Source organism: Microbacterium sp. 77mftsu3.1, from assembly GCF_900100525.1.
Taxonomy (GTDB): domain Bacteria; phylum Actinomycetota; class Actinomycetes; order Actinomycetales; family Microbacteriaceae; genus Microbacterium; species Microbacterium aquilitoris.
In genome coordinates this window covers 444958-502474 of the sequence record NZ_FNCR01000002.1, presented here as the reverse complement: position 1 = coordinate 502474, position 57517 = coordinate 444958, and the positions used below count along the sequence as shown (strand labels likewise).

The window sequence follows — 57517 nt, the reverse complement described above, 5'->3', positions numbered from 1 at the left end:
TCATCGCGCATCTCGGTCATCACCGGCGGCGGCGCGCTCGTCAACCCACTGACGCAGCGGGCCGAGATGATCTCGCTGCGCGCGCGTCAGATCAAGATGGAGCCGACGGCCCAGTCATCCACCGGTGTCACGGTCAACGTCAGCGGTGTCGCCCTCGTCAAGATCGGCTCGGACCCCGAACTCGTCCGTCGTGCGGCCGAGCGCTTCCTCTCGCAGGACGGCGCGATCGAGCAGTTCACGACCGAGCAGCTCGAGGGTGCGCTCCGCGGAGTCGTGGCGACCCTGACCGTCGAGCAGCTCATGAACGACCGGCAGAAGCTGTCGGACCAGATCGCCGACGGCATCAAGAGCGACCTGCTGTCGCAGGGCCTCATCCTCGACTCGTTCCAGATCCAGGGCGTCACCGACAAGAACGGCTACATCGACGCCCTCGGCGCGACCGAGGTCGAGCGCGTCCGCCGCGAGGCCGAGGTCGCGCGCATCAACGCCGCCCGCGAGGTCAAGGCGCGCCAGATCGCGACCGACGAGGCGAACCTCATCGAGCAGACCGCGTACGACAAGAACTCCGCCGCAGCCGCAGCCGAGGTCGGTCGTGCCCGCGCCGAGGCGGAGCAGGCCGAGGCCCTCGCCCGTGCCGAGCGCGAGCAGGCCGTCCTCCTGCAGCAGGCCGAGAACCGTCAGGCGCAGCTCGACGCCGACGTCAAGAAGGTCGCCGACGCCTCGCTCTACGAGCGCGAGCGCTCCGCCGACGCCGACGCCTACACGCAGGTCAAGGCCGCTGAGGCCCGTGCGCAGATCGCCGCCCAGGAAGCCGAGGCCACGCGCCTGCGCGCCGAGGCCGACGCCGCCGCCGTGCGGCTGGAGGGTGAAGCACGCGCTGCGGCCCTCACGGCAGAGGCACGCGCCCTCGCCGAGAACCAGCAGGCCCTGCTCGCGCAGCGCGCCATCGAGTCGCTCGTGCCGCTCATGACCGAGTTCGCACGCGGCTTCGACAAGGTCGGCTCGATCACGGTGCTCGGCGGCGAGGGGGCATCGAGCCACATCGCCGGCGAGAGCGCCTCGAGCATGCGCGCGACGTTCGACGCCGTCCAGGCGGCGACGGGCATCGACCTGCGCGGCATCATCCAGGGCCAGGCCACGGGTCGCGGGATCGCCCAGGGCTTGCAGAACGAGCAGGCGGCGCAGGACGCCGCGCCGCTGCGTCGCCGGGCGGCGGAGCCCGCCGCTGAGCCGGCAGCGCCCGTCGACACCCCCTCGCCGGACGCGGTGTGAGCACGCCCGAGGGAGGCCGGTCGCTCGTCGTCGACGAGCAGCTGGCCTCCCGCCTCGCGCGCGGCTTCCTGCGCTGGCAGCTGACGCGGCCGTCCTGGATCGTGCTGATGACCGCCACGGCCCTGATCGTGATCCTGAGTGTGTTCCTCACCGCCACGGGGAGTGAGAGCGCTGCGTGGGTGGGCATCGCCATGGTGGTCATCCTGTGCGGAGCGGTGATCGCGTCGTGGATCGCCGTCCGATCCTCGATCCTGCGCGCCTACCCGGTGGGCTTCGTCGCAACGGCGACGCTCACCGCCGAGGGCATGCGGGCGACCTCGGCACTCGGTACGAGTGACATCCGCTACACGGCCTTCCGCCGAGTGGATGCCGCCGGCGACGCGCTCCTGCTGAAGGTCGGTTCGCCGCTCGGACCGGTCGCGGTCATGCCGCGGGCACTCCTGTCCGACGCCGACATCACCCACCTGCGCTCGACCACCTCGCGCTGACAGCACTGCGGCTCCGGTACGTCCGGGGCCGCAGTGCTGTCAAGCGGGTGTGCCGCGGACGCGTCGGTTCGTAGCGTCGGACCATGACCTTCTCGCCCCGCCGCGCCATCGTGACCGCCTCCGACTCCGGGATCGGGCGCGCGACCGCCCTCGCCCTCGCCGACGCCGGGATGGACGTGGGGGTGACGTGGCACTCCGATGAGGACGGCGCGAACGAGACGGCCGAGGAGGTCCGCCGCCGCGGCCGCAACGCCGTCGTCGCGCAGTTCGATGCCACCGACCTCGAGTCGGTCCCCGGCATCGTCCGCCACCTCGCCGAGCAGCTGGGCGGTCTCGACGTCTTCGTCAACAACGCCGGCGGCGGCACCGGCGGACCGTTCCTCGACATGGACATCGACGGGTGGCGCACCGTCGTCGGGCTGAACCTCGACGGCGCCTTCGTCGGCATGCACACGGCCGCGAAGCTCATGGCCGATGCCGGCCAGGAGGGGCGCATCATCGCCGTCACGAGCGTCCACGGCTCGCAGCCGCGCGTCGGCTCGGCCGCCTACGTCGCATCGAAGCACGGTCTCGAAGGGCTCGTGAAGACGATGGCCCAGGAGCTCGGCCCGAAGGGCATCACGGTCAACTCCGTCGCCCCGGGCGAGATCGCGACGCCCATCAACGACATGGATGCCGAGGACGCCGAGAACACGCATCGCCCCGGCATCCCGATCCCCCGTCCCGGCAAGCCGGAGGAGATCGCCGACGTGATCGCCTTCCTCGCCTCACCGGCGTCGTCGTATGTGACGGGCGCGACCTGGGTCGTGGACGGCGGGATGCTGCAGATGGGCCCGCAGGCGGGCTCGCACATGGAGTCGGACGACTGGCGTTCGGCGGGATGATCCGCCGGGGATGAGCCCGGCAGGCTCCGACGTCGTCGGCCGGGCTTAACCTGGAGGGATGCCCTCGGACGACAGACGCAGACTCACCCGCATGCCACGACAGGGCGCCATCGTCGCCGTTCTGGCGATCGCGGGACTCGCGTCGTCGTTCATGTTCACCCTGGTCGTGCCGATCCAGGCGAAGCTCCCCGAGCTCCTGAACGCCTCGCGCGAGGACACCGCGTGGGTCGTGACGGCGACCCTGCTCGCGGCGGCGGTCTCGACGCCGATCGCGGGGCGACTGGGCGACATGTACGGCAAGCGCCGCATCGTCCTCATCCTGCTGGGGCTCCTCATCGTCGGGTCGGTCATCGCCGCCCTCTCCCCCGGCATCGGCGGCATCATCGTCGGACGTGCACTGCAGGGCGCCGTCACCGGCGTCGTCCCGCTCGGCATCTCGATCATGCGCGACGTGCTGCACGAGGACCGGGTGGATGCCGCCATCGCCCTGATGTCCGCGACCCTCGGGGTCGGCGGCGCCGTCGGCATGCCGGTCAGCGCGATCATCACCGAGACGAGCGACTGGCACGTGCTCTTCTGGATGGCTGCGGGACTCGGCGTCGTCGTCTTCGCCCTCGTCGCCCTCGTCGTGCCGGCGAGCGTCCTGCGGACCGCGGGCAGGTTCGACTTCGCCGGGGCCATCGGTCTCGCGATCGGTCTGACGGGCGCCCTGCTCGCCGTCTCGCGCGGCAACGAATGGGGGTGGACGTCGCTGGCGACGCTCGCCCTGGGGCTCGGCGGCCTCGCCGTGCTGCTCGTGTGGGGCTGGTTCGAACTCCGCATCCGTGAGCCCCTCCTCGACCTGCGGGTCGCGGCGCGTCCGGCCGTGCTCCTCACCAACCTCGCGTCGGTCGCGATGGGCTTCTCGCTGTTCGCCTCGAACGTGTCGTACCCGCAGATGCTGGAGCTGCCGGCATCCGTCGGCGGATTCGGACTCACCCTCGTCCAGGCGAGCTTCATCGTCATGCCCGCCGGTCTCGTGATGATGGTGCTCTCACCCTTCTCGGGACGCCTCGCCCGCACGATCGGCCCGCGCCTGCTGCTCATCATGGGTGCGAGCGCGTTGATCCTCGCGTACGGCTACTCGCTGCTGTGGGCGTCGGAAGTCTGGCACCTGCTGGTCGCGAACCTGCTCATCGGCGTGGGCATCGGCTTCGGCTACGCCGGCATGCCGATGCTGATCATGCGCTCGGTGCCCCAGCACGAGACGGGCGCCTCGAACGGCCTCAACGCGCTGTTCCGCTCGCTCGGCACCTCGATCGCCGCGGCCGTCGTCGGCGCGGTGCTCGCCGCCCTGACGGTCGACCTCGGCGGCACACCCGTCCCGGCGCCCGAGGCGTTCCACCTCTCCTTCGCCCTCGGTCTCGGCGCCGCCGTCATCGCCCTCGGCGTCGCCCTGTTCATCCCGCAGCGCCGCGACCCGCACGAGGCGCGTCCCTCGATGCCCCACTGACGCAGCCGCTCGCCGCGCAGCGGGGGCCGTCCGACCGCTCGCGCGCCCTCTATCAGGTCTCGGGATCCACGACAGCCCCGTCGCGGGATCGGGCGCAGGACACCAGGATGGGGTGATGTCCTACGCCACCGAACGCCGCTCGAACCCGACCGCCTGGGCCGCCTTCTGGGTCGGCCTGCTCGGCCTCATCCTCATGCCGATCCCGCTGTTCATCGGTTTCTTCGTGGGCGGCGGGCTGTCGATCGTCGCCGCGATCCTCGTCGTGATCGCCCTGTTCAAGGGCCTCGCCCGCAGGGGCAAGGGCATCGCCCCGGTCGTCTTCGCCGCGATCTTCGTGCTGCTCACGTGGGGCGGCATCTCGGTGGGCGGCGGCGTCGTCTGGTGACGCCCCCTGACCGCCGGCTCAGATCGCCGACCACCCGCCGTCGCTCGGCAGGAGGACGCCGTTCACGTTGGCCGAGTCGTCGCTGAGCAGCCACGTGATGGCTGCGGCGAGCTGCTCGGGCTGGGCCACGGGAGGGACGATCGCCTGCAAGATCGGACCGACTCGCGATGCCGCGTATTCACTGCGCATCGGGGCCTCGATGTTCGTCGCCACGGCTCCCGGAGCGACGGCGTTCGCGCGGATCCCCTGCGGTCCGTGGAAGAACGCGACGCTCTTCGTGTACCCGGCGATCGCATGCTTGGACGAGGTGTAGGCGGCGCCGGACGTGGATCCGCGCAGGGCCGCCTCGGATGCGACGTTGACGATCGCGCCGGATCCCGCGGCGATCATGAGCGGCAGTACGGCTCGCGTCAGCCGCATCGGGCCGGTGAGGTTGACGCTCAGCACTCGTTCCCAGGTGGCGTCGTCGATCTCGCTCGGCGGGAGGAAGGCATCCATGATGCCGGCGACGTTGGCGAGCCCGTCGACGCGGTCCGCGGCGGCGCGCATGATGAGGTCGATCGTCTCGGCGCGGGACACGTCGCCGACGACCGTCTCGACGGGAAGGTCCGACAGTTCCGCACGCACGTCGTCGAGGCGCTCGGCGACGACGTCGGTCGCGATCACGCGTCCGCCCTCGCGCGCGATCCGGACCGCGGTGGCGCGTCCGATGCCCGAACCCGCGCCCGTGACGATGATGGTCTTGCCTGCGAATCGGCCGGTGGTCGCTTCGGTCATGTCTCCTCCTTCGAGAGTGGCGCTCGGTGCGCCGGTACAGTTTTAGCACTCAGTGCCGAAAGGTGTCTATGAACTCCCCCAGCGAACGCCCCTCGGGCCGGCCCCGCACCATCGACCCCGACCGCGTCTCCCTCCTCGCGCTCCGACTCTTCGACGAGCGCGGGTTCGATGTCGTGTCGATGGACGATGTCGCGGCTGCAGCCGATGTGAGCCGCCGGTCACTGTTCCGGCTGTTCCCCAGCAAGGCCTCGCTGGTCTGGGGCGGTCTCGACGAGGCGGTCGATCGCTTCCACGCCTGCCTCGCGAGCAGCGCGGCAGAGGATGACACGTGGGAGGCGATCCGGAGAGCCTTCGCCGCCGCTGCGACCATCCCCGACGAGATGATCGAGGTCACCCGTCATCGACTCCACGTCATCCGCGACAACCCGACCCTCTGGGCCATGGGTTCCGCGAGGATCGGAGCGCTGGCCGACGCGGTCGTGGAATTCATCGCCGAGCGCGACGGCTCGTCGGCCGATGACCTGACGACGGTCGTCCGCGCGCAGGCGCTCAGCGGCGCGTCGAACGCGGCCCTCGTCTGGTGGGCGTTCAACGGCGGCGACGAACCACCCGCCGACGTCGTACGGCGCGCGTTCTCGCTGATCGCCTTCGACGATGCAGGGGCGACGCCCGCCTGACCGTCAGGCGCGGAGCGTCGCGCGCGCGACGGTGAACGCCTCGACCGCGTCGAGGTCGACCTCGACGCCGAGGCCCGGCCCCGTCGGCACCCGCACGTGTCCGTCCTCGAGGACGACGGGCTCCGTCACGATGTCACGGTCGTAGAACCGAGCGGATGCCGAGACGTCGCCCGGCAGCGTGAACGCGGGGTGCGCGGCGAGCGCGGCGTTCGCGGCGCGGCCGATCCCGGTCTCGAGCATGCCGCCGCACCAGACCGGGATCCCGGCCGACGCGCAGAGGTCGGCGATGCGGAGCCCCTCGAGGTAGCCGCCGACACGGCCCGCCTTGACGTTGATGACCGTCGTCGCGCCGAGGGCCAACGCGTCTCGCGCGGCCTTGACGGAGGTGATCGACTCGTCGAGGCAGACGGGCGTCCTCAGCTGCTGCGCGAGGGCGGCGTGGTCGACGAGGTCGTCCTCCTGCAGCGGCTGCTCGATGAGCAGCAGGCCGAACCGATCGAGCTGCGCGAGAGTGTCGGCGTCGGCGAGCGTGTAAGCGGAGTTCGCGTCCACCTGCAGCGGGATGTCGGGGAACGCGGTGCGCACGGCATCCGTCTCGGCGATGTCGCGGCCGGGCTTGATCTTGATCTTGATCCGGACGTACCCCTCGTCGAGGTACCCGCGGACGGTCTCGACGAGGGCCGCCGGATCGGATTGGATGCCGACGCTCACCCCAGACGGGATGGTCGCCGCCGTCCCGCCCAGGTACGACGCGAACGAGCGCCCCTCGCCGCGGAGGGCGGCGTCGAGCAGGGCGAGCTCGAGTCCCGCCTTCGCCATCCGGTGGCCGACGAACGGGTCGAGGACGCCGGCGACGTCCTCGGGCGCGAGGGTCCCGCGCTGCAGGAGCGCCGGACCGAGCCAGCGCGTCGTGACGTCCCACGCACCCTGCGTGTACTCGCTGGAGTACACCGGTGCGCTCTGCGTGACGACCTCGCCCCACCCCTCGCCCGCATCGGTCCTCGCGCGGACGACGATGACCTCGCGGTCGGTCATGGTGCCGAACGACGTCGTGAACGGAGCGACGAGCGGGATGCGGAGCACCCGGAGCTCGATCTCGTCGAGGCGGACGGATGCGGCGTGCTGAGCGAGCGGCATGGGGTCAGGTTACGGGCCGTTGCACGACGGGTGCAGCGGCATCCGTCGATTCCTAGACTCGGCCCATGCCCCTCGAGACGACCACCTCCGGAAGCCTTCCCCGCTCGACCGCGCTGATCGAGGCGAACGCCGCGCGCGCGTTCGCCGACGACGGCTTCACCCTGCTACCGAGCGCCGAGGCCGAGGAGCTGACGGCGCGTGCCGTGGCCGACGTCGTCGAACGCCAGCGCGCCGCGGGCATCACCCTCGTCGGCGACGGCGAGTTCGGGAAGGCCATGACGAACCCGGTCGACTACGGCGCGTGGTGGGGATACTCCTTCCAGCGCGTCGCGGGGCTGTCGCTCACCGAGGTGAACGCCTTCACCGAGCCGCCCGTGCTGTCGAGCCCGGGGAACGTCCGCCTCACGAGCTTCCTGGGTCGTCGTGACCGGCAGCGGTTCCCCGCGGTCTATATCGAGGCCGTCGAGACCGGGCGCATCGCCTCGGCCTTCCCGACCACGACGGGTCCGCTCTCGTACCGCGGCCACGACGCGGTGGCGGCGGACATCCGCAACCTCACGGCAGCGCTCCACGACGGCGAGCAGGGCTTCCTCACGGCGATCGCGCCCGGGTCCGCCGCACGCGTGCACAACGACTACTACGCGTCCGAGCAGGAGCACATCGACGCGTGGGCCGATGCCCTCCGTGAGGAGTACCGGGCCATCACCGACGCGGGCCTTATCCTGCAGCTCGACGACCCGTCGCTGGCCGAGAACTTCGACCAGATCGACCCCGAGCCCTCGGCCGCGGACTACCGGGCGTTCACCCGCATCCGGATCGAGGCGATCAACCGCGCCATCGAGGGCCTTCCGAAGGAGCAGGTGCGCCTGCACCTGTGTTGGGGCTCGTGGCACGGTCCGCACACGACCGACGTCGAATTGAAGGACATCCTCGACGTCGTCCTCGAGGCGAACGTCGGGTCGATCTCGTTCGAGGCGGGAAACGTCCGCCACGAGCACGAGTTCGCCGTCTGGGCCGACGCACGGATCCCCGAGGACCTCGTCCTCGTCCCGGGCGTCGTCAGCCACGCGACGAACGTCGTCGAGCACCCCGATCTCGTCGCGCAGCGCATCCGCCGCTACACCGACATCGTCGGCGCCGAGCGCGTGATCGCCTCGACAGACTGCGGCCTGGGCGGCCGCATCCACCCCGACATCGCGTGGGCGAAGCTCGAGTCGCTCGGCGAAGGGGCCTGTCGGGCCGGCTGACCGCCGCGCCTCAGCTCCGGACGAACAGGTAGCCCTCGCCGGTGCGGAAGCCGCCGACGACCAGGCCGGCGTCGAGCTGCGCCCGGAACGCGTCGCGGACCTCGCGGCGAAGGCGGGCCGCGGCATCCGGATCAGTCCTGCGCATCGCCTCGATGTCGCTCGGGATCGCGACCGTCGCGATCACATCAGATGCCTCGGGCGTCGGGACAGGCGACGCCAGGTGCCACGCCACGTGCAGCCGATCGCTCTCGTCGCCGCTGTTGATCGCGTCGCCCATGTCGCCGTAGTGGTCGACGAGGTAATCGGTGACCCGCCCGCCCAGGACCTCGAGGTTGAAGTGGGCGTTCCGGGCGATGAGCGGATCGAACGTCCACGTGATGGTGCCGACCCCGCGCGCGAACGCCCACTCGCGCTGATGCGCCTTGAGCGCGCGGCCGATGCCCCGCGCCTGCGCCTCGGGCAGGACGCCCGTCACGTGCGAATGCATACTGCGCGAGGACGGCGGCCCGAAGAAGGCAGCGGATGCCGCGACCATACGCTCGCCGTCGAACACGCCGACGACGTAGTTGCCGGCGTGCTGCAGAGCCCGCAGCAGGTTCGGCGGCATCCCGCCGTCCGGAGAACCCCAGACCGCCTCGAAGACGCCGCTCGCGGCGACCATCTCGTCGATCGTGTGCAGTTCGCGGATGTCGAGCGCGTCAGCCATCCCGCCACGCTACGCCGGTCAGCGCCGCCAGCGCTCGAGCGTCGGGCGGAGTCGCTCGAGGGCGCCGCGGACGAAGTCGGGGTTCCGGCGGTACCACTCGAGGTGCGCTTCGCGGATCTCGGCGGGATCGACGAGATCGCCGTTGACCCGCCACACCGGCTCAGGCACGGCGTCGAGTCCCCACGCGTCGATGACCCAGTCCTCGCGCGGCGCGTGGACGGCATCCAGCAGCGGCCGGCCCGGATCGGTCGCCGCGCCCGGTCGCCCGAGGGCCCGCAGCACGCGGTCCCCGATCGCGAGGATCACGGGGTTGCCCGGATGGTTCACGGTGCGGACGAGGTCGAAGCCCGGCGCCGCGAACAGGTCGGAGACCCCGACGTCGAGCTGCTGCTCACGCCGCTCGAGCTCTGCGATCGAGTCGGCCGCCTCGGCCCGGACGGCGTCGGCGCCCAGCGCGTCGCGGACGGGGATGCCGCCCGCCTCGGCGAGGGTGCGGACGTCGTGGTAGGCGACGATCGGCGGGTCCTCCTCCGTCCCCGGCACGTGCAGGACGGCCTGGAACGGGTAGAGGCCCGAGAAGCGGACGACCGGGAAGGTGACCGCCCGACCCGACGCGGGGAGGGATGCCGCGAGCTGCCGCGTCCCCAGCGGGAGGTCGTGGTAATCGTCCTTCACGGGTTGCGCGATGAGCACCGAGGCGCCGGCGAGCACCTCGTGCAGGCGCGCCGCCTCGGCGGCATCCATCTCGTACACCGGCGGGACGCGCAGGAGCGTCAGGTCGTCGGAGTCCAGCACGATCCGCACCGACTCGGCCTGGCAGTTGCCGACGACGACGCCGTAGTCCGTGCGGGGAAGGTCGCCGAAGAACCCGGCGTAGTGGGCGCGGCGGGCGGTGAGCGCATCGTCGGTCATGCCTCGAGCGTCGCAGGCGCCCCCACACTCCGGCCACCCGCTTGCGCGCGGGCACGCACCGAGCAAGGGGAACGCGCTGGGCACCTGCGCGACCTAGGATCGTCGCCGTGCAGCTGAACGAGACCCGCGCCTGGAACCGCTTCTACGCCGCCGGCACGCCGGTCGACATCGAACCCGTGACGGGGTCGCTCATCGACCTGCTCGACGAGCGCGTCGGCCGGTACGGCGAGCGCGACGCGATCGCGTTCTTCGGACGGGCGGTGACCTACGACGAGCTCGGCTCGCGGGTCGCGCGCGTCGCCGAGGGTCTGCGGAAGCTCGGCATTGGCGCCGGCGACCGCGTCGCGCTGATCATGCCGAACGCCCCGCAGCACGTCATCGCGTTCTACGCGGTGCTGCGACTCGGCGCCGTCGTCGTCGAGCACAACCCGCTCTACACGCGGGACGAGCTCGAGGTGCAGTTCCGCGACCACGGCGCCCGCACCGTGATCGCGTGGGACAAGGTCGCGCCGCTCGTCCAGTCGCTGCCGGCCGAGCTCGGCATCCGCGACGTCGTCTCGGTCGACGTGACCACCGCGATGCCGCTGAAGACGCGGATGCTGCTGCGCCTGCCCGTCGCGAAGGCCAGAGAGTCGCGTGGCAAGCTCACGGCCGCCGCGCCCGGCACGATCCCGTTCACGCGACTCGAGAACTCCGCACCGATCGCCCCGGGTCACCCACGGCCCGGGCGCGACGACCTCGCCTGCCTGCAGTACACCTCGGGCACGACGGGCGACCCGAAGGGCGCCATGATCACCCACGGCAACCTGTGGGCGAACGCGCGCATGGGCGCCGCCTGGATGCCCGACTTCCGCCACGGCGAGGGCAGCATCTACGGCCTGCTGCCGATGTTCCACTCCTTCGGTCTGCTGCTGTCGGTCATCTACTCGGTCGAGACCGGGTCGCGCGCCGTGCTCTTCCCCACCTTCGACCCCGAACTGGTGGTGGATGCCGCGAAGACCTTCCCGCCGACGTTCATCCCCGCCGTCCCGCCGATGTTCGACCGGCTGGCCCGGGTCGCCCGCGACGGCGCCCTCGACCTCAGCCGCGTCGTGTACTCCATCTCGGGAGCGATGACCCTGACCCCGACGGTCGCCTCACGCTGGGAGAAGCTCGCGGGCAGCATGCTCAACGAGGGGTACGGCCTCACCGAGACGAGCCCCATCGCCCTGGCCAACCCGTTCGACGAGTCGCGCCGCATCGGGGCCATCGGCATCCCGTTCCCCTCGACCGACATCAAGGTCGTCGATCCCGAGGAGCCGACCCGCGAGGTCGCGCAGGGCGAGACCGGCGAGCTGCTCATCCACGGACCGCAGGTGTTCGCGGGATACTGGAACCGTCCCGAGGAGACCGCCGCGACCCTCCTCGAGGGCGGCTGGGTGCGTACCGGCGACCTCGTGCAACAGGACGAGGACGGCTTCGTCACGGTCGTCGACCGCAAGAAGGAGCTCATCATCACGGGCGGTTTCAACGTCGCCCCCTCGGAGGTCGAGCAGGTCGTGACAGCCTCGCCGGGCGTCGCCGAGACCGCGGTCGTCGGCATCCCCCGCGGCGGCGGAGCCGAGGTCGTCACCGCCGTCGTCGTCCTGGAGGACGGCGCGACGTTCGACGAGGCCGCCGCCCGCGAGCTCGCCCGCGAGCGCCTCGCGGAGTACAAGCGGCCGACGACCTACGTCGTGTGGGAGGAGCTGCCGAAGTCCCTCATCGGCAAGGTGCTCCGCCGACGGGTCCGCGACACGCTGCTCGCCGATCGTCACGCCACCCGCGCCGTCGTCGACGACGAGGACTGATACACCCGCGCGAGGTGTCGCACAACCTGGGTGCCCCGTCCAGGACCCGCGCCTAACCTGGGACGAATGCGGAACGTACCTCCCGTCGACCTCCCGTCCTCCGACGACACCGCAGCGCGCGACACCCGATTCTTCGGTCAGCCGTTCGCGCTCGCGCACGTGTTCGGCGTCGAGATGTGGGAGCGCTTCAGCTTCTACGGCATGCAGGGCATCCTGCTGCTGTACTTGTACTTCTCGGTCACCGACGGCGGTCTCGGCGTCGACAAGACGGTCGCGGCGAGCATCGTCGGCGCCTACGGCGGCGCTGTCTACCTGTCGACCGTCCTCGGGGCGTGGGTCGCCGACCGCATCCTCGGCGCCGAACGCGTGCTCTTCCTGAGCGCGATCGTCATCATGGCGGGGCACATCGCCCTCGCCCTCCTCCCCGGCTTCGCGGGCGTGACCGTGGGCCTCATCCTGGTCGCCTTCGGATCGGGCGGACTCAAGGCGACCGCCACGAGCGTCGTCGGCACCCTCTACGCCGCCGACGATTCCCGACGGGATGCCGGTTTCTCGCTGTTCTACCTCGGCATCAACCTCGGCGCCTTCGCCGGCCCCCTGCTGACCGGACTGCTGCAGTCGACCCTCGGGTTCCACTGGGGCTTCGGGCTCGCCGCCCTCGGCATGGCACTGGGCCTCGCCCAGTACTCGTTCGGCCGCCGGAGCCTGCCCGCCGAGGCGCGCGTGGTGCCCAACCCGCTGCCGCGCGGACGCTACCCGCTGTTCGCCGGGATCGGCGTCGCCGCCGTGGTGGTCATCGTCGTCCTGGTCCTGACCGGCGTCATCCGCGCCGACAACCTGGCGCTGATCGTGATCGGTGCGGTGATCCTCGCGGCCGTCGCGTACTTCGCCGTCATCCTGCTCAGCCGTCAGATCACCTCGCAGGAGCGCAGCCGCGTGTGGGGCTTCCTGCCGCTGTTCCTCACGTCGGTCGTGTTCTGGTCGCTCTACCAGCAGCAGTTCACGGTCGTGACGCTGTACTCGGCCGAGCGCCTCGACCGCAACCTGTTCGGCTGGGAGATGCCGATCCCGTGGGTGCAGTCGATCAACCCGGTGTTCATCATCCTGCTGGCGGGCGTCTTCACGGCGGTGTGGTCGAAGCTCGGCTCACGCCAGCCGTCGACGCCGGTGAAGTTCGCGTTCGGCGTCGCCGTCATGGGCGTCGCCTTCGTGCTGTTCCTGCCCTTCGCGGGCGGCGGGGCGAATTCGACGCCGCTGCTGGCGATCGTCGGCATCCTGCTCGTCTTCACGGTCGCCGAGCTGATGCTCTCGCCCGTGGGACTGTCGGCGGCGACCAAGCTCGCGCCGGAGCGGTTCCAGACGCAGATGGTCGCGCTGTTCTTCTTGTCGGTGTCGCTCGGCACCGCCATCGCCGGCCAGCTCGCGACGCTGTACGACCCCGAGAACGAAGTGCCCTACTTCTCGACTCTCGGCCTCATCTCGATCGCGATGGGCGTGCTGCTGCTGGTCTGCGTGAAGCCGGTGCTGTCGCTCATGAAGGGCGTGCGCTGACGGATGCCGCGCGTCACGCGGTCGGCATCCGTCATCGCACAGGGCAGAATCGAGGGATGACTTCGTCCGTGTCGCAGCTCCACCCCGACCACGCCTGCCTCATCGTGCACGGCAAGGACAGCCCCGGCATCATCGCCGCGGTCTCGGCGATGATCACGCGGATCGGTGGCAACATCGTCCAGTTCGACCAGTACTCGGACGACCCCCGCGGCGGCGCGTACTTCCAGCGCGTCGTGTTCCACCGCCCGGGCTTCGCGGGGCAGCGCCCCGCGATCGAGACCGAGATCGGCGACACGCTCGCTCCGTTCGATCTGGAGTGGTCGCTCACCGACCAGTCGGTGCCCAAGCGCATGGCGATCCTGTCGTCGAAACAGGACCACTGCCTGCTCGACCTGCTGTGGCGCAACCGCCGCGGCGAGCTGCCCATCACGGTGCCGATGGTCGTCTCGAACCACGCGACGTCGGCCGATGACGTGCGCTCGTTCGGGGTGCCGTTCTTCCACGTGCCGTCGACGCCGGGTCCCGACAAGTCGGCATCCGAGGCGAAGATCCTCGAGCTGCTGAAGGGCAACGTCGATTTCGTCGTGCTCGCCCGCTACATGCAGATCCTGTCGCCGGAGTTCCTCGCCGAGCTCGGGGTGCCGGTCATCAACATCCACCACTCGTTCCTGCCCGCCTTCATCGGCGCCGAGCCGTACCGCAAGGCGAAGGAGCGCGGCGTGAAGCTCATCGGCGCGACGAGCCACTACGTCACCGGCGACCTCGACGAGGGCCCGATCATCGAGCAGGACACGATCCGCGTGACCCACGCCGACACCACCGCCGAGCTCGTGCGCCGCGGCGCCGACGTCGAGCGCCAGGTGCTGTCCCGCGCGGTGCGCTGGCACGCCGAGGACCGCGTCATCCGGCACGGGAACCACACGATCGTCTTCTGACGCGGGGTTCCGGGGACGCGATTCGCCGCCGCGGGCCCGTCAGGGCGGCCCGTTGCGTCCCTGGAAGCGTTCATCGGCGCCGAACGGCGGCCCGCGACGCTCGCAGCCCGCCCTTCGGCGCGACTGAGCGCGCGTTCAGCCCGTCGCACTCCCCCGTCGCAAACGGCAGCGCCACACCGCGTGTTGAGACAGGGGAAGCACAGGGGGCGACCACGCCCCGCACTCCCCTGTCGCAAACGGCAGCGCCACACGGCGTGTCGCGACAGGGGAAGCACACAGCGCGACGAGCACAGCCCGCCCTTCGGCGCACAGACCCCGCGCTCAGCCCCCGAACTCTCCCAGCGCGGTGACGGTGGCGGATGCCGCGTCCCACCGCCTCAGCCCGCGCGCCGTCCCGAGGATGGGGTCGCCGAGCAGCGGCAGCGCGCGCCCGAGATCGGACACCTTGAGCCGTCGCGCGAGGGTGACGTGCGGCATCCACTCGCCCGGGGCGGTGTGCGGAGCGTCCTCTCCTGCGCCGGCGGCCTCGTGCACGGCGGCGTGCAGGGCGAGCAGGTCGGCCGACGGGACGACCGAACGGGCCAGCACCCGCCGCTCCCCCGCCCCGAAGAGTACGACCGCTCCCAGCGTCACGGGGAACGCCGCGGGCAGCGGCACCCGCGCGAGGGTCACCGCGGGACGCACGAGCAGCGTCACGTGCGGGGCATTCGAGGGCGACGTGTGCGCGGCGAGGCTCGACAGCCCGGCGTCGGCGAGCGCCTGCCACTCCGCGCGCACGGCGCGCTCGGTCGCCGCATCGAACTCGAGCTCGATGCTGACGACCGGCGCGCCGCGCACCGCGGTCACCAGATGGTGACGCGCTTGTCCTGATCGAGCCAGAGCGCGTCGGCCTCGGTCACGTCGAACGCGGCGTAGAACTCGTCGATGTTGCGGACGATCTGGTTGCAGCGGAACTCGTTCGGCGAGTGCGGGTCGATCGTCAGCAGACGGATCGTCTCGGCGTCGCGCCCCTTCTGCTGCCAGATCTGGCCCCAGCTGAGCAGCAGACGCTGGATGCCGGTGAGTCCGTCGATGACGGGACCGTCGGCATCCGTCGACCCGGTCGTCTTCAGGTGGAGCCGGTAGGCCTTGATCGCGATGCCGAGGCCGCCCAGGTCGCCGATGTTCTCGCCGATCGTGAGGGCGCCGTTGACGGTGTGCCCCTCGGACAGCCCCTGCGGGACCAGCGCGTTGTACTGCTCGATGAGGGTCTTCGTGCGCTCGGTGAACGCCGTGCGGTCCTCGTCGGTCCACCAGTCGTTGAGCGCACCGGTGCCGTCGAACGCGCTCCCCTGGTCGTCGAAGCCGTGGCCGATCTCGTGCCCGATGACCGCGCCGATGCCGCCGTAGTTCGCGGCCGGATCGCGCTCCATGTCGAAGAACGGGAACTGCAGGATCGCCGCGGGGAACACGATCTCGTTCATGAGCGGGTTGTAGTACGCGTTGACCGTCTGCGGGGTCATGAACCACTCGTCACGGTCGATGGGCGAGCCGAGCTTCGCGACCTGCTGGTCGTGCTGCCACGCGTTCGAGCGACGGACGTTGCCGATGAGGTCGGATGCGTCGACCTCGAGAGCCGAGTAGTCCTTCCATTTCACGGGGTAGCCGACCTTCGGGGTGAAGGCCTCGAGCTTCTCGAGCGCGCGCTCGCGCGTGGCGGGCGTCATCCACTCGAGCGACGAGATCGACTGCCGGTACGCCTCGATGAGGTTGTCGACGAGGACGTCCATCTCCTCCTTGGCGCGCGGCGGGAAGTGACGCTCGACGTACACCTTGCCGACCGCCTCGCCGAGCGCGGCCTCGACGAGCGAGACACCGCGCTTCCAGCGCTCGCGGTTGACGGGCACGCCGGTCATCTCGGTGCCGTAGAACGCGAAGTTCGCGTCGACGAAAGCCTGCGACAGGAACGGAGCGGACGAGCGGATGACCTGCAGACGCAGCCACGCCTTCCAGTCCTCGAGGCGGCCCTCGACCAGTAGCGTGCCGAGGCCCTCGAAGAAGCTCGGCTGGTTGACGTCGACCTCCTCGATGACGCCCGTCTTGCCGGCGGCGACGGCGTCGCGCCACGGGGCGAGGTCGACCCCGGTGAGCTGCACTGCGGCATCCCACGACATCAGGTTGTAGGTCGCGACGGCGTCACGGCTGCGGACGTTGTCCCAGTGGTGGGACGCGATCTCGGTCTCGAGGGCGACGACACGGTCGGCCTGCGCCTCGGCATCGTCGACACCGGCGAGGCTGAACAGCTTCGCGACGTAGGCACGGAACGCGATGCGGGTCTTCTCGAAGTTGTCGAGGCGGTAGTAGCTCTCGTCGGGGAGCGACAGCCCGCCCTGCACGAGGAACATCACGTAGCGCTGCGGGTTGCCCGGGTCGGGCTCGATGTAGGTGCCGAAGACACCCGAGACGCCCTCGCGCTCCAGCGACCCGGCGGTGCTCAGGAAGCTCGGGATGCCGGTGACCCGGTCGACGAGCGCCAGCTGCGGGGCGACGGCGTCGGCGCCGCGCTCCTCGATCGTGTCGGTGTCCATGAAGCTCGCGTACAGGTCGCCGATCTTGCGGGTCTCGGTGCCCGGCTCTGCGTCCGTCGACTCCTCGATGATCGCCCGGACGTCGTGCTCGGCCTGCTCGGCGACGAGGTGGAACGACCCCCACCGCGCCTTGTCCTCGGGGATCTCGGTGCGGTCGAGCCACGATCCGTTGACGTAACGGAACAGGTCGTCCTGCGGTCGGACGTCGGAGCTCAACTCGTCGAGATGGATGCCGGAGGGAAGGGTGTTCTCGGTCATGCGTCCCACCCTATGGGCGCACCCAGACCCCCGGCTCACTTCCTCGTCGTCGAGCACTTCTCCGGGCCCGGCTCGCCCGCGAACCGGGCGGTCGTCCACTCGATGAGCTCGTCGAGCAGCGGCGACGGACGCTCGACGACCGCCGCGTGCTCGTAGCCGTCGTAGACGCGGTAGTCGACGACCTGACCAGCCGAGCACATCCGCTGCACGAATGCGGTCTGGGTCGCCACGGGGATGACACTGTCCGCCCCGCCGTGGGCGAGCAGCACGGGCGCGTTCTGCCGGAGGGGCGCCGCGTTCTCGCGCAGGTGCACGCCGAGGGGACCGGATGCCGGGGGCTCCGAGAACAGCCGCGGATCGCCGCTCATGCCGAGCGAGGCGGCGACCGAGACGACGATCGCGGGATCGGACAGACATCGCTCCGACATCTGCCGGAGGACGGTGTCGGCACCCGGCCTCACGTACTCGTCATAGGACACGTCGTCGTAGATCGACGAGAACGCCGCGAACGCGTACGAGGCGAAGATGCTGCCGCCGGTCACGCTCGAGATGTTCTGCACGAGGGCGGACGGATCACTCGCCGGCGCGAGCGCCGCGACGCCCTGCACGTAGAGCTCGGGCGCGTACTCGCGCGCCATCGAGCCGGCCCAGAGCGCGGCCGCGCCGCCCTGCGAGTGGCCCCAGATGACCGTGCGGGTGCCGAGGTCGGCATCCTGCAGCTCCCGCGCGGCGCGCACCGCGTCGAGCGACGCCGTCGCACTCGGCGGACCGATGAGGTACGGATGCGGCCCCTCGGTGCCGAGGCCGATGTAGTCCGTCGCGACGACCGCCCATCCCTGCCGGATGATCGTCGGCAAAATGTACAGCGCACCCGACCACAGACCGCGCGGCTGCAGCGAGGGGGCGCAGCTCTCCGAGAAGCCCGTCGTCCCGTGGTTCCAGTCGACGATCGGCCACTGCCCGTCGCCCTCCTTCGGCACGACGACGACACCGCTTGCCACGCGCACCTCGCCCGTCGCACCCGTGGTGGTGTAGAGGATCCGCCACGCGTTCGCCGAGACCGGGATGCCGGCGGTGAACGGCTCCGCCCGGATCAGCCGGCCCGCCTCGTCGGGCATGTCACGGGGCGCGGCGTAGAAGTCGTCGACGACGGTCGAGCCTTCGCGCAGCGGCACGGTCACGAGCGCGGTCGTCACGGCGAGCGCGACCGACACGAGAGCGGTCACGGTGCGACCCCACCGGCGCAGCCTGCGGGGCTCGTGGCGGCGCTCGGCGCGGGTGTCGCGGCGACGGCGCAGCCGCATCCAGAGGTCGGTGACCCCGCTCATGATGAGGCGGGCCCCGAACACGACGGCCACGACGAGCAGGGTGATGTCGGGCCAGAACAGCGCGAGGACGCCGAAGATCACACCCGAGATCGAGAAGGCGGCATCCGCGACGCGGGCATCCAGCGTGCGTCCCTTCGCGAAGACGGCCACGAGTCCCGCCGCGCCCGCGGCGAACAGCAGGATGCCGACGAGCGTCGCGACGACACGGACCGTCAGGCCGGGGGTGAGGAGCACGATGAGCCCGCCGACCACCCACGCTCCGCCGGTGATCGTCCGCCAGCGGGGGCGCTGGCCCTCGCCGTCGCGGCCGGTCAGATCGAGCACGCCGGTGAGGACCATGCCGCCGCCGATGAGCCAGGCGAGCACGCCGAGGGCCGTGGTCGGGCGGATGACGATGACCACGCCGAGCACGACCGCCGCCACCGCGACGATCACCCGCACCCACTCGGGCAGGCGCGCGTAGAAGCGCCCGAGCGCGAGTCGCTGCAGCAGCCGCATCCGGTCCCTCCTCCGTCGTCGGCGTGAATCCTCCACCGTAATCCTGCTGGCCGATGAGCTCCCGCTCCTCGACATCGGGCGACTCGGCGTGCAAGGGGCCGCCGCGGGCAGGGCTACAGTGAGCGCCATGGGACGGGCCGGGACGATGCGCGCGAGCGTCCGCGACGTCGCCGCCCGCGCCGGAGTCTCGACGCAGACCGTCTCGCGCGTCATCAACGACAGCCCGAACCTGCGGCCCGAGACCCGTGCCCGCGTCGAAGCGGCGATCGCCGAACTCGGCTACCGCGTCAACAACGCCGCACGATCCCTGGGCACCTCGACGACCCGCACCGTCGGGGTCGTCGCCTCCGACGCCACCCTGTGGGGCCCCGGCGCGGGCATCGCCGCGCTCGACGCGGCGGCGCGGGCGGCGGACCGCTGGTTGGCGACGACCTACGCGGATGCCGCGGACCCGGCATCCGTCACCGATGCCGCCCAGCGGCTGCTCGCCCAGGGCGTCGATGCGCTGATCGTCGTCGCCCCGCACACCGCCACGCTCCCCGCCCTGCGACAGGTCGCCGGCGACACCCCGCTCGCCGCGCTGCACACCGGTGAGGGCGCGGCCCGGCAGCGCGCCGGCGCGGCGCTCGCGGTCGACCACCTCGTCGCACTCGGCCACCGCCGCATCGCGCGACTCGCGGGACCCGCCGACTGGCTCGAGGCCACGGCCCGCGACGAGGGCGTCGATGGCGCGCTGGATGCCGCCGGCATCCGTCCCGCGGCGATCTGGCACGGCGACTGGAGCGCGGCGGCGGGAGCCTCGATCGCGCGCGAGGTGGCCGTCGCGGTGCGCGGAGCGGACGGGCCGACGGCGGTCGCGGCGGCCAACGACCAGATGGCGCTCGGCCTCATCGCCGGCCTCGTCGCCGAGGGCCTGCGGGTTCCCGAGGACGTCTCGGTCACGGGTTTCGACGACAACGCGGATGCCGCCTTCTACACGCCCGCGCTCACCACGGTGCGCGTCGACACGGCCGGTGAGGCGCAGCGCGTGGTCGCCGAGGCCCTCGGCCTGCCCGCGCGCGGCGACGTCGCGGAGCCGGTGCTCATCGCACGCGCATCGAGCGCCGCGCCGCCCGACTGAGCCAACTCTGGCGCGAGCAAGATGTTACCGGTAACATCAACCGCATGACCGATCTCGATGAGGCGATCGCGGCCGTCCGCGCGGACGTCGCCGCCCTGCATGCCGAACTCGTCCGCTACGGCCTCGTCGTCTGGACCGGGGGCAACGTCTCGGGACGCGTGCGCGTTGGTGAAGACCGCAGTGCCGACCTCTTCGTCATCAAGCCGTCCGGCGTCTCGTACGACGACCTCGCGCCCGAGAACATGATCCTGTGCGACCTCGACGGCACCGTCGTTCCCGGCACCCCGGGCAGCGACCGCTCGCCCTCGAGCGACACCGCCGCGCACGCCTACGTGTACCGGAACATGCCGGACGTCGGCGGCGTCGTCCACACCCACTCTCCCTACGCGGTTGCCTGGGCGGCGCGCGGCGAGGAGATCCCCTGCGTCATCACCGGCATGGCCGACGAGTTCGGCGGCCCGATCCCGGTCGGGCCGTTCGCGATCATCGGCGACGACTCGATCGGCCGCGGCATCGTCGAGACGCTGACCGGCCACCGCTCGCGGGCCGTGCTCATGCAGAACCACGGCCCGTTCACGATCGGCGTCAGCGCGAAGGATGCCGTGAAGGCAGCCGTCATGTGCGAGGACGCCGCGCGCACCGTCCACTTCGCGCGGCAGGGGGGCGAGCTGATCCCGATCCCGCAGGAGAAGATCGACGCCCTCTACAACCGGTACCAGAACGTGTACGGCCAGAGCACGGACGCCCGCCGATGAGCGTCATCTCCTCCGGCGGCGCAGCGTTGGGCATCGAGCTCGGCTCGACCCGCATCAAGGCCTGCCTCGTCGACGCGAGCAACCCGACCACCGTGCTGGCCGTCGGCAGCCACGAGTGGGAGAACGCCCTCGTGGACGGCGTGTGGACCTACTCCGAGGACGCGATCTGGTCGGGCCTGCAGGCCGCCTACGCCGACCTCGTCGCCGACGTCCGCCGGCAGGGCGCCGAACTCACGGAGCTCGCCGGCATCGGCGTCTCGGCGATGATGCACGGCTACCTCGCCTTCGACGCCCAGGGGAACCTCCTCGTCCCGTTCCGCACCTGGCGCAACACGTCCACCGGTGCCGCCGCGGCCGAGCTGACCGACCTGCTGGACGTCAACATCCCGCTCCGCTGGTCGATCGCCCACCTGCACCAGGCCGTCCTCGACGACGAGGCGCACCTCGCCTCGCTCGCGAAGATCAACACCCTCGCCGGATGGGTCCACGAGAAGCTCACCGGACGCTTCGCGCTCGGCGTCGGTGACGCGTCGGGCGTGTTCCCGATCGGCACGGACGGCGGCTACGACCGCGGCCGCATCGCGGCGTACGACGCGCACGCCGCCGGGTTCCTCGCCGGACGCAGCCTGACGGACCTCCTGCCCGCGGTCCTTCCCGCGGGGGCGGATGCCGGGACTCTCACCGCCGCCGGCGCCGCCCTCCTCGACCCGACCGGCACGCTCCGCCCGGGCGCCGTGGCGGCCCCCGCAGAGGGCGACGCCGGCACCGGCATGGTCGCCACGAACGCGGTCTCGCCGCGCACGGGCAACGTCAGCGCCGGCACGAGCATCTTCGCGATGGTGGTCCTCGAGCGTCCATTGGAGCGCGTCCACACCGAGATCGACCTCGTCACGACGCCCGCCGGCGACCCGGTCGCGATGGTGCACTGCAACAACGGAGCGAGCGAGCTGGCGTCGTTCGCGTCGCTGTTCGCGCGGTTCGCCGCGGCATCCGGTCAGTCGATGACGACGGACGCCGTCTACGAGACGCTCCTGCGCGAAGCGCTCGAGGGCAGAGCGGATGCCGGTGGGGTCCTCGCGTACAACCACCTGAGCGGCGAGCCGATCGCCGGTCTCGACGAGGGCCGGCCGCTCGTGGTGCGCACCCCCGACGCGGACTTCTCGCTCGCGAACGTCATGCGCGCACAGGTCTACGGTGTCTTCGCGACGCTCGCGATCGGGATGCAGACCCTTGCCGAGGAGGGCGTCGCGCTCGACGCGATGTTCGCGCACGGCGGCGTGTTCCGCACCGCCGGGGTCGCACAGCGCTTCCTCGCCGGGGCCCTGGATGCCCCCGTCACGGTGGGCGACACCGCAGCCGAGGGCGGCGCGTGGGGAATGGCCGTGCTCGCCTCGTACGCCGCCGCGGAGCCCGGCCGGGACCTCGCGTCGTACCTCACCGACCAGGTCTTCGCGGGGGCGGCCTCCGTCACGGCCGACCCCGACCCGGCCGACGTCGCCGGGTTCGCCGACTACCTCGCGCGCTACCGCGACGGCCTGGCCGTCGAGAGCGCCGCCATCACCGCTCTGCCGCTGCGCGGCATCCGCTCATCGAACGAAGGAACAGCATGACCCTCTCCACCAGCCTCGAGCAGTACACCGTCTGGTTCGTCACCGGCAGCCAGAACCTCTACGGCGAGGAGACGCTGCGGCAGGTCGCCGAGCAGTCGCAGGCCGTCGCGGAGGGCCTCGCGGGCCTTCCGGTGAAGGTCGAGTGGAAGCCCGTCCTGAAGGACTCGGACTCGATCAAGCGGCTCGCCCTCGACGCCAACGCCGATGACTCGGTGATCGGCGTCATCGCCTGGATGCACACCTTCAGCCCCGCGAAGATGTGGATCTCGGGTCTCGACGCGCTCCGCAAGCCCCTCCTGCACCTGCACACGCAGGCCAACGTCGAGCTGCCGTGGAACGACATCGACTTCGACTTCATGAACCTCAACCAGGCCGCCCACGGCGACCGCGAGTTCGGGTACATCCAGACGCGCCTGGGCGTCGCGCGCAAGACCGTCGTCGGGCACGTCTCGAACCCCGTCGTCCTGCAGCAGATCGAGGACTGGGAGCGCGCCGCCGCGGGCTGGCAGGCCGTCAAGACCCTCAAGCTCGCCCGCTTCGGCGACAACATGCGCTACGTCGCGGTCACCGAGGGCGACAAGACCGAGGCCGAGCTGCAGTTCGGCGTGCAGGTCAACACGTGGGGCGTGAACGAGTTGGCGGATGCCGTGGCCCAGGCATCCGAGGCGCAGATCGACGCGCTCGTCGAGGAGTACGTGGCCTCGTACGACGTGGCGCCCGAGCTGCTGCCCGGCGCCGAGCGGCACCAGTCGCTGCGCGACGGCGCGGCGATCGAGGTCGGCCTGCGCTCGTTCCTGGAGGCCGGCGGCTTCGGGGCGTTCACGACGTCGTTCGAGGACCTCGGCGCGCTCACGCAGCTGCCCGGCCTCGCCGTCCAGCGCCTCATGGCCGAGGGCTACGGCTTCGGCGCCGAGGGCGACTGGAAGACGGCGATCCTCGTGCGCGTCGCGAACGTCATGGGCTCGGGCCTTCCCGGTGGCGCGAGCCTCATGGAGGACTACACCTACGACCTGGTTCCCGGCAACGAGCGGATCCTCGGCGCCCACATGCTCGAGGTGTCGCCGACCCTGACGACGTCCAAGCCGCGCCTCGAGGTGCACGAGCTCGGGATCGGCGGCAAGGCCGACCCCGTGCGCCTGGTCTTCACGGCGGATGCGGGCCCCGCCCTCGTCGTCGCGATGAGCGACATGCGCGACCGGTTCCGCCTCGTCGCGAACGTCGTCGAGAACGTCGACGCCCCCGACCTTCCGAAGCTGCCGGTCGGTCGCGCGGTCTGGAAGCCGTCGCCGGACTTCGCGACCTCGGCATCCTGCTGGCTCGCTGCCGGCGCCGCCCACCACACCGTCATGACGACGGCCGTGGGGATCGAGGTGTTCCGCGACTTCGCCGACATCGCCGGCACCGAGCTGCTCGTCATCGACGAGGACACGACGGTGCGCGGCTTCCAGAAGGAACTCCGCTGGAACCAGGCCTACTACCGCCTCGCGCGCGGACTGTAAACGCCCACGAGAACGCCCCGGTGCCGTTGCGGCGCCGGGGCGTTTCGTGTGTGCGCGGTGTCACGCGATGCAATAGATGCCGGGCGGCGCGCCGCAGCATTCGCCCGCTACCGGCGTGTCGCCGCGGATCTATTGCATCCGCTAACGTCGACCGGGCTCAGTGCCCGCCGTGGCCCGTCATGAAGACCTCGTTGACCGAGGCGCCGGGGGCGTCGCTGCCGATCGGGGTCGCGGCGAGAGCCGGTGTCACGACGCCGGCGAGCAGGAAGGCGCCGGCGATGAGGCCGCCGATGCTGGTCCGCGCCGCGGCCCGCGCGGTGGGTCGACTCGGTCGTCCCCGGTCGGCGCGACGCAGCGCGACCGCCGACACGACGCCGACGGCGAGTGACAGAACCGCGGCGACGACCACGGGGTAGATGCTCACCTGCGCCGGCCCGACGAGCATGAGCGCGAACAGCAGGACGATCCCGACCAGTGAGACGGCCACCCCGGAGCGGGGCGTCGCGAGCCGGCCCTTGGCCAGCGTCACCATCCCCCACGCGAGGGTTGCCGCGCCGACGGTGGCGAGCAGGATGCCGATGCCACGGTCGGCGGCATCGGCACCCTTCACGATCGCGCCCGCACTCAGCCCGAGCTGAACCAGCCCTGCTCCCCACGCGGCGAGCGCGGGCCAGGAACGGACGAGAGCGGACGGTGACATCAGACGGCCGCGCGGGTGGAGACCTGCTTGTCGGCGGCGATGCCGACGCCGAGCAGGACGATCGCGCTCGCGAGGTGCAGGAAGTGGTCGGCCGTGTTCAGCGCGAGGATGTTCGCCGCGCTGCCGACGAGGAAGAAGCCCACGATGCCGAGCAGCAGGTACGCGGCTCCGACGACGAGATTGACGCCCTTGGCGGCGCGGACGTTCGACAGGCCGCCGATCAGCAGCGCCGCACCGATCAGGAGGTGCGCGACGTTGTGCAGCGGGTTGACCATGAAGATGCCGAGCAGGAGGCCACCCTTGTCAGCAAGGAAGCCGACACCCGCCGTCACGGTGAATCCGAGCAGTCCGACGAGGATGTAGACGGCGCCGAAGATGACGGCGACGAGGCGGTTGGGTGAGCTGGTCATGTGATTGTCCCTCCATTGGTGCGACGGATGCCGCAGGTTGCGCTTTCAGGTGCTACACAGCATTCGGTGCGGGGCCGGGAACGGATTGCACTCGGCCCGTTGTCGAGACTGTATGGACAGGGCGACCCCGCAACGCAGGCCTTGTGGGCCGCTGGCACCCACTGCTATGCGAGCGCTATGCCGACAGCAGGGGTGTCCGCGACCGATGGCCGTCCGGCCAGATGATCGACACTGCGTCCGACTCGACCTCGACGACCGCATCGGTCCGCACCGGCGCGCCGGAGCCGCGCAGATCCAGCACCACGATCGCCTCGTCACACGAACCGAGGTCGACCACCGGGACGACGGCGCGGTCGCCGAGGGGACTGGCCCCGTCCCGGCGCACCACACCGGCGATCCCGCCGGTCAACGAGCGGATGCCGCTGGTCACCCCGCCCGACGACGCTTCAGCCGCCGCGCCGCTCACGTGCCCCGTCGGATCGTCGCCGGCGACGGCCCAGCCCCCGACGCGCAGACGCAGCGCGCCTTCCGCGCGATCCTCGACGCGAACGACCCGCACCTCGATGCTGCCGCGGACGAACGAATCGACCCGGATGCGGCCGGCGCGACGCGCGACGCCGGTGAGCCCCGACCCGTGCGCGTGCGTCGTGGGGGCCGGCTCGACCCAGTGGGCGTCCCACACCGCCGAGACCGACCCGACCCCGTCGTCGACGCGCGTCCCGAGCAGCCGCATCCCGCTGCGGTGGGTGCGGCGACCGTCGGCATCCGTCATCGTCACCGACTGTTCGAGCGGATCGCGCCACGCCTGCGCGTCCAGGAGGGGCGCGGTCGCGGTCGAGTACCCGATGCGGGCGTACAGCGGCGAGTCCGTCGACACCGCGCCCGCGCGGGAGTGGTCCGTGCCGTGGTTGACGACGCGGACGATGCCGTCGGCGGCGGTGCCCGACACGATCCACCCCGGCGAGGTCACGGCGCGCAGGGCGTCGCCCGTCTCGACGGGGAGCGGCTCGGCGGGCGTCGTCCAGACGGGATGATCCGCGGGCAGCAGGACGCCGAGGAGCCCCTTCACCGCCCAGTAGGGCGACCCGGGTCCGGAGTAGGACTGCGCCAGGGCGCGCCACTCGCCGTGCCACCCCATCGTCAGGATGCCGTCGGCGTCCGGGGCGCCCCGTTCGGCGAAGTGGCGGACGATGAGCTCCGCTGCATGGCGCAGTCGACCGGGCGAGTGCGACGGCACCTCGGCGATGACGCCGACCCAGAACACGGCCGCGGCCGCGAACCGGTAGATGAGGCTCCTGCCCTGGATCAGGGGCGACCCGTCGCCGCCCACGAGCGTGAGCGCATCGTCGAGGAAGCGATCCAGCCGGGCGACGCCACCCGCCGTCCGTCCGCCGGCGAGCTCCGCGGCCCCCGTCATCCGGGACCAGAGGACGGGGTATACGTGCAGCGCCCAGCCCACGTAGTGGTCGTAGGAGCGCTCGTCGCCGTCCGACAGCCAGCCGTCCTCCCGCACGAACGAATCGTGACGCGCGAGGTCGGCCGCGATGTCGGCCGGAGACCACGGTCCGCCGACCGAGCGCAGGAACGTCTCGACGACGATGCGGAACCATACCCAGTTCGTCCGCGGATACGTGTCGTCCCCCACGACGGGAGCGAACCACTCGATCGCGCGCTGCCGGGTGACGGCGTCGAGGGCGTCCCACACCCAGGGCCGCGTGAGGTCGAGGATGAGGGCGATGGATGCCGCTTCGACCTTCGCCTGCCCGTGCTCGTCCGGCCGCACCCACCGGTCGGGCGCTCCGGGATCGACGCCGGTCGTGACTCCCCGGCGGACGAACGCGATCAGGTCGTCGACACCGACGCCGCGCTCCCCCGCGATCCGGAAGCCCGCCAGCAGCAGCGTGCGCGCGAAGCCCTCGAGTCCGTCGACGTCACGGCCGTACCCGCCCTCGGCTCCCGGGAAGAGGATGCGACCGCCACCGGGCGTCGCGTACCGTCGCGCGGCATCGAGGAGGGCGTCGGCGTGCGCGACCCACTCCGCGCGCGACCACTCCCCGGCGAGCATCGGATGCCCCGGTCAGCCTCGTCGGCTCGCGAGCGTCCGCCCGGCATCCCGCAGCCAGCGTTCCGGGTCGGCCATCGACGCCGCGGCGCTCCCGGCCAGCTCGGTGGTCGAGACGGCGTGCGCGAACCCCGACGTGTCGGCATCCGCACCGAACCGTCCGGCGACGACCGCGACCGGCACCGCCCGCGACGTCGCGAGCCCGTGGACGAACGCGGGCACCTTGCCCGCCGCGGACTGACCGTCGAACGAGCCTTCACCCGTGACGACGAGGGATGCCGCGCCCACCGCGCCGGCGAGGTCGACGAGTTCGGCGACCCGCTCCGCGCCGGGGACGAGATCCGCGCCCCACGCCGCGAGGGCGAAGCCCGTGCCGCCCGCGGCGCCCGCACCGGGCAGCAACGGGTCGGCGCCCGGAGCGTGACGGGCGATGCACGCCGCGAAGCGCTCGAGCACCCCGTCCACGACCGTGACGTCGGCGGGGGTGAGCCCCTTCTGCGGCCCGAACACGGCCGCAGCACCCGATGGCCCCGTCAACGGGTTGGTGACGTCGCTGAGGACCGTCACCCCGCCCGCGGGCATCGGACGCACGTGCGTGAGGTCGATGGCCGAGACGGCGGCAAGTCCGCGCGCGCCGGCCGGCACGTCCCGCCCGTCGGCATCGACCATGCGCGCGCCCAGGGCACGCAGCATCCCGCTGCCGCCGTCGGTCGACGCCGACGACCCGATCCCGAGGACGAGTCGGGTGACCCCGGCGTCGAGGGCGGCGGCGATCGCCTGCCCGAAACCGGTGGTGTCGGCATCCCACGGCAGCCGGTCGTCGCCGAGCAGTTCGATCCCGCTCGTCGAGGCGAGTTCGACGACGCCTGTGCCGTCCGGCAGCAGAAGCCATGAGGAATCGACGGCGATGCCGCGGGGCCCCCGGACCCGCACCGGGCGTCGCTCGGCGCCGGGGACGGCGGCCGCGAACGCGTCGAGGGTTCCCTCTCCCCCGTCCGCCATCGGACGCAGCACGAGCTCTGCCGCAGGATCCACCTCGCGCCACCCGGCGGCGAAGGCGGCCGCGGCGGCGGCAGCCGGGAGGGAGCCCTTGAAGCTGTCGAGCGCGACGACGACGCTCATGCGCGCGGAGGGGTGCTCTCGCGCAGCAGCACCTCGAGTCGCAGGTCATCCGGGTGCGGCTCCCACTCGGCATCCGTCGCCGCGCGGAACGCCTGGTAGCCGACCTCTTCGAGCGGCACGCGGACGGTCGTGAGGGCCGGGGTCACGTCGCGGCCCGTGGGGATGTCGTCGAAGCCGGCGAGGGCGATGTCCTCGCCCGCCGTGCGCCCGGCGGCGCGCATCGCCGTCAGGGCGCCGATGGCGACGACGTCGCTGATGCCGAAGACGACCGTCCCGGGCTCGATGCCGTCCGCGAGGGCGTGCGTCATGGTCTCGTAGCCCGCTTCGCGCGTGAACCCGCCGCGGTAGACACGGGGCGCCGATCCGCCCGCAGTGGTGAACCCGGCGGTGAAGCCGTCGAGTCGGGTGTCGCTCGTGGCGGTCCCCTCCTCGGCGGCGAGCACGACGGCCTGGCGGTATCCCCGCTCGACGAGTGCTCGGCCGAGGGCTTCGGCGCCGCTGCGGTTGTCGAGGACGAGGGAGCGCACATCGCCGGCGCCCTTGCCGAGGGCGACGACCTGACCGCCCATCCCGCTCAAGAGCTCCAGCTCGCGCGTCAGTTCGGCCGACGGTCCCGCCGTGGTCCGCGACGCCGCGAGGATCAGCCCGCGCGGGCGTTGTCCGCGCAGGGCCCGGACGAGCCTGACCTCCCGCTCCGGATCGCGCTCCGTGATCGCCACCGTCACGACGAGCCCGGCCTCATCGGCACCGCGGGCGACGCCTGAGGCGATGAGCCCGAAGTAGGGGTCGGCGATGTCGGCCACGAGCAAGGCGATGATCGCCGACGTTCCCCGCGCGGTCGCCTGGGCCGACAGGTTCGCGCTGTATCCGAGCCGCGCGGCGGCCTCTTCGACCCGCTCCCGGTAGGAGTCGGCGACCTTGCGGGTCGAGCCGTTGAGGGCGCGCGAGGCGGTGGCGAGCGAAACGCCCGCCGCGCGGGCGACGTCGTCGAGCGTGACCGCGCCGGACGGCGCGACTCGACGCAGGGTGCGGTCGGTCATGGTGCGCAGTCTACGGGCGGCGGTTCAGGCAGCACGGGACGCGCGTCATCGACCGGCGAGAGAAGGCGAGACGGATGCCGCGAACCCCGCCGCGGTCCGGCGCACCACCTCGAGAGGGTCGGTCGCCCAGATGTCGGCGTTGAAGATCTCGACCTCGATGTCGCGGTCGTACCCCGTCGCCTCGACCGCGCTCGTCAGTCCGGCCAGGTCGATGACGCCGTCGCCCGGGTAGTGACGACCGAGGAGGACGTCGGCGGGGAGCGGGGTCTTCCAATCGCACACCTGGTACGTCGCGATGCGACCCTCCCGGCCGGCGCGCGCGATCGAGTCGAGCACCGCGGGGTCCCAGAAGATGTGGAAGGTGTCGACGGCCGCACCGACGACATCCGCATCGAAGTCCGCCGCGATGTCGAGCGCCTGACCGAGGGTCGAGACGACGCAGCGGTCGGTCGCGTACATCGGATGCAGCGGCTCGATGGCCAGCGTCACTCCCGCCGCCTTCGCGTGCGGAGCGAGCTCGCCGATCGCATCGCGCACCCGCTCGCGGGCGCCGATCAGATCGCGGGACCCTTCGGGCAGCCCGCCGGCGACCAGCACGAGCACGGCGGTCGACCCCGGCGCGCCGGCGGCGGCGAGCGTCGCCGCCTCGTCGATGGCGACGAGGTTGTCGTCGATCGACGCGCGTCGCGCGGGGCCTTCGGGCATCGTGAAGAAGCCCGACCGGCAGTGCGTCGAGAACCGGAGGCCCGAGTCGGTCAGCATCGACGCGGCCGTCGCGAGACCGACCTCCTGCACCGGTTCGCGCCAGAGCCCGATGGACTGCACACCGGCCTCGACGGTCACGCGGAGCGCGGCGGCGAGGTCGGCGTACTTGATGGTGCCCTGGTTGATCGACAGGCGCGGGTCGACGGCGCTCACGCGTCGAGGCCGTTCAGTCGCAGCATCCCGTTCCACCGCTCCGCGGCGCGCTCGGGACGTTCGAACGCCTTCGCGTCGTTCGCGAGCTCGACGATCCGCGACAGGTGCGGAAGGCTGCGCGCGGAGTGCAGACCGCCGACCATCTGGAACGCGGGCTGGTGTCCGTTGAGCCAGGCGAGGAAGGCGACGCCCGTCTTGTAATAGAACGTGGGCGCGGCGAACACCTGACGCGACAGCGCTTCGGTCGGGGCGAGCACCTCGAGGTAGCGCGCCGGGTCGCCCGCATCGAGCGCCTGGATCGCCGCGGAGGCGACCGGCGTCAGGGCGGCGAAGGCACCGAGCAGCGCGTCGGAGTGCTGACGAGCGGATGCCGGGTCCCGCGTCGGCTGCGGGGCGTCGGGCACGTCCGCACCGCCGATGAGGCCGACGTAGTTGAAGTCGTCGCCCGTGAACATGCGCACCGACTCGGGCAGGCGCTCGCGCACCGAGACCTCGGAGGCCGCGTCGAGCAGGCTCATCTTGACGCCCGCCACCTTGTCGACGTTCGCCTCGATGACCTCGAGCAGCACAGCGGATGCCGTCTGCCAGTCGGTCGCCCCGAAGTACCCCGCGAGCTGCGGGTCGAAGGCGGTGCCGAGCCAGTGCAGCACGACCGGTGCCGTCGCCCGCGACAGCACGGCGTCGTAGACGCGGCGGTAGTCCGCCGCGCTCTCGGCGACCCGTGCCAGGTGACGAGAGGCCATGAGGACCGGACCCGCACCCTGCTCTTCGGTGAAGTGGAGCTGCTCGAGGTAGGCCGACACGACCTCGTCGAGCGTGATCCGCTCCTCATCGATGTGATCGGTGTTCACGCCGACGGCGACGGAACCGCCCTCTTCACGGGCGACCTCGGCGGAGCGCGAGATCAGCTCGCGGGTGGCCGCGGCATCCAGTCCCATGTTCCGCTGCGCGGTGTCCATGGCGTCGGCGACGCCGAGGCCCCACGAGTACACGTTGCGACGGAAGTCGAGGGTCGCGTCCCAGTCGATGTCGGCCGGCTGACCCGGGGTGTTGTCGGCGTGCGTCTTCGGCACGACGTGCGCCGCCGCGTACGCGACCCGGCTGCGGAGCGGTCCGTCGGGGCGGGTGTAGCCGGAGGTGTCGACGAGGGGGACGCGCCGGAGTGCGCCGTCCCCCGAGAGCAGGGTGAGGTCGGTCATGGATCAGTCCAGCGACAGCGCGTCGAGCTCGATCTTGCGACCCTCGCGGCTGGAGCGGATCCCGGCCTCGGCGAGCTGCACGCCGCGCGCACCGGCGAGGAGGTCGAACTCGTAGTCGGTTCCCTCGACGTACGAGACGAGGAACTCCTCCCATTGCTGACGGAAGCCGTTCATGAAGACGTCGTTGACGGGGATGTTCTGCCAGTCGGCGTCGTAGTCGTGGGTGTCTTCGAGGTCGGGGTTCCACACCGGCTTGGGCGTGGCGTTGCGCGGCTGGATCTTCGCGCCGAACAGGCCGACGACGGCCGAGCCGTGCGTCCCGTCGACGTGGAACTCGACGAGCTCGTCGCGATTCACGCGGACCGTCCAGGAAGAGTTGATCTGGGCGACGACGCCGCCCTCGAGCTCGAACACGCCGTAGGCGGCGTCCTCGGCGGTCGCGGTGTAGTGCTCGCCCTTCTCGTCCCAGCGGTCGGCGATGTGGACGGCCGCCTGCGCGTAGACCGTGTTGACGCCGCCGAAGAGGTTCTCGAGCACGTAGTTCCAGTGCGGGAACATGTCGACGATGATGCCGCCGCCGTCTTCGGCGCGGTAGTTCCAGGAGGGGCGCTGCGCGGGCTGCCAGTCGCCTTCGAAGACCCAGTAGCCGAACTCTCCGCGCACCGACAGGATGCGGCCGAAGAAGCCCGAGTCGATGAGGCGCTTGAGCTTCTGGAGGCCGGGGAGGTACAGCTTGTCGTGGACGACACCGGTCTTGACGCCGGCCTCGGCCGCGAGCTTCGCGAGCTCGAGCGCCTCTTCGAGCGACTCGGCGGTCGGCTTCTCGGTGTAGATCGTCTTGCCGGCGGCGATGGCCTTGCGAAGGGCGGTCGCACGCGCCTTCGTGACGAGGAAGTCCGCGTAGATCTCCCAGCGCGGGTCTGCCAGAGCGGCATCCAGATCGGTCGTGTAGTCCTCGATGCCGTGCTTCGCGGCGAGCTCGGCGAGCTTCGCCTCGCTGCGGCCGACGAGGAGCGGCTTGACGGTGACCTTCGACCCGTCGGGCAGCTCGATGCCGCCCTGCTCGCGGATCGCGAGGATGGAGCGCACGAGGTGCTGGCGGTAGCCCATACGGCCCGAGACGCCGTTCATGATGATGCCGATCTCGCGGACGGCGGGGGCGGCGGGAGCAGCCGCCGGGGCGGGTGCGGTGATGGTCGTCTCTGACACGGTGAGGTCCTTGTCTGCTTCTCTGCGTGCGGCGTCGGGGCTGCCCTGAACGCCGCGGAGGCGAATGGGTAAGCGCTTTCCACTCAGTGTGACATCGGCGATCCGATTGCGCAACAGCCGCGTCGGTCGCGCGAACGTCGAAGCCCGGGTGATCATGGAAGTGGCGCTTGTCGCAAAGACGTTACATATCCGACACAGGTAAGCGCTTGCCGTCCCGAGCGTCCCCGGTTACCTTATGAGCACCCCTTGTCATGACATGCCGACAAATGCCGACATACCCGCTCATGACTCACCTCGCGCTCACCGAAGAGCGCACGCGAAGGAGAAGCAGTGAAGAGTTCCCGCACCATCCGATCCGCCACCATCATCGCCGCGGCTGTGGGCGCCCTCGTGCTCGCCGGCTGCTCGTCTTCGGGGGGCGGCGGGAGCGACGACGTCACCCTCGAGTTCGTCCAGTCCGGTGACGCCGCCCAGGGTGGCGGCTACGCCACGCTCGCCAAGAAGTACGAGAAGGAGACCGGCGTCAAGGTCAAGGTCGTCGAGGTTCCGAGCGACGACCTCCGCACCCGCCTCCGCACCGCCTCGCAGGCCAACGACCTCCCCGCCCTCGCGGCAGCGCCCGACGCCGACCCGGCGTGGACCGACCGCATGCTCGACCTCACCGACATCGCCAAGGACGCCAAGGTGCTCCCGGCTCTTCGCGTCGAGGACCCCGAGGACGGCAAAGTGAAGGCCCTTCCGACGACCCTGACCGGTGTCGGCATGTTCCTCAACAAGACGCTCTGGGACGAAGCGGGCGTCGAGTACCCGACCTCGCTCGACCAGAAGTGGACCTGGGACGAGTACGTCCAGAAGGCCACCGAGGTCGTCGACAAGACGGATGCCGAGTTCGGCGCCGTCATGGACAGCTCCGCCCACCGCCTCCGCGCCTTCATGTTCGAGTTCGGCAGCCAGGGTGTCACCGAGCAGTCCGACGGCACCTGGGCGCTCGACGCCGAGGGCGAGAAGGCGCTCGAGTACTTCAAGAAGCTGAACGACGACGGGTTCATGCCGAAGGCCGTGTGGGCCGCCGGTGACGACCCCAGCGCGACCTTCAAGAGCGGCCGCGTGGCCGGCTACATGTCGGGCGTCTGGCAGATCGCCGACTTCCAGGCCAACATCAAGGACTTCGACTGGGTCTCGGTGCCGCTGCCGCAGCAGCCGGTCCGCTCCACCAACTACGGTGCCGCTTCCTGGATCGTCGCCTACGACGGCACGGGCGTCGAGAAGGAGACCCTCGACTTCGTGAAGTGGATGTACCAGCCGGAGAACTACAAGGAGTACTGCGAGATCTCGGGCTGCCTGCCCGCGATCGACGGCGTCGACATCACCTACAAGGACGACGCGTACGCGTTCGACCTCTACAACGGCGAGATCGCCGAGTCCCCCGAGATCGCTGCGCGCCAGACCGTCGACGGCCTGAAGAACAGCTACACCGGCCTCGCCATCGACAGCGAGCCGCTGAAGGACGAGACGATCAAGTACCTCAACGGCGAGCAGTCGCTCGAGCAGACCGTGAAGAACATCGACACGGTCTCCACCGAACAGATGAAGTAACCCGCAGGGAACCGCACACGCATGACTGCAACCATCACGCCGGACGCCTCCGCCCCCACGGCGGGGGCGCCCGGCGCGCCCTCCCCCCGCCGCAAGCGCACCTTTGGCCGGTACCGGATGGCGCCGTTCCTGTTCACCGTCGTCACGGCCGCCCTGTTCGCCCTGTTCTTCCTGTGGCCGGGCGTCCTCGGACTGTCGTACTCGCTGACGGACTTCCGCGGCTGGGGCGACGCCGAGTTCGTCGGACTCGACAACTACAGCAAGCTCCTCAGCGACCCGAGCTTCTACTCGGCCCTCGGCCGCACGTTCGTCTTCGCACTACTCTCGGTGCCCCTCAGCTACGCGCTCTCGCTCGGCATGGCCGTCGCGATCAACGCCGCGCACGCCCGCGGCAAGACCGCTGCGCGCATCATCTTCTTCCTCCCGTGGCTCGTCTCGCCGATCGTGACCGGTGTCATCTGGCGCTGGATGTTCGGCGAGAGCTTCGGCTTCGTCAATTTCGTGATCAGCATGCTGGGCGGCGAGCGTGTGCCGTGGTCCTCGAACGCGGACCTCTCGCTGCTCGTCGTGATCCTGGCATCCTCGTGGGCCGGTGCGGCCTTCAACATGCTGCTGTTCGTCGCCGCCCTCAACAACGTCCCGAAGTCGTACTACGAGGCGGCCGAGCTCGACGGCGCCAACGGCTGGCAGCGCTTCCGCAGCATCACGCTGCCCTCCATCGCCCCGACGTCCGTCCTGGTGATCCTGCTGTCCACGCTCGGGCACATGAAGGAGTTCGCACTGGTCCAGTCGCTCAACGGCGGCGGTCCCGGAACGCAGAACCGACTGATCGTCCAGTACATCTACGAGACCGGCTTCAAGCAGTCCGAGATCGGCTACGCCAGCGCGGCGTCGATGGTCCTCCTGGTGATCCTCATGGTCATCGCGATCATCCAGCTGCGCATCAGCCGGAGGAGCAACAACTCATGGTGACCACCTACGCCATCACCGTCCCCGACGAGAAGAAGCGCGAGAGCTTCGAGCGTCGCCGCCGGTCGAAGAACCTCCGTCGCCGCGCCGTCGTGCCGACCACCATGCTGTGGGTCCTGGCGCTGCTCATGCTGTTCCCGCTCGCGTGGTTCCTGCTCTCGTCGTTCAAGCCGGGCAGCGAGCTGTTCAGCTACCCGCTGTCGTTCTTCCCCAAGGAGTGGACGCTCGGCGGCTACGAGGCGGCGCTCGAGCGCATCGACTTCGCCCGTTACTTCCTGAACACGGCGATCGTGGCGACGGTGTCGACCGTCCTGACGGTCTTCCTCTGCGCGACGACGGGCTATGCGCTCGCGAAGTACAAGAACCCGTGGCTGAGCGTCCTGGGGCTCTTCATCCTCTCGATGACGATGCTGCCGGGCGAGGTCATCCTCAACCCCATGTTCGTCGTCATCCGCGACCTCGGGCTCTACAACCAGCTCGCCGGTGTGATCATCCCCTCGATCGTCACCCCGACCGGCGTCTTCATGTTCCGCCAGTTCTTCATCACGATCCCGGATGAGCTCATGCAGGCGGCCCGCATCGACGGTGCGAGCGAGTACGGCATCTTCTTCCGGATCATGCTGCCGCTGGCCCGGCCCATCGCGCTGACGCTGGCGATCATGTCCTTCCAGTGGCGCTGGAACGACTACATCTTCCCGCTCATCATCCTCGGCGACCCCGAGCAGTTCACCCTGCAGATCGCGCTGCGGGCCCTGGTCGGCGCCGAGAACATCGAGTGGACGATCCTGCTGGCGGCATCCGTGCTGTCGATGATCCCACTGGTCGCGCTGTACCTCGTGTTCCAGAAGTACGTGACCTCGTCGAACATCAACGCAGGACTCAAGGACTGATGCATTCACGGGACCACCTCGTCCTGGAACGCGTCGACCGCTTCGTCGGGGAGTACCTCGACCGGGCCGTCGTCGCCGACCGAGCTCCGCTCCACGTGTCCGCCTGGCAGGTCCCCGACAAGGGCGACCTGCCGGGCGAACCGGTGTCGGTGGAGCGGATGCGGCAGGATGCCGCGTTCGCCCCCGTCGAGGGCGGTCACCGCTGGGGCCGCGCCTGGGGCACGACGTGGTTCACCGTCGAGGGCGAGGTGCCGCGGTCTTGGGCCGAGCGCGACGGCCGCATCGAGTTGTCGCTCGACCTCGGCTTCTCGCAGGCCAAACCCGGCTTCCAGTGCGAGGGACTCGTGCGGACGCTGGAGGGCGTCGTGGTGAAGGGCCTCGAACCGCGGAACCATCACGTCCCCGTGTCGAACCGCCCCGGTGAGCGCGTGTCGTTCACGGTCGAGGCCGCCGCGAATCCCGACCTGTCGGGGGGCGACGATTTCAAGAGCCCCCTCGCCTTCTCGCCCACTCCGCTCGGCGACCCGGCCACGGCCGGCGCCGAACCCCTCTACCGGCTCGGACGGATGGAGCTGCGCCTCGTCGACGAGACTGTCGAGCGCCTCCGCCGCGAGATCATCGTGCTCGTCGGCCTCGCCCGCGAGCTGGTCGACTCCGACCCGCGTCGCGCGCGCATCCTCGACGGGCTCGAGCGCGCGCTGTACGTGATCGACCCCGACGCGCCCGCCGAGGGCGCGGCGGCGGCCAGCGGCATCCTCGCTCCCCTCCTCGCGGCACCGGCCGCGGCATCCGCTCACCGCATCACCGCGACGGGGCACGCCCACATCGACTCTGCGTGGCTGTGGCCGAGCCGCGAGACGGTGCGGAAGGTCACGCGCACGTACGCGAACGTGCTCGATCTCATGGACGCCGATCCCGATGCCGTCTTCGTCAGCTCGTCGGCGCAGCACTTCGAGTGGGTGCGCCGCAGCGATCCCGAGCTCTTCGCGCGGATCAAGGAACGCGTCGCCGAGGGACGTTTCCTCCCCGTCGGCAACATGTGGGTCGAATCCGACGTCAACATGCCCTCGGGCGAATCGCTGGCCCGCCAGCTACTGGCGGGCACGCGCTTCTTCGAGGAGCACTTCGGAGCGCGCAGCGACGTCGGGTGGCTGCCCGACTCGTTCGGGTTCCCCGCCGGACTCCCCCAGCTGCTGCGCGGCGCGGGACTGGAGTGGTTCTTCACGCAGAAGATGTGCTGGAACGACGTCGACACGATGCCGCACCACTCCTTCGTCTGGGAGGGACTCGACGGGTCGCGGATCTTCACGCACTTCCCGCCGAACAACACCTACAGCGGCGACATGCGGCCGACCGAGCTCGCCCGCAGCGTCCGCAACTTCGCCGACCACGCCGCCAGCACCCGCTCGCTCATGCCGTTCGGCTTCGGCGACGGCGGCGGCGGACCGACGCGCGAGATGATGGCCGACGCCCGCCTGCAGGCCGACCTCGAGGGCTCCCCCACGATCGCCTTCGGCACGCCGCGAGAGTTCTTCCTCGAGGCGGCCGCCGAACCCACCGACCCGCCCGTCTGGTCCGGCGAGATGTACCTGCAGTTCCACCGCGGGATCTTCACGTCGCAGATGCGCACCAAGCGCGGCAACCGTCGCAACGAGGCCCTGCTCGTCGAGGCGGAGCACTGGAGCGCCGCGGCCACGGTACGCCGCGGCATCCCCTATCCGGCGGCCGAGCTCGACGAGCTCTGGCGCGAGGTGCTGCTGCTGCAGTTCCACGACATCCTCCCCGGCAGCGCGATCGCGTGGGTGCACCGCGAGGCGGAGCGCTCGCACGCCGAGACGACCGACCGGCTCGAGCGGATCATCGCGGATGCCGTCGCCGCCCTCGTCGGCGAGGGTTCGCAGCCCCTGGCGCTCAACCCGGGCACGGCACCCGTCGCCGCGATCGCCGCGGGCGGCGCGGGAGCCGCGCCGGCGCCGGTGCCGGTCACGGCCGAGAACGTCGACGGCGGATTCCGCCTGCGCTCCGACCAGATCGACGTGCGCGTCGGACCCGACGGCACCCTCCGGAGCGTGGTCGAGCTCGCCACCGGGCGTGACCTCATCCCCGCCGGTCACCGCGGCGGACTGCTGCAGCTGCACGTCGATGCACCGTCGAAGTGGGACGCATGGGAGCTCGACGCCTCGTACCGCCTCGCCACGACCGACGTCGACGGCGGCACGGCCGAACTGGTCGACGGCGTCGTGCACGTCGTGCACCCGCTGCCGAACGGCACCGCCGAGCAATGGATCGACATCCACCCCGACGGCGGCGGCGTCCGCATCCGCACCCGCGTCGACTGGCACGAGCGGCACCGTCTGCTCAAGCTCGCCTTCCCCGTCGCGGTGCACGCGCAGGACGCGGCCTACGAGACGCAGTTCGGTCACGTGCGTCGCCCGCTGCACACGAACACGTCGTGGGATGCCGCCCGCTACGAGGTCTGCGCGCACAGGTGGGTGCACGTCGGCGAGCCGGGCACCGGTGCGGCGATCGTCAACGACGGCATGTACGGCCACGATGCGACGCGCACGAGCGACGAGGACGGGACGGTCACGACCGTGCGGCAGTCGCTGCTGCGCGCGCCGACGTTCCCCGACCCCGACGCGGACCAGGGCGTGCACGAGTTCACGTCGCTCTTCGCGCCGGCCGAGACGACGACGGATGCCGCCCGCTGGGGTGCGATCGTCGGTTCGCCGCTGCGCGAGGTCACGGGCGCAGCGCCGGTCGCACCGCTCGTGACGAGCTCGACCGACGGCATCGTCGTCTCGGCGGTCAAGCTCGCGGCGGACGGCAGCGGCGACCTCATCGTCCGCGCCTTCGAGCAGCGCGGCGCCCGCACCGGCGGCACGCTGCACCTCGATGTCCCCAGCTCGTCACTCGAGGTCTGCGACCTCGTCGAGACCGTCGGCCGCGGCCGCGCCGACGCCGCGCGGCGGACCGACGACCGCACCGTCGCGCTCGACCTGCGCGCGTTCGAGGTCGTCACCCTGCGCATCGCGCTGCACGAACCGGAGCAGTCATGATGATCGACACCGATACCGACACCTTCGTCGCCGACGTGATCGCCGCGGCGGATGCCGAGGCCACCGCGCTCCTGCTGGCGTCGACCGACGTGTCGCTCGCCCCGCTCGGACCGCACCGCGAGTCGATGAGACGCGCGAAGCTGCTGGTCGCGGTCTTCCTCGAGCCGGGGTCCGCATTCGCCGGCGACCCGGCGGCGGTCGCCCTCGCCGAGACGTACGCGGGGATCCTGCACGACCTGCAGTCGCCGACGGGGCTCTTCCTCGGCGGCGACAACGTCGAGTCGCCGCCCGACACCGGATTCACGATCAACGACGTCGGCGACATCCTCGAGCTCGCGCGCCGCTCGGGCGACGCCCGGCTCGACCGGGTCGCCGAGGTGCTGGGAGGCATCGCCGATCGCGCCGCCCCGGCGCTGCTCGCGGGTGGCGTGCACACGCCGAACCATCGCTGGGAGCTGAGCGCGGCGCTCGTCCGCCTGCACCGGCACCGCCCCGACCCGCGGCTCGAGGCGCGGGCGCGCGAATGGCTCGCCGAGGGCATCGACATCGACGCCGACGGCCTGTACTCCGAGCGCAGCGCGAACTACGCGGTCTACGTCTCGAACCCCTCCCTCCTGGTCATCGGCGACGTCCTCGGCCTGCCCGAGCTCCACGACGTCGTGGCACGGAACCTCGAGGCGACCCTGGGACTCATCCACCCCGACGGCTCCGTCGAGACCGTGCACTCCCGCAGGCAGGACCAGCGCGAGACCCGGTTCCCCCTCGCGCCGTTCGCCCTGCACTACCGCCGCCTCGCCCTCGAGACGGGGCGGGGTGACTTCGCGTGGGCGGCGCGGGTCGCGGCATCCGCACCCGTCATCGATCCGCAGACGGCCCTCGCCGACATGATCCTGCACCCGGCGCTGCGCGAGCCGCTGCCCGCGGGCACGGCGCCGGCCGACCGGGCGCGCATCGTGTGGCCGGTCTCGGGGCTCGTCGTCGACCGCACGCCCGACCGTTCCCTGGTCGTCTTCGGCGGGTCGGACTACACCGTCGCCCGCCGCATCCGCTCGGGCCTCGCGAGCAACCCGACGTTCCTGCGCCTGTTCGCCGGCGACTCAGTTCTCGACTCGGTGCGGCTCTCGCGGCATTTCTTCGGTCTCGGCCCGTTCCGCGCCGATGAGATGACCGCCGAGGACGACCGCATCGTGCTCGAGGAGCGGCTCTCCCCCGCGTACTTCGGGCCGCTGGACACCACGCTCCGCCGCCCGGGCGGCGACTACCGCGTCGTCGACGAGGGTCGCTTCTCGGCTGCGATGTCGTTCGACGAGCGACCGCGCGACGAGGTCCCGCTCCGTACCCGCATCGACGTCGTGCCCGTCGAGGACGGCGTTCAGCTGACGATCGAGACCGAGGGTCCGATCTGTGCGTGGAGCCTCGAGTTCGCCTTGCGCTCGGGCGGCGCGTTCGAGGGGGTCGACGTGCGGGCCGACGGCACAGCCGTGCTCGCCGACGGGACCGCGCGGTACGCCGTCGGCGACGACATCCTCGAGATCGGCCCCGGGACGGGCTCGTCCGCACCGGCCGCGTACCTTCCCGGTGAGGACTACGACTACCTGGGCGGCACCGACGCCCTGGGTGGTCCGCGGCTCTACGCGACCGGGACGACACCCGGGCGGGCGACGTTCACCGTCCGTCGCGTGCGCTGACTCAGCGTCGGCGCTCGGGGACCGCCACGACGGCGAGCACCGCGCAGCCGAGCGCAGCGGGCAGGAGGGGCGGCAGCATCCACGTCAGGACGACGACGAGCGCGACCGCCGCGACATAGAACGCGAGCCCGCGCAGGTCGCTGCGGACGGTCGCCGGAACGCTGCGGACGGCCGCTCGCCAGCCGGTCCGCGGATCCCACGCGCCGGCTGCGATCAGCAGCCCGACGGTGAGGACGGCGAGGCCCGTCCATCCGACGGCTTCGATGACGCCGCCACCGGGCAGGAACCCCGACCGTGCGAGGTCGATGTCGACGGCCAGCACGACGGCGATCACCGCGGCGATGAGCCCGACGACGCTGCCGCCGGCGATCCCGGCACGGACGTCGCGCCAGAACAGACCGAGCCGCGAGTCCTCCGCCGCGATATAGCGGGCCAGGTGACGGATGCCGGCCGCCAGCGCGATCGGCAGGGTCACGACCAGCACGCCGACGAGCACGACGAGCAGACCCACGAGGAGGACCTCCCCGAAGAGCGCGAACTTCGCGGCGGCGCCGGGGAACCGGGACGGAGCCCGCTCCTCGAGGACCGGACCGCTGCCGGAACGGTCGGCGCGCACCGCGGCACGCACCGCCCGCCGATCCGTTCGCGTCGCGGCCATCGTCAGCCCTTGAGGCCCTGCGTCGCGACGCCGTCGACGAGGAAGCGCTGGAACACGAGGAAGAACAGCAGCACGGGCACGAGGGCGAGGAACGAGGCCGTGACCGTCGCGCCGAAGTCGCTCGTCGACGACTGGTCGTTGTAGAGGCGCAGCGCGATCGGGAGAGGGTAGTTCTCCGGGCTCGTCAGGTACAGCAGGGGCCCGAGGAAGTCGTTCCACGACCAGATGAAGGCGAAGATCGCGCACGTGATCAGCGCCGGCTTCACGAGCGGAAGGATGATCGCCCAGAAGATCCGGACGTGTCCGGCGCCGTCGATGCGAGCCGCCTCATCCATGTCGCGCGGCATCTGACGCATGAACTGCACGAGGAGGAAGACGAAGAACGCCTCCGTCGCGAGGAACTTCGGCAGCACGAGCGGCCAGAACGTGTCGACCAGACCCAGATTGTTGAACAGGATGTACTGCGGGATGATCACGACGTGGAACGGCAGCAGCAGCGTGCCGATCATTGCGGCGAACAGGATGCCGAGTCCCTTGAACTGGATGCGGGCGAACGCGTAGGCGGCCAGCGCGCTCGAGAACACGGTGCCGACGACGGCCAGGACCGCGAGGATGAGCGAGTTGCCGAAGAACTGCCACAGCGGGACGCCGGCGATGCCGTCGAAGACCTTCAGATAGTTGTCGAAGGTCGGCTGCTGCGGAATGAGTCCGGGGTTCTGACCGAATTCGGAGTTCGGCTTCAGCGTCGAGATGCCCAGCCACACGAGCGGGTACAGGACGAGGGCGGTCAGCGCGATCAGGACGACCAGCCAGATGACCGTCTGCCAGGTCTTGCGCTTCACGCGGCGACGCCGCGGCGGAGCGGCGATCGTCTGCTGCGCGGCGAAGACCGGGGTGGATGCCGCGCCCGAGGTCGTGGCGACGTTGGATGTGCTCATCGGTTGTCTCCGGCGTAGTGCACCCAGGAGCGCTGGGTGCGGAAGAGGATGAAGGCGATGATCGCGACGACCACCAGCAGGACCCAGGCGATCGCAGCGGCGTAGCCCATCTGGCCGTCGCTGAAGCCTCGCTTGTAGAGGTAGATCGTGATGAAGTTCGTCATGCCGGCGGGGCCGCCCGAGCCGTTCGAGATGATGTACGCCGAGGCGAACACCTGGAACGCACCGATGAGACCCAGCAGCAGGTTGAAGAAGATGACCGGCGAGAGCATCGGAAGGGTCACCGCCCGGAAGCGGTACCAGGGCCCGGCGCCGTCCATCTCGGCCGCTTCATAGAGCTCCTTCGGCACCTGCTTGAGCCCCGCGAGGAAGATGACCATCGTCGCGCCGAACTGCCAGATCGACAGGATGATCATGGCGGGCAGGACGAGGCTCGGGTTTCCGATCCAGCCACCGAGGTCGATGCCGATGGCCGACAGGGACGAGTCGACGGGACCCTCCGAGCCGAACATCGCGCGCCAGACGATCGCGACCGACACCGAGCCGCCGATGAGCGACGGGGCGTAGAACGCGGAGCGGAAGAAGCCGGCGCCCTTGTCGCGGTAGTTGAGCAGCATCGCGACGAGGAGGGCGGCGATCAGGGTGATCGGCGTCCCGACGAACACGTAGACGAGAGTGATCTGCGCCGACTGGATGAACTGCGGGTCGTTCGTGAACAGGCGGACGTAGTTGTCGAACCCGATCCAGCGGGGCGGCGTGAAGATGTTGTACCGCGTGAACGACAGGTACAGCGAGTACCCCATCGGGATGATCGTCAGCCCGAAGAAGCCGACCAGCCATGGGATGAGGAATCCGTAGCCGGCGAGCGTCTCCTTGCGGGCGCGCGAGCGCTGGGTGGGACGGCTGAGGTTCTCGGGCCGGCGTTTGTTCGCGAGTGCGCGACGCCGCTTCTCGCCGGTGACGATGACTCTCGTCGCGGTGGTGCTCACGGGTGGCTCCTGATGTCGGGGGGACGGTGCGGGGTCCGGATGCCGCGGCATCCGGACCCCGCGATCGGTCACGAGTTGAGGGCGACGTCCATCTCGGTGAAGAACTGCGAGACGGCCTCGTCCACGGTCATGGTCCCGAAGTTCAGTTCGACGCCGAGCTGACGGAACTTCTCCTCGAGGGTGCCATAGCCGACGATCGGAACGGGAGGTGCGTCGCCGAGACGGTCGGCGATGGACTCCTCGTACGCCTTGACCTGTTGGCTCAGCGGGTCGAGGTCGGCGGCGGCCAGAGCGGTCTCCGACGCGGGCAGACCGCGGTTGGTGCCGAAGATCTCACCCGACTCGGGCGAGTTGACGAGGAAGTTCACGAGCGTCGCCGCAGCCTCGGGGTGGTCGGTGTTCGCTGCGATCGAGTGCAGCATGGAGGGCTTCAGGTAGAGGTCCTTGGCGCCTTGCTCGGTCACCGGCGGGGCGACGAGGCCGAGCTCGGTGTAGCTCTCGCCGAGGTTGCCGAGGTAGCCGGCGCCGAAGTTGTCCCAGGTGAGTTCGCTGGCGGTGATGGCCGTGTCGAACGGACCGAGCGGCAGAGCCTCTTCGACGGTCTGCTGCGGCGCCCCGATGCCGTCACGGATCGACTGGCCCTCCTCCCAGAACGCCTTCAGGCGCGCCTCGTCGAAACCGGGCTTGCCGTCCTCGGTGAAGAGGTTGCCGCCCTCCGCGCGCAACTGGAGTTCGAAGTTCTGAATGCGGCCGGTGTAATCGCTGCCGCCCCAGTACTCACCGCCGCTGGCGTCGGTGATGTCCTTCATCCAAGCGGTGTAGTCGTCCCAGGAGCCGCCGGGGAACTCGTCGACACCGGCCTTCTCGAGCAGGACCGGGTTGGTGAACAGACCCCAGGCGTTCGTCGAGGTGGCGATGCCGTAGGTGGTGTCGTTTACGACGCCGATGTCGAGGATGTTCTGCGGGAGCGGGTCGGTCTCGATGATGCCACCGAGGTACGGGTCGAGGTCGAGAAGGAGACCGTTCTCGGAGTACTGCCGCAGGTACGAGTAGTCGAACTGCATGACGTCGGGGAGGTTCTTGCCCGCCGCCTCGGTCTGCCGCTTCTCCCAGAACTCAGGGAACGCGAGGAAGCTCGTGCTCACCTTGATATTCGGGTACTTCTCGTTGAACGCGTCGATCGCCTTGTTGTAGAGATCGGCTCGCACGTCGTTGCCCCAGAACGCGAGGTCGAGCGAGACCTTCTCATCGGGGTCGTAGGTGCCGGCGGGCTCCGGCGAGCCGGCGCAGCCGGCAAGGGCGATGACTGACCCCGTCGCGAGTGCGACGGCGGCGAGTACGCGTTTGCTGAACATCTTTGTCCTCTCTCGAACGTCCGTGTTGCGAGTGCTGGTGGACGTCATGGTCCGTGATTGCGACTTCCTTCGGTGCCGTGGATCGATGCCCACAGGAAAGCGCTTGCCCCGAGAGTAGCGCCAATTGAAACGTTTTTCAAGAAGATTGAAACGTTTTTACGACGCCACCTGTGACCGGTCCCAACCCACCCTATGGCCCATACTCGCACCTCGAGCGGACCGGCCAGGCCGCGAGTCAGCGCACCACGACGAGCTCGTCGCCGCGCACCTCGAGGCGGGCGCGGAGCACGGCGCAGCGTCGCTCATCGGGTTCATCGGGCGCGCCCGGGTGCGTGAAGAAGTAGAACCAGACGCGCTCCCCGTCGCGCACGGGCGCCCCGTGATGGCCGAACCCCGGGCTCGGCACCGTGCCGGCGCCGAGGATGACGGCATCCGCTCCACCCTGCCGCCGCCACGAGATCGCATCGTCCGAGCGGTACACGCCCATCCCGCGCCACTCGTCGACGATCATCCACCAGAAGCCGCCGAGCTCGAACACCGTCGGGCCCTCGTGAGGCCGTCCGCCGATCGCGGTGCCCTCGGATTCCCAGGTGGTCAGGTCGTCCGAGACAGCCACCTTGGTGACCGACTCGGCGGCCTCGTCTTTGTACCAGAGGCGCCAGCGCCCGTCGGGGGTGCGAGCGACACCCGCGTCGATCACGCGGTCGCTGTCGAGAGTGAGCGCGCCGATCCGATGCCACTCGGACAGATCCGCCGACCGGTACTCCACGATCTGACGCGCGTACCCCGGCCAGCGGTCGGGGACCCCGTCGATCTCGGTCAGGTACATCCGCCAGATCTGCCCGTCGAACACGACCTCGGGCGCCCAGTGGGTGCGATCCGTGCGCGCGGGCGGGCCGGCGGCATCCAACTTCAGCCCGTCGGCGGTCGGCTCGAGCGTCCCCGCGTATGACCAGCGGATGCCGTCGGTCGAGCGGGCGACGCCGATGCGGCTCCCGTGCACCCAGGCGACGCCCGGACCGGGGTCGGGGTGGGTCGCGCGGCGCTGCGTGTAGTACATCCACCAGTCGCCGGGGCCGACGATCACGACGAGCGGATCGGTCGCGCCGTCGTAGACGGGATCGCGGTAGACCTCGATCATGCGAGACCCGCCTGCGCGAGATGGAGTTGCGCGTAGCGGCCGCCGCGCTCGAGCAGTTCGTCGTGCGAGCCGCGCTCGACGATCTCGCCGCGCTCGAGGACGACGATGACGTCGGCTTGCCGGACGGTCGAGAGCCGGTGCGCGACGACGAGGGTCGTGCGCCCCGTCATGAGGCGACCGAGGGCATCTTTCACGAGCTCCTCGGACTCGGGGTCGAGGGCGCTGGTCGCCTCATCCAGCAGGAGGATCCTCGGATCGCGGATGAGGGCGCGGGCGATCGCGAGCCGTTGCCGCTGGCCGCCCGACAGGCGCGCGCCGCGTTCGCCGACGACGGTGTCCCACCCCTGCGGTTGGTCCTGCACGAACCCCCACGCGTTCGCGTCGCGGAGGGCCCGCTCGATGCGGGCGTCGTCGACGTCGCCGAGACCGTAGGCGATGTTCTCGCGGATGGTCCCCTCGAAGAGGACGGACTCCTGCGGAACGACCGACACGAATCGGCGGACGGTGCGCAGGTCGAGGTCCTGCATGTCGTCGCCATCGAGGAGGATGCGCCCTCCCGTCGGGCGGAGGAACCCGAGGATGAGGTTGAGCATCGTGGACTTGCCCGACCCCGACGACCCGACGAAGGCGACGGTCGCGCCGGCGGGGACGTGCAGGTCGATGGCATGCAGCGCATCCTCGGCGGCGCCGGCGTACCGGTGCGACGCGCGGTGGAGGGTCAGGTCGCCCGTGACGGCGTCGACGGTGCGCTTGCCGGCGTTCTGCTCGAGGTCGGGGTCCTGCAGCACCTCGGCGATGGAGCGCACCGACTCGAGTCCGCGCGCTCCGACCGGGATGAGCATGAGCAGCTGCGTCAACCCTTGCGTGAGCAGCGTGAAGTACGTCGACAGCAGCACCACCTCACCGGGGGTGATGGGCAGGATGCCGGTGAGCGAGAAGGTCGCGGCGAGGACGAGGCATCCCACCCCGAGCAGCTGCATCGCGACCCACGACACGGACGCGACGTGACCGTTGAGCATGTCGAGGTGCAGCCCGGCGCGTCGGACGCCGTCGGCCCCGGTCGCGACCCGGGTCACAGCGGTCTGCTCGAGGCCGTGCGCCCGGGTGACGGGGATGAGGGACGCCATCTCGCCGACGCGGGCCGAGAGCGTCTCGACCTCGCGGCGGAAGTGCGCGTTGCGATCGTGCGAACGTCGCCGCATGCCGTAGCGGATGCCGATCGCGATCGGGACGGCGAGCGCGTAGACCGGCAGGAACGCGGGGACGGCGATCGCGGTCATCGTGATGGCGCCGATCATGACCATCGTCGCGGACAGGAGCGGGTGCGTGACCTGCTGCAGCATCAGCTCGACGTTCTCGACGTCGCGGACGACCTTGGTCTGCACGATCGACGAGCTGATGCGCGTGTGGTAGCCGATCGACAGGCTCTGCAGCCGCTCGGCGAGGGCGTTGCGCAGGTCAGCGCCGGTGTCGCGGACGACCGTCATGAAGCTGCGCGTGTAGAGGATGTGGTTCGGGTAGTTCTGCAGCAGGAGGACGGCGGCCAGCACGAACCACCACATGACCTGCGACACGTCGCCGCGGCCGGCGACGACGTCGATGACCGCGGCCGTGACGACCGGCAGGAACCAGAGCGGGATCTCCTTCGCCGCGAACGCGAGGACGGCGACGGTCATCCGTCCCGGCCGCCGGGCGAGCAGACGCAGCACCGACCGCGCGGGGCGGTCGCCGTCGATGAGACCTTCCAGATGGGAAAGCGTTTTCCGCGTCATGGTCCCATCGTAGGCGCGACCGATGCCGGGCCGGAAGCCCCCGCGACCAGCCCACCCGCGTTCCGGGGACGCGGGATGCCGCCGAGCCCCGGCATCCGCGACACGTCGGGTCCCCGCAAGCCCAGCCCTGGCGCCGGAACCCGCGGGTCTATCGTGGAACCGCCCGCCTTCCCTCGACACCGGGACCCGATGACCACGCCAGCACCCGAGCACGAGCAACGCCCCGTGCATCTCGCGGGGCGATCGATCCTGCTCGTGCTCGCCGGCGGGACGGCGGGAACGGCGGCCCGCGAAGCGCTCTCGCTCGCGATCCCGGCGGTGGGCGGCATCCCGGTCGCGATCTTCGCCATCAACATCGTCGGAGCCCTCTTCCTCGGTGCGCTGCTCGAGGGCCTCTCCCGCCGAGGACCCGACGTCGGCCGGCGCCGGTCGTTGCGGTTGCTGCTCGGCACCGGCTTCGCGGGCGGCTTCACGACGTACAGCGCCCTCGCCGTCGACACCGGGCTGCTGTTGACGGACGGCCACGCCGCGGCCGGCATCGGATACGCGCTCGCCACCGTCGCGGTCGGGGCACTGACGACGGTGGCGGGCATCGCCCTCGCTGCCGCACGCCACCGGAAGCAGGCCGCCCGATGACGCCCCTTCTCTTCGTGGCGCTCTCGCTCGCGGGGGGCGTGGGTGCGGCGCTCCGCCTCATCGTCGACGGTGCCATCAAAGCCCGCGTGCGGGGCGCGTTCCCGCTCGGCACGCTCCTCATCAACGTGTCGGGCTCGTTCGTCCTGGGGTTCGTCACGCAGCTCGCCCTCGGCGGCAGCCTCGAAGACGCGTGGCGACTCGTGATCGGCACGGGCCTGTGCGGCGGGTTCACGACGTTCAGCACCGCGAGCTTCGAGACGGTCCGGCTCGTGCAGCAGCGTCGGTACGCTCTGGCATCGGTGAACGCCGTCGGGATGCTGGTGGCCGCCGTCGCGGCGGGACTTCTCGGCATCGTGCTGGGGCGCCTGATCAGCGGATGACGACAAGAGGATGCCGCATGGGGAAAGCGCTTGCTGGCATACTCGAAGGAGCCGACGAAGGAGTCCCCGTGACCGTCCCCCGACGAACCCGCATCGTCCTCGCCGGAGCCCAGGGCTTCGGAACCGTCCACCTCGAGAACCTGCGCCGCCTCGGCGATCGCGTGGAGCTCGTGGCCGTCGCCGATCCCACCCCCGTGCCGCCCGAGAACCTGCCGGCGGGCACGCAGGCGTTCGCCTCACTCGCCGATGCGCTCGACGCCGTCGACGACATCCACGTCGTCATCGTCGCGACGCCGCTGCACACCCACGCCGCCCTCGCCGGCCTCGTCGTCTCGCGCGGCATCGACCTCTACCTCGAGAAGCCGCCCGTGCTGTCGTCCGCCGACTTCACCGTGCTGGCGGATGCCGCCGCGGCCTCGGGCGCGCGCGTCCAGGTAGGGTTCCAGAGCCTCGGATCGCTCGCCATCCCCGCCCTCATCGCCGACGAGTTCGGGCTCGGACCTATCCAGGCGATCGGCGCCGTCGGCCTGTGGTGCCGCGACCGGGCGTACTGGTCGCGCAGCCGCTGGGCCGGGCACCGTGTGCTCGACGGGTTCCCCGTCCTCGACGGCGTCGTCGCGAACCCGCTCGCCCACGCGACCGCGACCGCCCTCGCCGTCGCCCAGTCGACTGCCGCCACGGACGTGACGCAGATCACCGCCGACCTCTACCGCGCCAACGCCATCGAGGGGGACGACACCAGCGTCATCCGCCTGTCGACCGGGCGCGGCATCCGCGTCACCTCCGCGCTGACCCTCTGCGCCGTGCAGGACGAGGACCCGTACGTCCTCATCCGCGGCACGCGCGGATCGGCCACCTTCTTCTACACGGAGGACGTCGTCGAGACCGACGGCCGTCGCGTCGAGTTCGGCCGCGTCGACCTGGTCGAGAACCTGCTCGACCACCGCGACCACGGCACGCCGATGCTCGCTCCGCTGCACGAGACGGGAGCCTTCGTCCGTGTGATGGATGCCGTCGCCGACACCGAGCCGGTCGCGATCGACGCCGCGTTCGTGACGTGGAACGAGGAGGGCCGCTCGCCGCGCGTCGTCATCACGGGCGTGCAGGACGCCGTGGAGCGCGCGGTCGACGCCGAGGCGACCTTCGCGGAGCTGCACCTGCCGTGGGCCGCGAAGACCGAGGCCGCCGTCCTGGCCGACCTCGCCGCACCGGGCGAGCCGCAGCATCCGATCGCCGTCCTCGTCGACGGCGCCGATGTGACCCGATCGTCGAGCCCGCGTCCCTACCTCCATCCGGTGAGCACGCCGGGCGGCGTCGTCGTGTCAGACACGCACCCCGCCGACCACGACTGGCACCTCGGCATCAGCGTCACGCTGCAGGACGTCTCGGGAGTCAACTTCTGGGGCGGCCGCACCTACACCCCCGGACGCGACTACGTCTGGCGCGACGACCACGGACGCATCGTCGCGACGCGCGTCGAGGGGGCGGCATCCGCCCTCGAAGCCGAGTTCGCGTGGATCGGCCGCGATGGCGCGCAGATGCTCACCGAGCAGCGTCGGATGACGGTCGCCGAGGCCTGGCCCGGCGCGGCCACCATCGATCTGACATTCTCGCTCGCCACGCGCGCCGGCACGCTGCACCTCGGCGGCCCGGGCAGCAACGGCCGAGTCGGCGGCGGCTACGGCGGACTCGCGTGGCGGCTGCCCGCGGCGACCGACGTCGACGTGCGGACCGCCTCGGCGCGGGGCGAGGATGCGGTGCACGGCACCGTCGCCCCCTGGCTCGCGTGGTCAGCGGAGTTCCCCACCGGCACGGCGACCGTCGCGATGACGCCACTCGACGAGGACTCGGCGGCCGACCCCTGGTTCGTCCGGGTCGCGGGCTACCCGGGCATAGGCGCCGCCCTCGCCTGGGACCGTGCCGTGGAGCTGGCCCCCGGCATCCCCGTCACCCGCTCGTACCGCCTGCTCGTCGCCGACGGTCGCCTGTCGGATGCCGAGGTCGTCGCCGCCCTCCGCCTCGGCTGACGCTCCCCCACGCACGACGAAGGCGGCGACCTCCAGGGGTCGCCGCCTTCGCGTTCGGGCTTACTTGATGCCGGTGGTGGCGATGCCTCGGATGAGGAAGCGCTGACCGAACAGGAACGCCAGGAACACCGGGACGAGCGAGACGACCGACATCGCGAACATGCCGCCGAAGTTCGACGCCCCCTGGGCCGACATGAACTGGCGGAGCGCCAGAGGCACGGTGAACAGGTCGGGGTTGTTCAGATAGATGAGGGCGCCGAAGAAGTCGTTCCACACCCAGACGAAGGTGAAGATCGCCGTCGTCGCGAGGGCCGGGGTCATCATCGGCAGCAGGATCTGCAGGAAGATGCGCGCATGTCCGGCGCCGTCGATCCGGGCGGCCTCGTCGAGGTCGCGAGGGATGCCGCGGATGAACTGCACCATCAGGAAGATGAAGAACGCGTCGGTCGCGAGCGCCTTCGGCAGGATGAGCGGCCAGAACGTGTTCACCATGCCGAGCTGGCTGAACATGATGTACTGCGGCACGATCACGATGTGCACGGGGAGCATGATCGTCACGAGCATGATCGCGAACATCGTGCGCTTGAAGTGGAAGTTCAGACGGGCGAACGCGTACGCCGCCATGGAGCACGAGATCAGGTTGCCGACGATGGAGCCGGCGACCACGACGATCGAGTTCCACAGGTACGTGCCGAACGAGGGCGAGAGGGCGTTCCAGCCCTCGGTGTAGTTCGACACCTCGAACGACAGCGGCCAGAGGCCCGGCAGGCGGAAGATCTCGTCGTTGGGTCGCAGCGAGCTGACGACCATCCACAGGAGCGGATAGAGCATCAGCGCGGACGTCGCGATGAGGAAGACGTGACGGGCGACGACGCTCACCTTCGAGCGTCCGCCGAGACCCGCGCTCTGCCGCCGTCGGATGCGCTGACGCTCCTGGGCGAAGCGACGGTCGCGGGTCGTGATCAGTTCAGTCGTCATAGAACACCCACAGCTTGGAGAGAGCGAAGTTCACGGCAGTGAAGCCCGCGATGATGGCGACCAGCAGCCAGGCCATGGCCGAGGCGTAGCCCATGTCGAACGCCGTGAACCCCTTCTGGTAGAGGTACAGCGTGTAGAAGAGGGTCGAGTCCGACGGTCCGCCGGATCCACCCGAGATGATGAAGGCCTGCGTGAAGGCCTGGAACGCGCCGATCATCGACAGCACGAGGTTGAAGAAGACGATCGGGCTCAGCAGCGGCAGCGTGATCGAGAAGAACTGGCGCGCGGGTCCGGCCCCGTCGACGGATGCGGCCTCGTAGTACATGACCGGGATCTGCCGGAGGCCCGCGAGGAAGATGACCATCGGGGCGCCGAAGCCCCATACGCTCAGCAGGATGATGGTCGACAGCGCGGTGTCGGGGTTCGAGATCCAGCCCGGGCCCTCGATGCCGAAGACGGCGAGGAACTGGTTCACGATGCCGTCGACGCCGAAGATCTGCTTCCACAGGATCGCGACGGCGACCGAGGAGCCGAGCAGCGACGGCAGGTAGAACATCGACCGGTAGAACGCCAGTCCGCGCAGTCCCTTGTCGAGCAGCAGGGCGACGCCGAGGGCAGCGGCCATGGCGAGCGGGACGCCGACGAGCACGTAGACGAAGGTCACACCGAGGGATGCCCCGAGTCGGGGATCCTGCGACATGCGCACGTAGTTGTCGAACCCGATCCACTCGGGGGCGTTGAACAGGTCGTACTTCGTGAACGACAGGTACAGCGACGCCATGATGGGCAGCACCGTGACGAGGATCAGCCCGAGGAGCCACGGGGCCAGGAAGACCAGGGCCGCCTTCGTGTCCTTGGGTCGCTCGCGCGCGCCTCGTTTGCCGCGGGGGCGGCGTATCTGGGACAGCTCGCTGATCGCGCTCATCCGGGTCCTCCTCGACACTTTCGACGGACTCCTGCGACCGCCGACGACACGCTCAGAAAGCGCTTTCTGTGACGATACACTATCGAGCGGAGCGCACAAGCGGTCCCCGAAGACGAGGAGCCGCCATGGCCGATTCCGCCCGTGTCGACGAGCAGATGCAGGACCTCGGCCCGATCGCCGGGTACCCCGACTGGCCGGCCTTCCTGGAACGCGGGCCGGTGCCGACGAGCGGATCCGGGACGCGCCGCATCCTCGCCTCGGTCCTCGGCGTCCGCCGCGCCGTCGCCGGCGACGTCCGCGTCGAGCGCGAGTGGCGGTCAGGCGGCGTGCACGGCCGCGAGCTCTCCTGGCAGCTGCCGTACGGCCCCCGCACCCGCGCCTGGGTGCTGCGTCCCGATGACGATCGTCGCGGCCTCCCCGGGCTGCTCGGCCTCCACTGCCACGGCGGCGTCCGTTCGGTGGGCGCGGAGCAGCTGCTCGAGACGGACCAGGCGCCGCACCCGTCGGCATCCCGTCTGCGCGAGAACGTCTACGGCGGCCTCGCTCCCGCGAACGACCTGGCGCGCGACGGCTTCGTCGTCCTCGCCCACGACACGTTCTCGTGGGGCAGCAGGGCGTTCGACCTCTCGCACCCGACACCCCGTCTCGCGGGACTGATCGCAGGTCGCGAGGCGCTCTGGCGCGAGGAGGGCGTGACCCCGACCGAGGCCGAGCGGTTCGATGCCGTCGCGTCGTTGCACGAGGATTCACTCGCGAAGGCGGCGGGCATGCTCGGCACGTCGCTCGCGGGCGCCGTGATGACCGAGGACGTCGCCGCCCTCGACGTGCTCGCCGGTCTCGACGAGGTGGATGCCGAGAGGCTCGGCACGTTCGGGCTGTCGGGCGGCGGCGGGCGCGCCGTGTTGCTGCGCGCCCTCGACGACCGGGTGCGGGCGACCGTCGTGACGTGCATGATGGCGACCTTCGCCTCGCTCGTCCCGCGCGAGATCGACACGCACTCGTGGCTGCTGAACAGCCCCGGCATCCGGGCGGCGGGAGACCTCCCCGAGATCGCGGCATCCGCGTCTCCGCGCGAGCTCCTCGTGCAGTACGGGGCGCAGGATCCGCTGTTCCCGATCGAGGGGATGCGCGACGCGGACCGAGCCCTGGCGGGGACGCCGGGCTACCGCGGGACGTTCTTCGACGACGGTCACGTCTCGAGTCCCGCGATGCAGGACGAGGCACGCGCATTCTTCGCCGCGACACTGACGGCGTGACCCAAGCGAGACACACCGATCGTTGACAACATCGCGACCCCGGCGCTACCGTCCGTCAGTAAGCGTTTTCTCACAGCTGAGAAAACGTTTGATCCGCGAAGGAGCGGCATGACCCCGATCACCTCCGGCCCGACCCGACACGAACGTACGGCCGCCGGTGGATCGATCCTCCGCTCCGCTCGGATCACCCCTGTCCTGCTGCGCGCCCTCCGCCGCCGCACCGTCTGAGAGGAACCCCATGAAGAACCGACGCCTCCTCGCCTTCGCCGCTGCCGGCGTGGCGCTGGCCGTCACGCTGACCGGTTGCGGCGGTGGATCCGGAGCCGGAAACGGCGACGAGCAGATCACCCTCCGCTTCGCCTGGTGGGGCAGCGATGAGCTGAACGCCATCAAGGCCGAGCAGATCAAGCTGTTCGAGAAGGCGAACCCGAACATCAAGGTCGAGGGTGAGCCGAGCGAGTACAACGGGTACTACGACAAGCTCGCGACCCAGGTCGCCGGCGGCGGCGCACCCGACGCGCTGCAGATCACGTACGACGCGCTGCCGCTGTACAAGAGCAAGAACGCGATCGCCGACATCACGGGTGACATCGACCAGTCGAAGTTCCAGGCGGGCTCGCTCGACGCCGGGATCATCGACGGCAACCTCTACGCCCTGCCGACGGGTGTCGGCTCGCGCGGCATCATCGTTAACCCGGCCGTCTTCGAGAAGGCGGGCGTCGCGATCCCCGACGACACGACCTGGACGTGGGACGACTACATCTCGATCGCCAAGGAGATCTCCGACAAGGCCGGCAAGGGCACGTACGGCTCGTCGGCCATCTCGAACGACCAGTCGCTCATGGCGTTCGCCCGCCAGAACGGCGAGGACCTCTACACCGCGGACGGCAAGTTCGGCGTCAGCGAAGCCACAGCCGAGAAGTTCTTCGAGTTCTCGAAGGACCTGCAGGACTCCGGCGGGTCGCCGGATGCCTCGACGGCGGCCGAGGACGCGTCGGCCTCCCTCGAGCAGAGCCTCATGGGTCAGGGCAAGGTCGGCATGACGTTCGCGCCGCTGAACTTCATCAGCATCTACGCGGGCGCAGCCGGTCAGGAGCTGAAGATCCTCAATGTCCCCGGTGACAGCGCCGGCAAGGTGGGTCTCGTCATCCAGCCGACCGTGCAGTACGCGGTCTACTCGAAGTCGAAGCACCCGAAGGAGGCTGCGAAGCTGATCGACTTCCTGCTGAACAGCGAGCAGGCCGGTCCGCTCAACAAGCTGACCCTCGGCATCCCCGCCGACCCGACCGTGCTCGAGGCCATCACGCCCGATCTGACCGACTCCGAGAAGGAGCAGGTGGCCTTCATCGACCGCCTGTCGAAGGCCGGTGGCACGCCGCAGAACCCGATCGCGCTGCCGACCTCGCAGCTCGGGCCGATCATCACGAAGCTGCTCGACGACGTCACCTTCGACAAGACGACTCCCGCGGATGCCGCGAAGGAGCTCATCTCGCAGGTGGAGACGGCACTCGCCGCGAGCTGACAGACGGATGCGGCGGTCGGGATCACCCGGCCGCCGCATCGCCATGTCCCGGACCTTCGGAGGATGCGGATGACCTATCACCTGGCAGGAGACTCGACCGTCGCACCTATGAGGGTGGGTGAGGAACCGATGGCGGGCTGGGGTGAATGCCTCGGCGAGTTCACGCTTGATCCGGTGCGCAACCATGCGTTCGGAGGGGCGACGACCGAATCGTTCCTCGCCAGCGGGACGTGGGATGCGCTGCTGTCCGGTGTCGTCCCCGGCGACATCGTCGTCATCCAGTTCGGGCACAACGACCAGAAGCAGCCGGAGGTGCTCGCCTCGCGTGGTGGGTACACCGAGCGGTTGCGGCGGATGGTCGCGGACGTGCGCGACCGCGGTGCCCGCCCGGTGCTGTGCACCTCTTGCGAGCGGCGGTGGTTCGAGGGCGAGCGCGTCACGCCGACGCACGGCGACTACCCGAACGCCGTCCGTGACCTCGCCGCGGGCGAAGGCGTCGACCTCATCGACCTCACGGCGTTCACGACCTGGCTCTACGAGGACCTCGGGGACGAGGCATCCGCCCGTCTGCTGTCGCACTACGCGCCGGGCGAGACCGCCGCGTGGCCGGAGGGCCTCGTCGACGACACGCACTTCCGCGTGGAGGGCGCGCGCCGGATCGCACGGTTCGTGGCGAAGAGCCTGCGGGCGATCGAGCGGCGCGACGGCGATCAGCCGGCGAAGGGGTCGACCTTCACGGCGTGACCGAGATGGTCGTACGGTGAGGAGCATCAGCCACGTTCCGGAGGAGATCCTGATGCGTCTCACCGTCGGCACTGCCCTCATCCTGGGCGGCCTCGCGATCGTCGTGCTCGCGCAGGTGAACCTCTACGCGCAAATGGACCGCGTCGACCGGGAGGGTACCGCGGGCAACCTCTTCGCCCCGGACGTCTTCTGGCTCGGGCTCGCCGGCGTCGTCGCGATCGCGGTCGGTGTCGGAGCCCTCATGGCGCGCCGGCGCGCAGCCGCGTGACGGGGCGGAGCTGAAGCACTGACGCGCGGGCGCGGAGCTGACGCGCCGACCTGACCGCCGGAGGCCCGGATCAGAAGGGCGCCGGGTCTCCGGGGTTTGCGGTGGCAGAGGTGAAGGCGACGGCCGGAGTGGGTGCGTCTTCTCTGTAGGTCCTGCCGAGGGGTGAGGTCCATTCGAGGACACCACCCTGGAGTTGTCGGACTTTCCAGGCCGTGAACTGCTTCATCGAATGGTGTCTCTGGCACAAGTGGGCCAGGTTCGAGAGTTCTGTCTTGCCGCCGAGCGCGTGATCATGCGTGTGGTCTACTTCGCAGCGGATGGCGGCGACCCGGCATCCGGGGAACCGGCAGTGCTGATCCCGAGCTTGCAGGAACCTGCGCATCCCCGACGGGACACGGTACGAGTCCGTCGCGACGGTGACCCCGGTGACGGGGTCGTGCAGCAGACGCTCCCAGACTCCGGTTTCACCGGCGAGCGCGCGAGCGGTGACCGGGTCGATCGGTGAGCGCCCCGAGAGATCGCAGGGCCCGTCATCTGCACCGGTGAGTGTCGCGGCGGGGATCAGCACTTGCACGCGTGCGCGGATCGCGCCCAGCGGCCCAGCCGCGGTGTCCCGGGTGTCGTCCAACGCCGGGATGCCCGCGAGGAGCAGGTCTGAGAACACGTCAGCCCGGACCTGGTCCGTCGAGCGGCCATCGGTCGCGATCACATCGGAGGTCGCCGCACGCTCGCCTCGCGTGTCGATGATCGCGCGCGCCTGTTGGGTGAGTCGATCGTGGATCCCCTCGGCGATCACGGTGGGGAGGGTCGCGATCAGGTCGCTCATCCCATCCCGGCCGGCGACCACCCGGACGCAACGTCCCGCGGCCGCCTCTTCGTGCCTCTCCGCGAAGGATCGCGGGTGCATCCGGTGCGCGAGGATCTCCAACTCACCCCGCACCCGGTTCGGGGTGTCTCGTTCGCACCGTTCGATCGCGACCTTCTCGAACTCCGCCCACAACTCGGCGGGCAGGTTCACCCCGGCGTCCACGATCGCCGAGACGTGTCCGCGGACGATCCGCCCCGCTTCCCACGCGGCGACCGCGGCCGGGAATCCCTCGATGGTCACCCGTGCTTCACCGATCCGGCGTTGCACCGTC

50 protein-coding genes (2 of these 50 running past the window's edge) are annotated in these 57517 nt (G+C 70.6%); 26 read left to right on the top strand and 24 right to left on the bottom strand.

Translation table 11 applies throughout. From position 1 onward, the window contains the following. The 5 genes from BLR68_RS07370 to BLR68_RS07350 form a co-directional block, all read left to right on the top strand. On the top strand, positions 1–1272 hold the 3' portion of the coding sequence (locus tag BLR68_RS07370; RefSeq protein WP_018187472.1) for an SPFH domain-containing protein. Its footprint begins 171 nt before the window's first position; only the last 1272 of its 1443 coding nucleotides appear in the window; its start codon lies beyond the left edge, outside the window; it ends in the stop codon at positions 1270–1272. Beyond that, positions 1269–1760, top strand: coding sequence for a hypothetical protein (locus BLR68_RS07365; RefSeq protein ID WP_018187473.1), 492 nt, complete (start codon positions 1269–1271; stop codon positions 1758–1760). Before BLR68_RS07370 ends, BLR68_RS07365 begins: the two co-directional genes overlap by 4 nt. Before the next feature lie 83 nt (positions 1761–1843). Beyond that, positions 1844–2644 carry an SDR family oxidoreductase gene (locus BLR68_RS07360; protein ID WP_018187474.1) on the top strand — a complete coding sequence of 267 codons (801 nt, stop codon included), beginning with the start codon at positions 1844–1846 and terminating at the stop codon, positions 2642–2644. Positions 2645–2735: 91 nt separating this feature from the next. After that, positions 2736–4136 carry an MFS transporter gene (locus BLR68_RS07355; protein WP_018187475.1) on the top strand — a complete coding sequence of 467 codons (1401 nt, stop codon included), beginning with the start codon at positions 2736–2738 and terminating at the stop codon, positions 4134–4136. A gap of 115 nt (positions 4137–4251) precedes the next feature. Beyond that, positions 4252–4521: a hypothetical protein gene (locus BLR68_RS07350; protein ID WP_018187476.1), complete on the top strand. Its 270-nt coding sequence runs from the start codon at positions 4252–4254 to the stop codon at positions 4519–4521. An 18-nt stretch (positions 4522–4539) separates the two neighbouring features. Here BLR68_RS07350 and BLR68_RS07345 read toward each other — a convergent pair whose 3' ends face one another. Then, positions 4540–5298 carry an SDR family NAD(P)-dependent oxidoreductase gene (locus tag BLR68_RS07345; RefSeq protein WP_018187477.1) on the bottom strand — a complete coding sequence of 253 codons (759 nt, stop codon included), beginning with the start codon at positions 5296–5298 and terminating at the stop codon, positions 4540–4542. A gap of 68 nt (positions 5299–5366) precedes the next feature. On the opposite strand from BLR68_RS07345, the gene BLR68_RS07340 reads away from it, so the two are divergent. Continuing rightward, complete coding sequence (locus BLR68_RS07340) at positions 5367–5975, top strand: acyl-CoA-like ligand-binding transcription factor (RefSeq protein ID WP_018187478.1); 609 nt, start codon at positions 5367–5369, stop codon at positions 5973–5975. 3 nt (positions 5976–5978) lie between these two features. Here the strand turns inward: BLR68_RS07340 and menC are convergent, their stop codons facing one another. Continuing rightward, entirely contained in the window at positions 5979–7112 is a 1134-nt protein-coding gene (gene menC / locus BLR68_RS07335) for an o-succinylbenzoate synthase (RefSeq protein ID WP_018187479.1), read from the bottom strand. Positions 7113–7177: 65 nt separating this feature from the next. Here menC and BLR68_RS07330 point away from each other — a divergent pair, with 65 nt between their 5' ends. After that, positions 7178–8359, top strand: a complete 1182-nt coding sequence (locus BLR68_RS07330; RefSeq protein WP_018187480.1) for a cobalamin-independent methionine synthase II family protein — start codon at positions 7178–7180, stop codon at positions 8357–8359. Positions 8360–8369: 10 nt separating this feature from the next. Here BLR68_RS07330 and BLR68_RS07325 read toward each other — a convergent pair whose 3' ends face one another. Further along, positions 8370–9065 (bottom strand): GNAT family N-acetyltransferase, encoded by a 696-nt coding sequence (locus tag BLR68_RS07325; protein ID WP_018187481.1) that lies wholly within the window; start codon positions 9063–9065, stop codon positions 8370–8372. An 18-nt stretch (positions 9066–9083) separates the two neighbouring features. Then, positions 9084–9977 (bottom strand): WcbI family polysaccharide biosynthesis putative acetyltransferase, encoded by an 894-nt coding sequence (locus tag BLR68_RS07320; RefSeq protein ID WP_018187482.1) that lies wholly within the window; start codon positions 9975–9977, stop codon positions 9084–9086. A 107-nt stretch (positions 9978–10084) separates the two neighbouring features. Between BLR68_RS07320 and BLR68_RS07315 the strand changes: the two genes are divergently transcribed. From BLR68_RS07315 to purU, 3 genes are all read left to right on the top strand, one after another. Next, on the top strand, positions 10085–11806 hold the full coding sequence (locus BLR68_RS07315; RefSeq protein WP_018187483.1) for a long-chain-fatty-acid--CoA ligase: 1722 nt from the start codon (positions 10085–10087) through the stop codon (positions 11804–11806). A gap of 66 nt (positions 11807–11872) precedes the next feature. Then, positions 11873–13357 (top strand): peptide MFS transporter, encoded by a 1485-nt coding sequence (locus BLR68_RS07310; protein WP_018187484.1) that lies wholly within the window; start codon positions 11873–11875, stop codon positions 13355–13357. 56 nt (positions 13358–13413) lie between these two features. Beyond that, positions 13414–14292, top strand: a complete 879-nt coding sequence (purU, locus tag BLR68_RS07305) for a formyltetrahydrofolate deformylase (protein WP_018187485.1) — start codon at positions 13414–13416, stop codon at positions 14290–14292. A 321-nt stretch (positions 14293–14613) separates the two neighbouring features. On the opposite strand, the gene BLR68_RS07300 is transcribed toward purU, so the two are convergent. Genes BLR68_RS07300 through BLR68_RS07290 form a run of 3 tightly spaced genes read right to left on the bottom strand, consistent with a single transcriptional unit; the run spans position 14614 to position 18943 of the window. Further along, entirely contained in the window at positions 14614–15138 is a 525-nt protein-coding gene (locus BLR68_RS07300; protein WP_018187486.1) for a 2'-5' RNA ligase family protein, read from the bottom strand. Further along, complete coding sequence (locus tag BLR68_RS07295; protein WP_026302919.1) at positions 15135–17117, bottom strand: M13 family metallopeptidase; 1983 nt, start codon at positions 17115–17117, stop codon at positions 15135–15137. Before BLR68_RS07295 ends, BLR68_RS07300 begins: the two co-directional genes overlap by 4 nt. A 35-nt stretch (positions 17118–17152) precedes the next feature. After that, positions 17153–18943, bottom strand: a complete 1791-nt coding sequence (locus tag BLR68_RS07290; protein WP_018187488.1) for an alpha/beta fold hydrolase — start codon at positions 18941–18943, stop codon at positions 17153–17155. A 127-nt stretch (positions 18944–19070) separates the two neighbouring features. On the opposite strand from BLR68_RS07290, the gene BLR68_RS07285 reads away from it, so the two are divergent. The 4 genes from BLR68_RS07285 to araA are packed head-to-tail and all read left to right on the top strand — an operon-like array spanning position 19071 to position 23927. Beyond that, on the top strand, positions 19071–20063 hold the full coding sequence (locus tag BLR68_RS07285; RefSeq protein WP_018187489.1) for a substrate-binding domain-containing protein: 993 nt from the start codon (positions 19071–19073) through the stop codon (positions 20061–20063). 44 nt (positions 20064–20107) lie between these two features. Beyond that, a complete protein-coding gene (locus BLR68_RS07280) occupies positions 20108–20818 on the top strand; it encodes an L-ribulose-5-phosphate 4-epimerase (protein ID WP_018187490.1) in 711 nt (236 codons plus the stop codon). Next, complete coding sequence (locus BLR68_RS07275; RefSeq protein WP_018187491.1) at positions 20815–22428, top strand: FGGY-family carbohydrate kinase; 1614 nt, start codon at positions 20815–20817, stop codon at positions 22426–22428. The genes BLR68_RS07280 and BLR68_RS07275 overlap by 4 nt, the downstream gene beginning before the upstream one ends. Then, positions 22425–23927 carry an L-arabinose isomerase gene (araA, locus tag BLR68_RS07270; protein ID WP_018187492.1) on the top strand — a complete coding sequence of 501 codons (1503 nt, stop codon included), beginning with the start codon at positions 22425–22427 and terminating at the stop codon, positions 23925–23927. The genes BLR68_RS07275 and araA overlap by 4 nt, the downstream gene beginning before the upstream one ends. A 157-nt stretch (positions 23928–24084) precedes the next feature. Here the strand turns inward: araA and BLR68_RS07265 are convergent, their stop codons facing one another. The 8 genes from BLR68_RS07265 to BLR68_RS07230 form a co-directional block, all read right to left on the bottom strand. Next, the gene (locus BLR68_RS07265; protein WP_018187493.1) at positions 24085–24627 is read right to left on the bottom strand and encodes a hypothetical protein; all 543 of its coding nucleotides are present in this window, start codon (positions 24625–24627) and stop codon (positions 24085–24087) included. After that, complete coding sequence (locus BLR68_RS07260) at positions 24627–25037, bottom strand: DUF4383 domain-containing protein (protein WP_018187494.1); 411 nt, start codon at positions 25035–25037, stop codon at positions 24627–24629. The genes BLR68_RS07265 and BLR68_RS07260 overlap by 1 nt, the downstream gene beginning before the upstream one ends. 175 nt (positions 25038–25212) lie before the next feature. Further along, a complete protein-coding gene (locus tag BLR68_RS07255; protein ID WP_018187495.1) occupies positions 25213–27102 on the bottom strand; it encodes a DUF2264 domain-containing protein in 1890 nt (629 codons plus the stop codon). Between the two features lie 12 nt (positions 27103–27114). Then, positions 27115–28221, bottom strand: coding sequence for a glycerate kinase (locus BLR68_RS07250; RefSeq protein WP_018187496.1), 1107 nt, complete (start codon positions 28219–28221; stop codon positions 27115–27117). Then, positions 28218–29261, bottom strand: coding sequence for a LacI family DNA-binding transcriptional regulator (locus BLR68_RS07245; RefSeq protein ID WP_018187497.1), 1044 nt, complete (start codon positions 29259–29261; stop codon positions 28218–28220). Before BLR68_RS07245 ends, BLR68_RS07250 begins: the two co-directional genes overlap by 4 nt. Before the next feature lie 45 nt (positions 29262–29306). Next, on the bottom strand, positions 29307–30179 hold the full coding sequence (locus BLR68_RS07240; RefSeq protein WP_018187498.1) for a sugar phosphate isomerase/epimerase family protein: 873 nt from the start codon (positions 30177–30179) through the stop codon (positions 29307–29309). Then, positions 30176–31378, bottom strand: coding sequence for a dihydrodipicolinate synthase family protein (locus BLR68_RS07235; protein ID WP_018187499.1), 1203 nt, complete (start codon positions 31376–31378; stop codon positions 30176–30178). Before BLR68_RS07235 ends, BLR68_RS07240 begins: the two co-directional genes overlap by 4 nt. Before the next feature lie 3 nt (positions 31379–31381). Then, complete coding sequence (locus BLR68_RS07230; protein WP_040570594.1) at positions 31382–32509, bottom strand: Gfo/Idh/MocA family protein; 1128 nt, start codon at positions 32507–32509, stop codon at positions 31382–31384. A gap of 408 nt (positions 32510–32917) precedes the next feature. Here BLR68_RS07230 and BLR68_RS07225 point away from each other — a divergent pair, with 408 nt between their 5' ends. Genes BLR68_RS07225 through BLR68_RS07205 form a run of 5 tightly spaced genes read left to right on the top strand, consistent with a single transcriptional unit; the run spans position 32918 to position 40789 of the window. After that, positions 32918–34183 (top strand): ABC transporter substrate-binding protein, encoded by a 1266-nt coding sequence (locus BLR68_RS07225; protein ID WP_018187501.1) that lies wholly within the window; start codon positions 32918–32920, stop codon positions 34181–34183. Positions 34184–34204: 21 nt separating this feature from the next. Then, entirely contained in the window at positions 34205–35155 is a 951-nt protein-coding gene (locus tag BLR68_RS07220) for a carbohydrate ABC transporter permease (RefSeq protein WP_026302921.1), read from the top strand. Next, positions 35149–36042 (top strand): carbohydrate ABC transporter permease, encoded by an 894-nt coding sequence (locus tag BLR68_RS07215; protein ID WP_018187503.1) that lies wholly within the window; start codon positions 35149–35151, stop codon positions 36040–36042. Before BLR68_RS07220 ends, BLR68_RS07215 begins: the two co-directional genes overlap by 7 nt. Next, the gene (locus tag BLR68_RS07210; protein WP_018187504.1) at positions 36042–39101 is read left to right on the top strand and encodes an alpha-mannosidase; all 3060 of its coding nucleotides are present in this window, start codon (positions 36042–36044) and stop codon (positions 39099–39101) included. Before BLR68_RS07215 ends, BLR68_RS07210 begins: the two co-directional genes overlap by 1 nt. Next, positions 39101–40789 (top strand): hypothetical protein, encoded by a 1689-nt coding sequence (locus tag BLR68_RS07205; protein ID WP_256335340.1) that lies wholly within the window; start codon positions 39101–39103, stop codon positions 40787–40789. Before BLR68_RS07210 ends, BLR68_RS07205 begins: the two co-directional genes overlap by 1 nt. Before the next feature lies 1 nt (position 40790). Here BLR68_RS07205 and BLR68_RS07200 read toward each other — a convergent pair whose 3' ends face one another. The 6 genes from BLR68_RS07200 to BLR68_RS07175 form a co-directional block, all read right to left on the bottom strand. Beyond that, positions 40791–41447 (bottom strand): hypothetical protein, encoded by a 657-nt coding sequence (locus BLR68_RS07200; protein WP_018187506.1) that lies wholly within the window; start codon positions 41445–41447, stop codon positions 40791–40793. A gap of 2 nt (positions 41448–41449) precedes the next feature. Continuing rightward, a complete protein-coding gene (locus BLR68_RS07195) occupies positions 41450–42385 on the bottom strand; it encodes a carbohydrate ABC transporter permease (RefSeq protein ID WP_018187507.1) in 936 nt (311 codons plus the stop codon). Further along, a complete protein-coding gene (locus BLR68_RS07190) occupies positions 42382–43374 on the bottom strand; it encodes a carbohydrate ABC transporter permease (protein WP_018187508.1) in 993 nt (330 codons plus the stop codon). Before BLR68_RS07190 ends, BLR68_RS07195 begins: the two co-directional genes overlap by 4 nt. Before the next feature lie 68 nt (positions 43375–43442). Next, positions 43443–44729, bottom strand: coding sequence for an ABC transporter substrate-binding protein (locus tag BLR68_RS07185; RefSeq protein WP_018187509.1), 1287 nt, complete (start codon positions 44727–44729; stop codon positions 43443–43445). Between the two features lie 235 nt (positions 44730–44964). Further along, positions 44965–45870 (bottom strand): glycoside hydrolase family protein, encoded by a 906-nt coding sequence (locus BLR68_RS07180; protein ID WP_018187510.1) that lies wholly within the window; start codon positions 45868–45870, stop codon positions 44965–44967. After that, positions 45867–47642: an ABC transporter ATP-binding protein gene (locus BLR68_RS07175; RefSeq protein WP_018187511.1), complete on the bottom strand. Its 1776-nt coding sequence runs from the start codon at positions 47640–47642 to the stop codon at positions 45867–45869. Before BLR68_RS07175 ends, BLR68_RS07180 begins: the two co-directional genes overlap by 4 nt. Positions 47643–47831: 189 nt before the next feature. On the opposite strand from BLR68_RS07175, the gene BLR68_RS07170 reads away from it, so the two are divergent. The 3 genes from BLR68_RS07170 to BLR68_RS07160 all read left to right on the top strand — a co-directional run bounded on the left by BLR68_RS07170 (position 47832) and on the right by BLR68_RS07160 (position 50685). Further along, complete coding sequence (locus tag BLR68_RS07170; RefSeq protein WP_051082818.1) at positions 47832–48278, top strand: fluoride efflux transporter FluC; 447 nt, start codon at positions 47832–47834, stop codon at positions 48276–48278. Beyond that, positions 48275–48658 carry a fluoride efflux transporter CrcB gene (gene crcB / locus BLR68_RS07165; RefSeq protein WP_018187513.1) on the top strand — a complete coding sequence of 128 codons (384 nt, stop codon included), beginning with the start codon at positions 48275–48277 and terminating at the stop codon, positions 48656–48658. Before BLR68_RS07170 ends, crcB begins: the two co-directional genes overlap by 4 nt. Positions 48659–48726: 68 nt before the next feature. Further along, a complete protein-coding gene (locus tag BLR68_RS07160; RefSeq protein ID WP_018187514.1) occupies positions 48727–50685 on the top strand; it encodes a DUF6807 family protein in 1959 nt (652 codons plus the stop codon). A 60-nt stretch (positions 50686–50745) separates the two neighbouring features. Here the strand turns inward: BLR68_RS07160 and BLR68_RS07155 are convergent, their stop codons facing one another. Both BLR68_RS07155 and BLR68_RS07150 read right to left on the bottom strand, forming a co-directional pair. Next, entirely contained in the window at positions 50746–51663 is a 918-nt protein-coding gene (locus BLR68_RS07155; RefSeq protein WP_018187515.1) for a carbohydrate ABC transporter permease, read from the bottom strand. Continuing rightward, the gene (locus BLR68_RS07150; protein WP_018187516.1) at positions 51653–52588 is read right to left on the bottom strand and encodes a carbohydrate ABC transporter permease; all 936 of its coding nucleotides are present in this window, start codon (positions 52586–52588) and stop codon (positions 51653–51655) included. The genes BLR68_RS07155 and BLR68_RS07150 overlap by 11 nt, the downstream gene beginning before the upstream one ends. Before the next feature lie 125 nt (positions 52589–52713). Here BLR68_RS07150 and BLR68_RS07145 point away from each other — a divergent pair, with 125 nt between their 5' ends. The 4 genes from BLR68_RS07145 (at position 52714) to BLR68_RS07130 (ending at position 56378) form a co-directional block, all read left to right on the top strand. Continuing rightward, a complete protein-coding gene (locus tag BLR68_RS07145; protein ID WP_018187517.1) occupies positions 52714–53844 on the top strand; it encodes an acetylxylan esterase in 1131 nt (376 codons plus the stop codon). Positions 53845–54082: 238 nt separating this feature from the next. Continuing rightward, positions 54083–55366: an ABC transporter substrate-binding protein gene (locus BLR68_RS07140; protein ID WP_018187519.1), complete on the top strand. Its 1284-nt coding sequence runs from the start codon at positions 54083–54085 to the stop codon at positions 55364–55366. A gap of 69 nt (positions 55367–55435) precedes the next feature. Beyond that, positions 55436–56110, top strand: coding sequence for a rhamnogalacturonan acetylesterase (locus BLR68_RS07135; protein WP_040570578.1), 675 nt, complete (start codon positions 55436–55438; stop codon positions 56108–56110). A gap of 52 nt (positions 56111–56162) precedes the next feature. Next, positions 56163–56378 carry a hypothetical protein gene (locus tag BLR68_RS07130; RefSeq protein ID WP_018187521.1) on the top strand — a complete coding sequence of 72 codons (216 nt, stop codon included), beginning with the start codon at positions 56163–56165 and terminating at the stop codon, positions 56376–56378. 70 nt (positions 56379–56448) lie between these two features. Here the strand turns inward: BLR68_RS07130 and BLR68_RS07125 are convergent, their stop codons facing one another. Then, on the bottom strand, positions 56449–57517 hold the 3' portion of the coding sequence (locus tag BLR68_RS07125) for an HNH endonuclease signature motif containing protein (protein ID WP_018187522.1). 248 nt of this gene lie beyond the right edge of the window; 1069 of the gene's 1317 nt are visible here — the last part of the coding sequence; its start codon lies off the right edge, out of view; the stop codon is at positions 56449–56451.

Coding starts and splice junctions, on each gene's coding strand:
- BLR68_RS07360 (WP_018187474.1), top strand. CDS start 1,844: ATGACCTTCTCGCCCCGCCGCGCCATCGTGACCGCCTCCGACTCCGGG.
- BLR68_RS07355 (WP_018187475.1), top strand. CDS start 2,736: ATGCCACGACAGGGCGCCATCGTCGCCGTTCTGGCGATCGCGGGACTC.
- BLR68_RS07350 (WP_018187476.1), top strand. CDS start 4,252: ATGTCCTACGCCACCGAACGCCGCTCGAACCCGACCGCCTGGGCCGCC.
- BLR68_RS07345 (WP_018187477.1), bottom strand. CDS start 5,298: ATGACCGAAGCGACCACCGGCCGATTCGCAGGCAAGACCATCATCGTC.
- BLR68_RS07340 (WP_018187478.1), top strand. CDS start 5,367: ATGAACTCCCCCAGCGAACGCCCCTCGGGCCGGCCCCGCACCATCGAC.
- menC (WP_018187479.1), bottom strand. CDS start 7,112: ATGCCGCTCGCTCAGCACGCCGCATCCGTCCGCCTCGACGAGATCGAG.
- BLR68_RS07330 (WP_018187480.1), top strand. CDS start 7,178: ATGCCCCTCGAGACGACCACCTCCGGAAGCCTTCCCCGCTCGACCGCG.
- BLR68_RS07325 (WP_018187481.1), bottom strand. CDS start 9,065: ATGGCTGACGCGCTCGACATCCGCGAACTGCACACGATCGACGAGATG.
- BLR68_RS07320 (WP_018187482.1), bottom strand. CDS start 9,977: ATGACCGACGATGCGCTCACCGCCCGCCGCGCCCACTACGCCGGGTTC.
- BLR68_RS07310 (WP_018187484.1), top strand. CDS start 11,873: ATGCGGAACGTACCTCCCGTCGACCTCCCGTCCTCCGACGACACCGCA.
- purU (WP_018187485.1), top strand. CDS start 13,414: ATGACTTCGTCCGTGTCGCAGCTCCACCCCGACCACGCCTGCCTCATC.
- BLR68_RS07295 (WP_026302919.1), bottom strand. CDS start 17,117: ATGACCGAGAACACCCTTCCCTCCGGCATCCATCTCGACGAGTTGAGC.
- BLR68_RS07290 (WP_018187488.1), bottom strand. CDS start 18,943: ATGCGGCTGCTGCAGCGACTCGCGCTCGGGCGCTTCTACGCGCGCCTG.
- BLR68_RS07285 (WP_018187489.1), top strand. CDS start 19,071: ATGGGACGGGCCGGGACGATGCGCGCGAGCGTCCGCGACGTCGCCGCC.
- BLR68_RS07280 (WP_018187490.1), top strand. CDS start 20,108: ATGACCGATCTCGATGAGGCGATCGCGGCCGTCCGCGCGGACGTCGCC.
- BLR68_RS07275 (WP_018187491.1), top strand. CDS start 20,815: ATGAGCGTCATCTCCTCCGGCGGCGCAGCGTTGGGCATCGAGCTCGGC.
- araA (WP_018187492.1), top strand. CDS start 22,425: ATGACCCTCTCCACCAGCCTCGAGCAGTACACCGTCTGGTTCGTCACC.
- BLR68_RS07265 (WP_018187493.1), bottom strand. CDS start 24,627: ATGTCACCGTCCGCTCTCGTCCGTTCCTGGCCCGCGCTCGCCGCGTGG.
- BLR68_RS07260 (WP_018187494.1), bottom strand. CDS start 25,037: ATGACCAGCTCACCCAACCGCCTCGTCGCCGTCATCTTCGGCGCCGTC.
- BLR68_RS07255 (WP_018187495.1), bottom strand. CDS start 27,102: ATGCTCGCCGGGGAGTGGTCGCGCGCGGAGTGGGTCGCGCACGCCGAC.
- BLR68_RS07250 (WP_018187496.1), bottom strand. CDS start 28,221: ATGAGCGTCGTCGTCGCGCTCGACAGCTTCAAGGGCTCCCTCCCGGCT.
- BLR68_RS07245 (WP_018187497.1), bottom strand. CDS start 29,261: ATGACCGACCGCACCCTGCGTCGAGTCGCGCCGTCCGGCGCGGTCACG.
- BLR68_RS07235 (WP_018187499.1), bottom strand. CDS start 31,378: ATGACCGACCTCACCCTGCTCTCGGGGGACGGCGCACTCCGGCGCGTC.
- BLR68_RS07230 (WP_040570594.1), bottom strand. CDS start 32,509: ATGAACGGCGTCTCGGGCCGTATGGGCTACCGCCAGCACCTCGTGCGC.
- BLR68_RS07220 (WP_026302921.1), top strand. CDS start 34,205: ATGACTGCAACCATCACGCCGGACGCCTCCGCCCCCACGGCGGGGGCG.
- BLR68_RS07215 (WP_018187503.1), top strand. CDS start 35,149: ATGGTGACCACCTACGCCATCACCGTCCCCGACGAGAAGAAGCGCGAG.
- BLR68_RS07210 (WP_018187504.1), top strand. CDS start 36,042: ATGCATTCACGGGACCACCTCGTCCTGGAACGCGTCGACCGCTTCGTC.
- BLR68_RS07205 (WP_256335340.1), top strand. CDS start 39,101: ATGATCGACACCGATACCGACACCTTCGTCGCCGACGTGATCGCCGCG.
- BLR68_RS07200 (WP_018187506.1), bottom strand. CDS start 41,447: ATGGCCGCGACGCGAACGGATCGGCGGGCGGTGCGTGCCGCGGTGCGC.
- BLR68_RS07195 (WP_018187507.1), bottom strand. CDS start 42,385: ATGAGCACATCCAACGTCGCCACGACCTCGGGCGCGGCATCCACCCCG.
- BLR68_RS07185 (WP_018187509.1), bottom strand. CDS start 44,729: ATGTTCAGCAAACGCGTACTCGCCGCCGTCGCACTCGCGACGGGGTCA.
- BLR68_RS07180 (WP_018187510.1), bottom strand. CDS start 45,870: ATGATCGAGGTCTACCGCGATCCCGTCTACGACGGCGCGACCGATCCG.
- BLR68_RS07175 (WP_018187511.1), bottom strand. CDS start 47,642: ATGACGCGGAAAACGCTTTCCCATCTGGAAGGTCTCATCGACGGCGAC.
- BLR68_RS07170 (WP_051082818.1), top strand. CDS start 47,832: ATGACCACGCCAGCACCCGAGCACGAGCAACGCCCCGTGCATCTCGCG.
- crcB (WP_018187513.1), top strand. CDS start 48,275: ATGACGCCCCTTCTCTTCGTGGCGCTCTCGCTCGCGGGGGGCGTGGGT.
- BLR68_RS07155 (WP_018187515.1), bottom strand. CDS start 51,663: ATGACGACTGAACTGATCACGACCCGCGACCGTCGCTTCGCCCAGGAG.
- BLR68_RS07150 (WP_018187516.1), bottom strand. CDS start 52,588: ATGAGCGCGATCAGCGAGCTGTCCCAGATACGCCGCCCCCGCGGCAAA.
- BLR68_RS07145 (WP_018187517.1), top strand. CDS start 52,714: ATGGCCGATTCCGCCCGTGTCGACGAGCAGATGCAGGACCTCGGCCCG.
- BLR68_RS07140 (WP_018187519.1), top strand. CDS start 54,083: ATGAAGAACCGACGCCTCCTCGCCTTCGCCGCTGCCGGCGTGGCGCTG.
- BLR68_RS07135 (WP_040570578.1), top strand. CDS start 55,436: ATGACCTATCACCTGGCAGGAGACTCGACCGTCGCACCTATGAGGGTG.
- BLR68_RS07130 (WP_018187521.1), top strand. CDS start 56,163: ATGCGTCTCACCGTCGGCACTGCCCTCATCCTGGGCGGCCTCGCGATC.